General features: G+C 65.9%; 52 protein-coding genes and 1 tRNA gene (2 of these 53 cut by a window edge). 31 read left to right on the top strand and 22 right to left on the bottom strand.

Features of this window, described 5'->3' with window-relative positions:
• The 5 genes from topA to CFR76_RS08955 all read left to right on the top strand — a co-directional run.
• A protein-coding gene (topA, locus tag CFR76_RS08975) for a type I DNA topoisomerase (protein ID WP_110556823.1) crosses the window boundary here: on the top strand, positions 1-1,175 show its end. It extends 1,561 nt beyond the left edge of the window; the window shows 1,175 of its 2,736 coding nt (coding positions 1,562-2,736); its start codon lies beyond the left edge, outside the window; its stop codon occupies positions 1,173-1,175.
• A gap of 32 nt (positions 1,176-1,207) precedes the next feature.
• Positions 1,208-3,424, top strand: coding sequence for a ribonuclease R family protein (locus CFR76_RS08970; RefSeq protein ID WP_110556822.1), 2,217 nt, complete (start codon positions 1,208-1,210; stop codon positions 3,422-3,424).
• The gene (locus CFR76_RS08965; RefSeq protein WP_110556821.1) at positions 3,421-5,127 is read left to right on the top strand and encodes a S41 family peptidase; all 1,707 of its coding nucleotides are present in this window, start codon (positions 3,421-3,423) and stop codon (positions 5,125-5,127) included. Before CFR76_RS08970 ends, CFR76_RS08965 begins: the two co-directional genes overlap by 4 nt.
• Before the next feature lie 78 nt (positions 5,128-5,205).
• Positions 5,206-5,544 carry a DUF1491 family protein gene (locus tag CFR76_RS08960; RefSeq protein WP_110556820.1) on the top strand — a complete coding sequence of 113 codons (339 nt, stop codon included), beginning with the start codon at positions 5,206-5,208 and terminating at the stop codon, positions 5,542-5,544.
• A gap of 247 nt (positions 5,545-5,791) precedes the next feature.
• Complete coding sequence (locus CFR76_RS08955; RefSeq protein ID WP_167402089.1) at positions 5,792-6,937, top strand: OmpA family protein; 1,146 nt, start codon at positions 5,792-5,794, stop codon at positions 6,935-6,937.
• Between the two features lie 105 nt (positions 6,938-7,042).
• Here the strand turns inward: CFR76_RS08955 and cysK are convergent, their stop codons facing one another.
• Positions 7,043-8,032 (bottom strand): cysteine synthase A, encoded by a 990-nt coding sequence (gene cysK / locus CFR76_RS08950; protein WP_110556818.1) that lies wholly within the window; start codon positions 8,030-8,032, stop codon positions 7,043-7,045.
• 154 nt (positions 8,033-8,186) lie between these two features.
• Here cysK and CFR76_RS08945 point away from each other — a divergent pair, with 154 nt between their 5' ends.
• The gene (locus CFR76_RS08945; RefSeq protein WP_026018474.1) at positions 8,187-8,633 is read left to right on the top strand and encodes an RrF2 family transcriptional regulator; all 447 of its coding nucleotides are present in this window, start codon (positions 8,187-8,189) and stop codon (positions 8,631-8,633) included.
• A 59-nt stretch (positions 8,634-8,692) separates the two neighbouring features.
• Here CFR76_RS08945 and CFR76_RS08940 read toward each other — a convergent pair whose 3' ends face one another.
• Positions 8,693-9,130, bottom strand: a complete 438-nt coding sequence (locus CFR76_RS08940; RefSeq protein ID WP_110556817.1) for a hypothetical protein — start codon at positions 9,128-9,130, stop codon at positions 8,693-8,695.
• 400 nt (positions 9,131-9,530) lie between these two features.
• Between CFR76_RS08940 and CFR76_RS08935 the strand changes: the two genes are divergently transcribed.
• Together CFR76_RS08935 and parE are read left to right on the top strand one after the other, a co-directional pair.
• Positions 9,531-10,064 carry a hypothetical protein gene (locus tag CFR76_RS08935; protein ID WP_110556816.1) on the top strand — a complete coding sequence of 178 codons (534 nt, stop codon included), beginning with the start codon at positions 9,531-9,533 and terminating at the stop codon, positions 10,062-10,064.
• 148 nt (positions 10,065-10,212) lie between these two features.
• Positions 10,213-12,252: a DNA topoisomerase IV subunit B gene (gene parE, locus CFR76_RS08930; protein ID WP_110556815.1), complete on the top strand. Its 2,040-nt coding sequence runs from the start codon at positions 10,213-10,215 to the stop codon at positions 12,250-12,252.
• 139 nt (positions 12,253-12,391) lie between these two features.
• Here the strand turns inward: parE and CFR76_RS08925 are convergent, their stop codons facing one another.
• The 12 genes from CFR76_RS08925 to CFR76_RS08870 all read right to left on the bottom strand — a co-directional run bounded on the left by CFR76_RS08925 (position 12,392) and on the right by CFR76_RS08870 (position 24,411).
• Positions 12,392-13,933, bottom strand: coding sequence for an NADH-quinone oxidoreductase subunit M (locus tag CFR76_RS08925; protein ID WP_110556814.1), 1,542 nt, complete (start codon positions 13,931-13,933; stop codon positions 12,392-12,394).
• A gap of 134 nt (positions 13,934-14,067) precedes the next feature.
• Positions 14,068-15,933 (bottom strand): DNA mismatch repair endonuclease MutL, encoded by a 1,866-nt coding sequence (mutL, locus tag CFR76_RS08920; protein WP_110556813.1) that lies wholly within the window; start codon positions 15,931-15,933, stop codon positions 14,068-14,070.
• 72 nt (positions 15,934-16,005) lie between these two features.
• Entirely contained in the window at positions 16,006-16,494 is a 489-nt protein-coding gene (locus tag CFR76_RS08915; RefSeq protein WP_025439309.1) for a DUF3035 domain-containing protein, read from the bottom strand.
• Between the two features lie 94 nt (positions 16,495-16,588).
• Positions 16,589-17,062: a signal peptidase II gene (lspA, locus tag CFR76_RS08910; protein ID WP_110556812.1), complete on the bottom strand. Its 474-nt coding sequence runs from the start codon at positions 17,060-17,062 to the stop codon at positions 16,589-16,591.
• Between the two features lie 5 nt (positions 17,063-17,067).
• Positions 17,068-19,941, bottom strand: a complete 2,874-nt coding sequence (ileS, locus tag CFR76_RS08905) for an isoleucine--tRNA ligase (protein WP_110556811.1) — start codon at positions 19,939-19,941, stop codon at positions 17,068-17,070.
• Positions 19,942-20,032: 91 nt separating this feature from the next.
• The gene (locus CFR76_RS08900; RefSeq protein ID WP_110556810.1) at positions 20,033-20,992 is read right to left on the bottom strand and encodes a bifunctional riboflavin kinase/FAD synthetase; all 960 of its coding nucleotides are present in this window, start codon (positions 20,990-20,992) and stop codon (positions 20,033-20,035) included.
• Positions 20,989-21,705 carry an acireductone synthase gene (gene mtnC, locus CFR76_RS08895; RefSeq protein WP_110556809.1) on the bottom strand — a complete coding sequence of 239 codons (717 nt, stop codon included), beginning with the start codon at positions 21,703-21,705 and terminating at the stop codon, positions 20,989-20,991. Before mtnC ends, CFR76_RS08900 begins: the two co-directional genes overlap by 4 nt.
• A gap of 23 nt (positions 21,706-21,728) precedes the next feature.
• On the bottom strand, positions 21,729-22,271 hold the full coding sequence (locus tag CFR76_RS08890) for a 1,2-dihydroxy-3-keto-5-methylthiopentene dioxygenase (protein ID WP_025439313.1): 543 nt from the start codon (positions 22,269-22,271) through the stop codon (positions 21,729-21,731).
• Positions 22,268-22,891, bottom strand: a complete 624-nt coding sequence (locus CFR76_RS08885) for a methylthioribulose 1-phosphate dehydratase (RefSeq protein ID WP_167402088.1) — start codon at positions 22,889-22,891, stop codon at positions 22,268-22,270. Before CFR76_RS08885 ends, CFR76_RS08890 begins: the two co-directional genes overlap by 4 nt.
• Before the next feature lie 40 nt (positions 22,892-22,931).
• The gene (locus tag CFR76_RS08880) at positions 22,932-23,177 is read right to left on the bottom strand and encodes a twin-arginine translocase TatA/TatE family subunit (RefSeq protein WP_110556807.1); all 246 of its coding nucleotides are present in this window, start codon (positions 23,175-23,177) and stop codon (positions 22,932-22,934) included.
• 134 nt (positions 23,178-23,311) lie between these two features.
• Positions 23,312-23,773: a CHAP domain-containing protein gene (locus CFR76_RS08875; protein ID WP_110556806.1), complete on the bottom strand. Its 462-nt coding sequence runs from the start codon at positions 23,771-23,773 to the stop codon at positions 23,312-23,314.
• Entirely contained in the window at positions 23,770-24,411 is a 642-nt protein-coding gene (locus CFR76_RS08870) for a regulatory protein RecX (RefSeq protein ID WP_110556805.1), read from the bottom strand. Before CFR76_RS08870 ends, CFR76_RS08875 begins: the two co-directional genes overlap by 4 nt.
• Positions 24,412-24,701: 290 nt before the next feature.
• Between CFR76_RS08870 and CFR76_RS08865 the strand changes: the two genes are divergently transcribed.
• The 5 genes from CFR76_RS08865 (at position 24,702) to CFR76_RS08845 (ending at position 29,250) form a co-directional block, all read left to right on the top strand.
• Entirely contained in the window at positions 24,702-25,907 is a 1,206-nt protein-coding gene (locus tag CFR76_RS08865; protein ID WP_110556804.1) for an aspartate aminotransferase family protein, read from the top strand.
• On the top strand, positions 25,904-26,890 hold the full coding sequence (gene argF, locus CFR76_RS08860; protein WP_110556803.1) for an ornithine carbamoyltransferase: 987 nt from the start codon (positions 25,904-25,906) through the stop codon (positions 26,888-26,890). Before CFR76_RS08865 ends, argF begins: the two co-directional genes overlap by 4 nt.
• Complete coding sequence (locus CFR76_RS08855; RefSeq protein ID WP_110556802.1) at positions 26,887-27,207, top strand: hypothetical protein; 321 nt, start codon at positions 26,887-26,889, stop codon at positions 27,205-27,207. The genes argF and CFR76_RS08855 overlap by 4 nt, the downstream gene beginning before the upstream one ends.
• A 32-nt stretch (positions 27,208-27,239) precedes the next feature.
• The gene (gene hslO / locus CFR76_RS08850; RefSeq protein WP_110556843.1) at positions 27,240-28,220 is read left to right on the top strand and encodes an Hsp33 family molecular chaperone HslO; all 981 of its coding nucleotides are present in this window, start codon (positions 27,240-27,242) and stop codon (positions 28,218-28,220) included.
• A 100-nt stretch (positions 28,221-28,320) separates the two neighbouring features.
• The gene (locus tag CFR76_RS08845; protein ID WP_110556801.1) at positions 28,321-29,250 is read left to right on the top strand and encodes a hypothetical protein; all 930 of its coding nucleotides are present in this window, start codon (positions 28,321-28,323) and stop codon (positions 29,248-29,250) included.
• Between the two features lie 123 nt (positions 29,251-29,373).
• Here CFR76_RS08845 and CFR76_RS08840 read toward each other — a convergent pair whose 3' ends face one another.
• On the bottom strand, positions 29,374-31,485 hold the full coding sequence (locus tag CFR76_RS08840; protein WP_110556842.1) for a protein-disulfide reductase DsbD family protein: 2,112 nt from the start codon (positions 31,483-31,485) through the stop codon (positions 29,374-29,376).
• A 91-nt stretch (positions 31,486-31,576) separates the two neighbouring features.
• Between CFR76_RS08840 and hrpB the strand changes: the two genes are divergently transcribed.
• The 6 genes from hrpB to CFR76_RS08810 are packed head-to-tail and all read left to right on the top strand — an operon-like array spanning position 31,577 to position 38,803.
• Positions 31,577-34,135, top strand: coding sequence for an ATP-dependent helicase HrpB (gene hrpB, locus CFR76_RS08835; RefSeq protein ID WP_244191854.1), 2,559 nt, complete (start codon positions 31,577-31,579; stop codon positions 34,133-34,135).
• A gap of 36 nt (positions 34,136-34,171) precedes the next feature.
• Complete coding sequence (locus CFR76_RS08830) at positions 34,172-35,398, top strand: S1C family serine protease (RefSeq protein WP_110556799.1); 1,227 nt, start codon at positions 34,172-34,174, stop codon at positions 35,396-35,398.
• 30 nt (positions 35,399-35,428) lie between these two features.
• Positions 35,429-36,109, top strand: coding sequence for a response regulator (locus CFR76_RS08825; protein ID WP_025439326.1), 681 nt, complete (start codon positions 35,429-35,431; stop codon positions 36,107-36,109).
• A 30-nt stretch (positions 36,110-36,139) separates the two neighbouring features.
• Positions 36,140-37,717 carry a sensor histidine kinase gene (locus CFR76_RS08820; protein ID WP_110556841.1) on the top strand — a complete coding sequence of 526 codons (1,578 nt, stop codon included), beginning with the start codon at positions 36,140-36,142 and terminating at the stop codon, positions 37,715-37,717.
• 4 nt (positions 37,718-37,721) lie between these two features.
• Positions 37,722-38,045 carry a hypothetical protein gene (locus CFR76_RS08815; protein WP_110556798.1) on the top strand — a complete coding sequence of 108 codons (324 nt, stop codon included), beginning with the start codon at positions 37,722-37,724 and terminating at the stop codon, positions 38,043-38,045.
• Positions 38,042-38,803, top strand: coding sequence for an SIMPL domain-containing protein (locus CFR76_RS08810; protein ID WP_110556797.1), 762 nt, complete (start codon positions 38,042-38,044; stop codon positions 38,801-38,803). Before CFR76_RS08815 ends, CFR76_RS08810 begins: the two co-directional genes overlap by 4 nt.
• 180 nt (positions 38,804-38,983) lie before the next feature.
• Here CFR76_RS08810 and infC read toward each other — a convergent pair whose 3' ends face one another.
• From infC to CFR76_RS08790, 4 genes are all read right to left on the bottom strand, one after another.
• Complete coding sequence (infC, locus tag CFR76_RS08805) at positions 38,984-39,505, bottom strand: translation initiation factor IF-3 (RefSeq protein WP_110556796.1); 522 nt, start codon at positions 39,503-39,505, stop codon at positions 38,984-38,986.
• A gap of 225 nt (positions 39,506-39,730) precedes the next feature.
• Entirely contained in the window at positions 39,731-41,665 is a 1,935-nt protein-coding gene (thrS, locus tag CFR76_RS08800; RefSeq protein WP_110556795.1) for a threonine--tRNA ligase, read from the bottom strand.
• A 41-nt stretch (positions 41,666-41,706) separates the two neighbouring features.
• Positions 41,707-42,609, bottom strand: a complete 903-nt coding sequence (locus CFR76_RS08795) for a glycosyltransferase family 9 protein (protein ID WP_110556794.1) — start codon at positions 42,607-42,609, stop codon at positions 41,707-41,709.
• A gap of 5 nt (positions 42,610-42,614) precedes the next feature.
• Positions 42,615-43,607: a tetratricopeptide repeat protein gene (locus CFR76_RS08790; protein WP_244191853.1), complete on the bottom strand. Its 993-nt coding sequence runs from the start codon at positions 43,605-43,607 to the stop codon at positions 42,615-42,617.
• Between the two features lie 101 nt (positions 43,608-43,708).
• Here CFR76_RS08790 and CFR76_RS08785 point away from each other — a divergent pair, with 101 nt between their 5' ends.
• The 12 genes from CFR76_RS08785 to CFR76_RS08730 all read left to right on the top strand — a co-directional run bounded on the left by CFR76_RS08785 (position 43,709) and on the right by CFR76_RS08730 (position 53,071).
• Positions 43,709-44,938: a glycosyltransferase family 4 protein gene (locus tag CFR76_RS08785; protein WP_110556792.1), complete on the top strand. Its 1,230-nt coding sequence runs from the start codon at positions 43,709-43,711 to the stop codon at positions 44,936-44,938.
• Between the two features lie 234 nt (positions 44,939-45,172).
• Complete coding sequence (locus CFR76_RS08780; RefSeq protein WP_110556791.1) at positions 45,173-46,318, top strand: aromatic ring-hydroxylating oxygenase subunit alpha; 1,146 nt, start codon at positions 45,173-45,175, stop codon at positions 46,316-46,318.
• A gap of 72 nt (positions 46,319-46,390) precedes the next feature.
• A complete protein-coding gene (locus CFR76_RS08775; RefSeq protein ID WP_110556790.1) occupies positions 46,391-46,582 on the top strand; it encodes a hypothetical protein in 192 nt (63 codons plus the stop codon).
• Positions 46,583-46,678: 96 nt separating this feature from the next.
• The gene (gene dcd / locus CFR76_RS08770) at positions 46,679-47,233 is read left to right on the top strand and encodes a dCTP deaminase (protein WP_025439336.1); all 555 of its coding nucleotides are present in this window, start codon (positions 46,679-46,681) and stop codon (positions 47,231-47,233) included.
• A gap of 18 nt (positions 47,234-47,251) precedes the next feature.
• Positions 47,252-48,514, top strand: a complete 1,263-nt coding sequence (gene murA / locus CFR76_RS08765; RefSeq protein ID WP_110556789.1) for a UDP-N-acetylglucosamine 1-carboxyvinyltransferase — start codon at positions 47,252-47,254, stop codon at positions 48,512-48,514.
• Positions 48,515-48,615: 101 nt separating this feature from the next.
• On the top strand, positions 48,616-49,356 hold the full coding sequence (gene hisG / locus CFR76_RS08760; RefSeq protein ID WP_110556788.1) for an ATP phosphoribosyltransferase: 741 nt from the start codon (positions 48,616-48,618) through the stop codon (positions 49,354-49,356).
• Complete coding sequence (gene hisD, locus CFR76_RS08755) at positions 49,353-50,657, top strand: histidinol dehydrogenase (RefSeq protein ID WP_110556787.1); 1,305 nt, start codon at positions 49,353-49,355, stop codon at positions 50,655-50,657. The genes hisG and hisD overlap by 4 nt, the downstream gene beginning before the upstream one ends.
• A gap of 97 nt (positions 50,658-50,754) precedes the next feature.
• The gene (infA, locus tag CFR76_RS08750) at positions 50,755-50,973 is read left to right on the top strand and encodes a translation initiation factor IF-1 (RefSeq protein WP_010508114.1); all 219 of its coding nucleotides are present in this window, start codon (positions 50,755-50,757) and stop codon (positions 50,971-50,973) included.
• A 17-nt stretch (positions 50,974-50,990) separates the two neighbouring features.
• Complete coding sequence (locus tag CFR76_RS08745) at positions 50,991-51,620, top strand: Maf family protein (RefSeq protein WP_167402087.1); 630 nt, start codon at positions 50,991-50,993, stop codon at positions 51,618-51,620.
• Positions 51,605-52,735 (top strand): ribonuclease E/G, encoded by a 1,131-nt coding sequence (locus tag CFR76_RS08740; protein ID WP_110556785.1) that lies wholly within the window; start codon positions 51,605-51,607, stop codon positions 52,733-52,735. The genes CFR76_RS08745 and CFR76_RS08740 overlap by 16 nt, the downstream gene beginning before the upstream one ends.
• Positions 52,728-52,934, top strand: coding sequence for a DNA gyrase inhibitor YacG (locus tag CFR76_RS08735; protein WP_081749447.1), 207 nt, complete (start codon positions 52,728-52,730; stop codon positions 52,932-52,934). Before CFR76_RS08740 ends, CFR76_RS08735 begins: the two co-directional genes overlap by 8 nt.
• Before the next feature lie 61 nt (positions 52,935-52,995).
• Positions 52,996-53,071 (top strand) — tRNA-Phe (locus CFR76_RS08730).
• 388 nt (positions 53,072-53,459) lie between these two features.
• Here the strand turns inward: CFR76_RS08730 and CFR76_RS08725 are convergent.
• The 3 genes from CFR76_RS08725 to CFR76_RS08715 all read right to left on the bottom strand — a co-directional run.
• A complete protein-coding gene (locus CFR76_RS08725) occupies positions 53,460-54,806 on the bottom strand; it encodes a dihydroorotase (protein WP_110556784.1) in 1,347 nt (448 codons plus the stop codon).
• A 207-nt stretch (positions 54,807-55,013) separates the two neighbouring features.
• Positions 55,014-57,233, bottom strand: a complete 2,220-nt coding sequence (locus tag CFR76_RS08720) for a sensor domain-containing protein (RefSeq protein ID WP_110556783.1) — start codon at positions 57,231-57,233, stop codon at positions 55,014-55,016.
• A gap of 77 nt (positions 57,234-57,310) precedes the next feature.
• A protein-coding gene (locus tag CFR76_RS08715; RefSeq protein ID WP_110556782.1) for an EAL domain-containing protein crosses the window boundary here: on the bottom strand, positions 57,311-57,671 show its final stretch. 1,874 nt of this gene lie beyond the right edge of the window; only the last 361 of its 2,235 coding nucleotides appear in the window; its start codon lies beyond the right edge, outside the window; its stop codon occupies positions 57,311-57,313.

Genomic DNA, 57,671 nt, shown 5'->3' with positions numbered 1-57,671 from the left:
TGGTCACGGCCTTCCTGACCTCCTTCTTTGAACGCTATGTCGATACGCAGTTCACGGCGGGGCTGGAGGAACAGCTTGATGACATCTCCGGCGGACGGGCCAACTGGCGCGACGTGATGTCCGCGTTCTGGTCCGATTTCTCGCACGCGGTGGACCAGACCAAGGACCTGAAAATCTCCGACGTCATCACGGCGCTGGATGCGGACCTTGCCCCCTATTTCTTCCCGCAGCGCGAGGACGGGCAGGACCCGCGCGTGTGTACCGCATGCGGCACGGGGCGTCTGGGGCTGAAGCTGGGGCGTTACGGGGCCTTCATTGGCTGTTCCAACTATCCCACCTGCCAGTACACCCGCAAACTGGTGGTCGATCCCTCCAAGGAGGGCGAGGACGCGGAATCGCTGAAGGACGGCATGCGCGTGCTGGGCAATGCCCCCACCGGCGAGGAAGTGACCGTGCGCCGTGGCCCGTGGGGCCTGTACGTGCAGCAGGGCGAACCCGACCCCGAGGACAAGAAGGCCAAGCCGAAGCGCGCCACCATCCCGCGCGGGCTGGATGGCGACAAGATCACGCTGGAACAGGCGGTGGGCCTTTTGTCCCTGCCGCGCATCGTGGGCATCCACCCCGAACTGGGTGAGCCGATCGAGGCCGGCCTGGGCCGCTTCGGGCCATATGTGAAAATGGGCGCGGTCTATGGTTCGCTGGACAAGGATGATGATGTCCTGACCGTGGGCCTGAACCGCGCGGTGGACGCACTGGCGAAAAAGCTGGCCTCCATCCGCACCATTGGTCCCCACCCCAAGGATGGCGAGCCGGTCATGGTGCGCAAGGGCCGCTTTGGCCCGTATGTGCAGCACGGCTCCATCGTGGCCACCGTGCCGCGCGGGCAGGACATGAACGATGTCACCATGGACGAGGCGGTGGCGCTGCTGACCGAAAAGGGCAAGCCGCTGAAGGCCAAGGGCAAGAAGGCGGCCACCACCCGCAAGCCCGCCGCCCGCAAGACCAGGGCCAAGGCGGCCGAGGGGACGGAAGGCGCGGAAGACGCGAAGCCCGCACCGAAGAAAAAGGCGGCCCCGCGCAAGGCCGCGACCAAGACGGTGGCCAAAACAGCCACGCGCAAGACCACGACCCGCAAGAAGGCCACGCCGGCCAAGAGCGAAAGCGAGACCGACTGATCATGAAACGGCAGCGTCCAGCAACTTCCGAGATGCCGGACCCCCTGCCCACGGGCACGCCACAGGCCCGTGCGGGCGGCCTGCCGGATCGTGAACAGCTTCGTGCGTTTATCGAAAACGCCACCGGGCGGATCGGCAAGCGCGAGATCAGCCGGGAATTCGGGCTGGGGCCGGAACACAAACAGGCCCTGCGGCAGATGCTGCGCGACATGGCGCTGGATGGCACGCTGGCCCCTGCGGGCGCGCGACGCTTCCGTGTCTCGGACCGGCTGCCCGAATCCATGGTCGTGCAGGTGACCGGCACGGATGCGGATGGCGATCCCATCGCGCGTCCCGTGCAGTGGGATGGCGAAGGCCATGCCCCCGTCGTCTTCATGCACCCCGAACTGCGGGGCCGCACAGCCCTTGCCCCGGGCGAACGCGTGGTCGCCCGCCTGCGCCGCATCGGACCGGGCAAATATGAAGGCCGCACGCTGCGCCGCCTGACCGACGCGCCGATGCAGGTCGTGGGCCTGTTCCGCACCCTGGACGGCGCCGACCCCATGGCGTCCGCACCCGCCCGCTACCGCCCGGCCGGCATCCTGACCCCCGCCGACCGGCGGGCGAAGGCGCAATGGGTCATTCCCATGGGCGAGGATGCGGACAGCCCGGACAACGAAATCGTCATCGCCACCCCCCTGCCCCAGTCCGGGCCGGGGCTGCACCCCGCGCGGATCATCGAACGCCTTGGCCCGCAGGGGGACGCCCGGACCATAAGCATGATCGCGGTGGCCATGCTGGGCATCCCGCATGTCTTCCCCGCCGCGGCGCTGGCGCAGGCAAGGGCCGCCCGTGGCGTGGCCGCACAGGGGCGCACCGACCTGCGCGACATGCCGCTGGTCACCATTGATGGCGCGGATGCACGCGATTTTGACGACGCGGTCTATGCCGAACCCGATGGCGAGGGTTTCCGCATTACCGTCGCCATCGCGGATGTCGCATGGTACGTGCGCCCGGATAGCGCGCTGGACCGAGAGGCCCGCCTGCGGGGCAATTCGGTCTATTTTCCCGACCGGGTGATCCCCATGCTGCCCGAGGACCTGTCCAACGGGTGGTGTTCGCTGCGACCGGGGGAAGACCGGGGCTGCCTGTTCGTCAACATGGATGTCGCACCCGACGGCGCCATCAGCAATGCCCGCTTCGGGCGCGGCATCATGCGCAGCGCCGCCCGCCTGACCTATGAACAGGTGCAGGAAGCACGGGACGGCGCACCGGACGCCACCATCGCCAGCCTGCCCGACGGGCTGCTGGACAGCCTGTTCGGGGCATGGCGGTGCCTGTCGGCGGCACGGGTGCTGCGCGGCACGCTGGACCTTGAACTGCCCGAACGGCTGGTGCGGCTGGATGACCATGGGCGGATCGCAGCCATCCAGCCGCGCATCCGCCTCGACAGCCACCGTCTGGTCGAGGAGTTCATGATCGCGGCCAATGTCGCCGCCGCCCGCTGCCTGGAAGCACGGCACCTGCCCTGCCTGTACCGCATCCACGCGCCCCCCACGCCCGAACGGCTGGAAAGCCTGCGCCGCGCGCTGGACACCATGGGCCTGAAGCTGCCGCCGGTGGGCAGCCTGCGCGCCGCCGACCTTGACCATGTGCTGCGCCAGGTACGCGAGACCGATCAGGCCGGGCTGGTGAACGAACTGATCCTGCGCGCGCAGAACCAGGCGGAATACAGCCCCGAACCGGTCGGGCATTTTGGCCTGTCCCTTCCGGCCTATGCCCATTTCACCAGCCCGATCCGCCGTTATGCCGACCTGCTGACCCACCGCGCCCTGCTGGTGGCCACAGGCCTGGAACCTGGCCCCGCCCCCAGCCATGACGAACTGGAGGAAGCGGGTATCGCCATTACCCGCACCGAACGCCGCGCGGCACAGGCCGAACGCGAAACACTGGAACGCTACGCCGCCACGTGGCTGCAGGCCCGCGTGGGCACGGTCATGGACGCGCATATATCCAGCCTGTCGCGATTCGGCATTTTCACCGTACTGGATGCAACCGGCACCTCCGCGCTGCTGCCCATGTCTGCCCTGCCGGAAGATCAATGGCATCATGACGAAAAAACGCAGACACTGGCCGCACGCGAAACGACCATGGTATTCCGCCCCGGTCAGGCCCTGCGCGTACGGATAGAAGAAGCATGCGCCATCCGGGGGACAGTCCTGCTGGCACTGCCCGATGCCCCACCCAGCCACCGCAGGCGGCGGACATGAAACGCAGCCGGTTTCCGGTCATCATCCTGCGCCCGCAGGCCACGGGGCGGGAAAACGCCAGCGCGTGGCGTCGCCGCATTTCCACGCTCGGGCATATCCCGCGTGACACCATCGTCCTGCTGCTGGTCATCATCCGGCTGACAACGGCCGCCTGCGCCGATGACATGCCCGCAACCCCGCGCACCCCCACGCCCCAGCCCCCCATGCATGAAGACAGCATGGACACGGCCGATGCCGCCAGCATGGACCTTGGGGTCATTTCCTCGGTCATACAGGCGAGCCTGTCATTCCTGCAGCCCCGTACGCTGGACAGCCACGAGATCCGTGACTTCGCGCTGTGGGGGCTGAACGGGCTGAGCGCGCTGGACCCGTCGCTGAGCATCGAGGAACAGCACGGCTTCCTGCAACTGGCCGCGACACAAAAAACCGTCCTCGCCCTGCCTGTTCCCGCGCCGGATGACGTAGCGGGGTGGAGTGCCGCCATCACCCGCATACTGGATGTGGCGTGGCACCATTCCCCCGCCATGCGCAGCACGGGACAGGATGGCGTGCTGCAGGGATTCTTTGATGAACTGTTCAACCACCTTGACCCGTATTCACGCTACGTCCCGCCGGGGGCGGCCGTATCGGACCGCAGCATCCGCACCGGGGGGGAGGCCACGGCGGGCCTGACGCTGGGGCTGGACCACCACGCCATCATCATCACCGCCGTCAACGCGAACGGCCCCGCATGGCCAACCAGCCTTGCGGCGGGCCAGATCGTGCGCGCGATCAATGGACGGTCCACCGACTCCCGCAGCCTTGATACCGTGACCTCATGGCTCAACGGCCCCAATGGCAGCCTTGTCCACATAACGGTGGAGTCGAAGGGACGGCGGAGCACGGTCACCCTGCACCGGGCCTCCACGCCGCCCGAAACCGTCTTCGCCTATACCAGCGGCAAGCATGTCGTTCTGCATATCACCGCCTTTTCCGCCAACACGGCGGAGGAAATGAGCCAGTACCTGGACGAGGCAATGAACGTGCCCGGCATTTCGGGCCTGATCATCGACCTGCGCGGCAACCGCGGCGGCGTGCTGCAGCAGGCGGTCACCACGTCCGCCCTGATGCTGGACCATGGCGTGGCGGCCATAACACAGGGGCGTGACCCGCAGGCCAACCATGTCTGGGCCGTGCAGGGGGGCGACATGACCAATGGCTTGCCCATCATCGTCCTGGTCGATGGCCGGACCGCCAGCGCCGCCGAGATCCTGGCCGCCGCCCTGGCCGACCAGAAGCGCGGCGTGGTCATAGGCAGCGCCACGCTGGGCAAGGGGCTGGTGCAGACCATCGGCCAGATGCCCAACGGGGCGGAACTGTTCGTGACATGGAGTCGCGTGCTGGCGCCGCTGGGCTGGCCGCTGCAGGGGCTGGGGGTCATGCCGCAGGTCTGCACCAGCCTGGGGGAAAGCGAACTGGTGCGCCAGTTGCAGAACCTGGCCGAAGGCGCTGCCGACAGCCGGGAATGGATCGCGGCCGCCCGCCAGGTCCGCTATCCCGTGGACCTGGCGCGCATCCTGACCATCCGCAAGGCCTGCCCTGCCGCGATCGGCACCGATGGCGACCTTGATGCCGCCCATTCCCTGCTGGACAACCCGGTCGAGTACCATGCCGCCCTGTCCACCATACCCGAGGAAGGGGCGGCCCCGCCCGGTGGCGGGTAAGTCACAACTACGCGGGAAAGCGTGCTATTCCTGCATACCTCCCGCTGTTTTTCTGCATTACCGGAGAAGTCCACCCCAATGGAAGACGCACGTCTGAAAACCGGCATCTGGGTCAAGGCAATGCTGCGCCAGGCTGGACAAACGGGAAATCCGGGCATGGTGCTGCACCATGGCGATGATGACGCGGGCGGCGTTCTGGTCGTGCTGCTGGGACGCGGTGGACACATGTCCGTGCTGGCCCAGACCCGCACCCCCGATGGACGGCGGGCATGGTTCCGCGCTACAGGGGAGGCGGCTGTAGATCAGGCCGGTGTGGATGCCTATGTTACAAGACAGATGGAACGGGACCCGGATTTATGGGTTCTTGAATTCGACACACCGGATCTGACGCCACCGTTTGAAGCAAAGTTGATATGAAAGACGTGTTTCCGCAGGATTGAAAAACAGTGAAACCGGACCGGACAGGGGTGTGGCATCTTGCACACACTCAGGTGCGCCAGTTGGCGCGTCAGCCCAAAGCGACCGATAAGGTGGCGGCAATGGATTGTCAGGGCTGGTTTCTTTCAGCAAAAGAAAGCTGATGCTGATCATTCCAGGGAATAGGGCACGTGCACCCGACCGGGCCGACATGCCGGAAGAGGCCCGTCGAAGGGAGAAGAAGAGTATGAATCTGCGGGACGGATTGCTTGCAGGGTCTTTATTGGCTGCCTCGGTTACCCTGGGATCCGTACTGGTCTCCACCCCGGTATTCGCCCAGCCCGTCCAGGGCCTGTATATTTCAGGCGCTGGCGGTGCGAGCTTCAACCAGGGACAGGTCATACGTCATTCCTCCGCGCGTGATGAGTTCAAGACAGGGGGCACGGGCATCGGCAGCCTTGGCTGGGGTCTGGGCAACGGATTCCGTGTCGAACTGGAAGGCTTCTACCGCAGCAACGACATGAAGACGGTGGGCGGCAATGCCGCCTATAATGCCCGTGCGGATGGCCGGCAGCAGACATCGGGACTTATGGCCAACGCCCTGTTCGACCTTGATATCGGCAAAAGCTGGCTGTTCCCGTATTTCGGCGCGGGTATCGGTTACGGCTGGCAGAACATGAACAGCACCATTACCGGCAACGTGGGCGGGCAGAACTACAGCCAGCATGTCGGGGGCACGTACGGCAACTTCGCCTATCAGGGCATTTTTGGCCTGTCCTTCCCCATGCCGTTTGCGGTGGGCCTGTCGGCCACGGCGGAATACCGGTTCTGGACCATGCTTGGCCCGCAGTCGCACCATTCCATCGTCAGTGGCAGTTCCACGGCCCTGTCGGCCATGAACAGCGATTACGGCTTCCGCAACGGCAACCGCGACAGCCGGACCGATTTCAACCATTCGCTGATGCTGGGGCTGCGGTATGAGTTCAATCCCGCCCCCCCGCCACCGCCGGCGCCCACTTCCGTCGCGGCACCGGCACCGGCTGAAAACCGGACCTATCTCGTGTTCTTTGACTGGGACCGCAGCGACCTGACCGACCGCGCCCGTTCCATCGTGGCGGTCGCCGCACAGGCATCGACCAATACCCAGACCACCCGGATCGAGGTCAACGGCTATACCGACAATTCGGCAAGCCATCCCGGCCCGCAGGGTGAAAAATACAATCAGGCGCTATCGCTCAAGCGGGCGCAGGTCATCAAGGCGGAACTGGTGCGTGACGGCGTGCCGGGACCGGCCATCGACATCCATGGCTTTGGCGACAGCAACCCGCTGGTCCAGACTGCGGCCAACACGCGCGAGGCACAGAATCGCCGCGTCGAGATCATCCTGCACTGATCCCGCACTGTCCCGTCTGGCCATGGAAAAGAAAAAAGCGGCGCCCCGTGGGCAGCCGCTTTTTTCATATGCGCGGGGCCAGCAGGCCCGCGCTGATGGGGTGGATCAGACCAGCCCGGTAAAGAGCGAGGTGGACAGGTAGCGTTCGGCAAAGGACGGCGCGATGGTCACGATGGTCTTGCCCGCGTTTTCGGGCTGTGCCGCCAGTTGCACGGCCGCATGCAGCGCGGCCCCTGATGAAATGCCCACCGGCACCCCATCCAGCCGGGCGCACCGGCGGGCGGCTGCGATGGCCTCGCGTTCCGAGACGGGGATCACGCCATCAAGGGCCGCCAGGTCCAGTGTCCGGGGACAGAATCCCGGCCCGATGCCCTGAATGCCGTGCGGTCCTGGCTCATCACCGTTCAGGATGGCGCTTTCCATCGGTTCGACACCATAGACCTGCAGGCTTTTCTTGCGCGGCTTCAGGCCATGCGCGATGCCGCTGGCCGTCCCCCCCGTGCCCAGCCCGGCCACCACGATATCGACCTCGCCCGCCGTATCGGCCCAGATTTCCTCGGCCGTGGTCGCGGCGTGGATGGCCGGGTTGGCGGGATTGTCAAACTGGCGCGGCATCCATGCATTGGGGGTCTTTTCAAGGATTTCCTCGGCGCGCGCGATGGCGCCCGCCATGCCCAGGCGCGATGGCGTCAGTTCAAGCTGCGCATCCAGCAGCCGCAGCATCTTGCGCCGTTCGATCGATGCCCCTTCGGGCATGGTGACAATCAGGCGATACCCCCGGGCGGCGGCGACAAACGCCAGTGAAATGCCCGTATTGCCCGAAGTCGGTTCCACCAGCGTGGTCTTGCCCGGATGGATTTCCCCCCGGCTTTCCGCATCCTCGATCATGGCCGCGCCAATACGGTCCTTGACCGAGCCGAGTGGATTGAAAAATTCCAGCTTCATCAGAACCCGGCCCTGCAACCCATCCTCACGCGTCAGATGCGGCAGCGCGACCAGCGGCGTCCCCCCCACCGTATCGACAATGGAGTCGTAAACCCTGCCGCGCGGCGCTGCAAAACCATATGTGCGATCTGGCGGGGTGGTCTTTTTCATTCGTTATCACTCCTTGTTGCGGAAATGGCCTATTCACGCATACAGTCTGTACATAATCCACCATCCTCCTTAACAGAAGCGTGGATCAATCGGGGGATTGCTGGTAAATGAAGCGGGCTGGTTACCAAATCCATTCAAAGCGAGGCTGAACGATATGCTGCTCCGGCGGGACAGGACCATGATCGCTATCCTGATCATGCTAGATGTAGCCTTTCACGCGGGGCGTAACGGCACCATCAGCGCGGCCGACATTGCCGAACGCGCGGGTCTGGCCCGGCGCGGGATCGAACCGCTATTGCAGACGCTGTCGCGTTCCGGCCTGCTGGAAAGCGTGCGCGGGCCGCGAGGCGGCTACCGGCTGGGCCGCCCCCGGCGTGATATCCTGCTGTCGGATATCCTGTCCGTCATCACGGCGGAAGACAATACGGATGACGGCCCGATCGGCGGGCTGTTCCAGAAGGTGGTCGAACCCTGCTGGCAGGAATTCGACACCATGCTGGATGAGGAATGTCGCAAGATCAGCCTGGATGACCTGGTGCGCCGGGCCGAACATGCCGGCATGCGCCGCCCGCTGCCCGAACCCATCACCTTTTCCATCTGATTACGGACCGGGATACGCAATGATGCGTGTCCCGACCCGGTCAGGGCCGGGATACCGGATTATTTCGCCGTGCCTACGGCAGGGGCGGTGACGCTGGCCGTCACGTCCAGGTATTCGCGCGGCTGCTTTTCACCCGTAATCAGCACGACGCGGAACCTGTCCTCGCCGGAATAGGCGGTGTTGGGCGTGTACGTCACATAAGTGTGATCGTTATAGTTGTAGATAAACGCCTTGCCATGCTCGGGCGCCGGGGACACGCCGAACGAGGCATAGGGGTGGCCTGCGGAAACACGCGTCTCGATCGCGCAGTACCCGTCATCGCTGCGCACCTGCATGCTGGCGGCCCTGGTGTCCTTGCCCGCGGCAGTGGGGCCGGTCACCTGGCACTGCCCCGATGCCTTCATGTAATTGTAGGGATTGGGGGTTCCGCCGATCCCACCAAGGTTCACGGCCGGTTTGTTGTCACATCCGGCGAGCAGAATGCCCGTCGTCATCATGATTGCAGACAGTCGCAGTCGCACTCGTCAGCTCCGCTGTATTTGATACATACCCGTTATCAGGACAGTTTCGCCCGCGCCGTCCCGTAACGGTCTGGATCGGCACAACGGCTAACCGCTTTGGCATATGCTGTAGAGCAACGCACCCCGGCGGGAAAGACCCGTTGGTCCTTTTACGCAAGCGGACAAGCCCTGCCCCTGTGGCATACCCGCCCCGGGGGGCGCTGTCATCCCACGCCGCCATCTTAACGCATCTTTTTGAACGTGGGTTGATATCCCTCCCTTTTGGCGACTGCCGGTTTGCGCTATAGACCTGATCCGGATTTCATTCCTGCCGGAATATGCGGGGTCCGTGCATTCCCCGTTGGCAACTGCCCCAATATCTGGAGAACCCGTCCTGATGTCCATGTCGATCTGGCGCGCTGGCGCTGCTGCCCTTGCCCTTGTGGGGCTGGTTAATGGCGGGCAGGCACTGGCTGCCGGCCCCTGCTCCCCCTCCCCCGCGCATGAGGCGTTTGATGTGCAGGGCCTGAAAAGCGAGTTGATGGTAACGGCCCTGTCATGCGGCGCGCAGGACAAGTACAACAGCTTTATCATGAAATTCCGCACCAAGCTGGCGTCGGAGGAGCATGTCCTCAACAGCTATTTCAACAGCACCTACGGCCGCAACTCGCAGCGCCAGCATGATGACTACATCACGCAGCTTGCCAACGTGCAGTCCGAACGTGGCCTGAAATCCGGCACCGCCTTCTGCCAGCAGCGCATGTCCATGTTCGATGAGGTACTGGTGCTCGAAAGCACCGCCGACCTGTCCAACTATGCCCAGGCGAAGGATATCCTCCAGCCCGCGTCCTACCTGACCTGCACCGCGCCCAACCGCCCGGCCGCCAGCACGCGCAGCCGCGGCCCGGCCCGCCGCACGGTCCGCAGCTAGGCTGCCAGCCACCACACGGGCATGAAGAAATATATGGCCGGACCCGTGTCCGGCCTTTTTCATGCCCGCAAGTGCAGGCATAGTCCATGCCGCGTGCAGGGCCTTACGGCTTGACAGGACGCGATCCGACAGAACAAAAGAACGCTTCATGAACGACGATCTTTTTTCCGCCCCTGCAGGCTCTGCCAGGCCCACCCGACGCAAGGTTTCCGCTGACCCCATGCCAGATAACGCCAAGAACGGCCCCGATACCTATGACGCCAGCGCCATCGAAGTGCTGGAGGGGCTGGAACCCGTGCGCCGCCGTCCGGGCATGTATATCGGCGGCACGGACGAGACGGCGTACCACCACCTCGCCTCCGAAATCCTTGACAACGCGATGGACGAGGCCGTGGCCGGCCACGCCACCACCATTGACGTGACACTGGAAGCCGGGGACCGCCTGACCATACGCGACAACGGGCGCGGCATTCCGGTGGACCCGCACCCGCGTTTTCCCGACCGTTCGGCACTGGAGGTCATCCTGACCACGCTGCACGCGGGCGGCAAGTTTTCGGGCAAGGCCTATGCCACGTCGGGCGGCCTGCATGGCGTGGGGTCGTCAGTGGTCAACGCGCTGGCGTCACGCATGGAAGTCGAGATCGCGCGTGACCGCGAACTGTGGCGGCAGGTCTATGAACGCGGCCACCCGCTGAGCGGCGTTGAAAAGATCGGCCCGGTCAACAACCGGCGCGGCACGCAGATCCGCTTTACCCCCGACCCGCAGATTTTCGGGCGACTGCACTTTTCGCCCCTGCGGCTGTACCGGCTATGCCGGTCCAAGGCGTTCCTGTTCCGTGGCGTGACCATCCGCTGGTCATGCGATCCGTCCCTGATAAAGAATGATGAGGTCCCGGCGGAAGCGGTCCTGCACTTCCCCGGCGGGCTGGCGGACAGCCTGCGTGACGAACTGGGCGACAAGGCCGCCCTGCTGACCGATCTGTGGTCGGGCGATGCGGACCTGCCCACCGGCCCCGACGGGGCGGATACGGGCCGCATGGAATGGGCCATCGCCTTTGTGGAACAGGGCACGGCCGCCCTTGCGTCCTACTGCAACACCATTCCCACGCCCAATGGCGGCACGCATGAGACGGGCTTTCGCAACGCGCTGCTCAAGGGCCTGCGCAACTGGGGCGAACAGCGCGCCAACAAGCGCGCGGCCAGCATCAACGCCGATGATATCATGGGCTGCATCGCCGCCAAGCTGTCGGTCTTTATCCGTGACCCTCAGTTCCAGGGCCAGACCAAGGAAAAACTGACCAGCAGCGAGGCCAGCAAGCTGGTCGAGACCGCATTGCGCGACCGCTTCGACCACTGGCTGGCGGGCAACCCGCAACAGGCGGACAACCTGCTGGCCTTTGTGGTCGAACGCGCCGAGGAACGCCTGCGCCGCAAGGAACAGAAGGAAACCCCGCGCAAAAGCGCGACCCGTCGCCTGCGCCTGCCGGGCAAGCTTACGGACTGCACGCGCGAAAACGCGGCTGAAACCGAAATCTTCCTGGTCGAGGGAGATTCGGCGGGTGGGTCCGCCAAGCAGGCCCGCAACCGGGAAACGCAGGCAGTCCTGCCGCTGCGGGGCAAGATCCTGAACGTTGCCAGCGCCTCGACCGAAAAGCTGCGTGGCAACCAGGAACTGCGCGACCTGGTGGAAGCACTGGGCTGTGGCATGGGGGAGCGCTATGACGCAACCAAGCTGCGTTATGGCCGCATCATCATCATGACCGACGCGGATGTGGACGGGGCGCATATCGCCTCGCTGCTCATGACGTTCTTCTATCGTGAACTGCCCGGCCTGATCCGGGGCGGACACCTGTACCTGGCCCAGCCGCCGCTGTATCGCCTGACACAGGGCGGCAAGAGTGTGTACGCCATGGATGACGCCGACCGTGAGCGGAAGATGAAGAAGGATTTCAAGCCCAACAGCAAGGTCGAGGTCTCGCGCTTCAAGGGCCTTGGTGAAATGCCGCCGGGTGACCTGAAGCAGACCACCATGGACCCAAGGCACCGCACCCTGCTGAAGGTCATCACCCCGCCCGAGGACAGGGCGCTGACGCTGGAGCGCGTGGAACACCTGATGGGCCGCAAGGCGGAACTGCGCTTCCGCTTCATTCAGGAACATGCCCGCCAGGTCGATAACCTCGACGTCTGATACAGCCGAAACAGCAAAGGCCCGGTCACCCCTGCATCAGGGTGACCGGGCTTTTTTTACAGGAAGTTTTTGGTGAAGCTTTTCCCAAAAAGCTTCGGGGAATGCCGCCCTTTTTAAAAAAGGCGGCGCCCGGAACCTTTCAACCCGCCGTTGCCAGCTGCGTAACCTGCTGCGGATCAACCGTGGCGACAGTCGTCACCGGGTGCAGCAGGCTGGTCACGGCCGGGTCAAACACCCGCAGGAACGATCCCGGATGCACCCCCATCCAGATCGTCACCACAGCCAGCGGCACCAGCACGGCCAGTTCCTGCCCCGTCAGGTCACGCAGCAGGGCGACAACCCCACCCCGGTCCGCACCGAACAGCACCCGCCGATACAGCACCAGCATATAGACCGCGCCCAGGATCATGCTGGTCCCGCCCAGGAAGGCCAGCCAGAACGACACATGCAGCGCGCCGACCATGACCAGGAATTCCCCCACGAACGCGCCCGTTCCCGGCAGGCCGATATTGGCCATGACAAACAGCATGGCCAGCGTGGCCAGCACCGGCATTTTATGCGCAACCCCGGAAAACGCGCTGATTTCACGCGTTTCGGCCCGCCACGACACGGCGGAGACACAGAAGAACAGCGCCGCGATCACGATGCCATGCGACAGCATCTGGAAAATCGCGCCATCGATTCCCTCCGGCGTCATAGTGAACAGCCCGATGGCGATCACCCCCATGTGCGAGAACGAGGAATAGGCGATCACCCGCTTCATGTCCGTCTGCGCCAGCGCGATCATCGCGGCGTAGATCACCGCGATCACGCCCAGCGTCAGCACCACCGGCGCGAACATCCGCGCGGCGTCGGGAAACATCATCACGCCAAAGCGCAGCAGGCCATACGCCCCCGCCTTGGACAGCACGCCCGACAGCATGACGGATGCGGGGGTCGGGGCCTCGGTATAGGCATCGGGCAGCCATGCATGCAGCGGGAACAGCGGCAGCTTCACGCCAAAGGCGATGATGAAGCCCGCCAGCAGCCAGCACTGCATGGCATGGCCGAACCCATGATGCTGCAACGCCACGATATCGGTCGTGCCCGCCGCGTTCCACATGGCCAGCAGCGCCAGCAGCATGAACAGCGACCCGCCAAAGGTGAACAGGAAGAACTGCAGCGACGCCCAGACCCGCTTCGGGCCACCCCATACCCCGATCATGAGGCTGGCGGGCAGCAGCGTCGCTTCGTAGAACAGGTAGAACAGCACCAGATCCAGCGCCGAAAACAGCCCGATCAACGTGGTTTCCAGCACCAGCATGGCGATCATGTAATCGCGCACCCGCCCCGTCACCTGCCGCCAGCCCCCGATAATGGAAAGCGGGGTCAGGAACGCGGACAGCAGCACGAACATGAGGCTGATGCCATCAAGCCCGGCATGGTAGGAAATGCCGACCCCACTGGCCCAGCCCACCTGCTGCTCGAACTGGATACCGGGCCGGGCGGGGTCGAATTCAACCCACATGATCACGGCCAGCGCAAAGACGATGCCACTGGTCCACAGCGCCACCCATCGGGCGGCGGTCTCGACCGTCTGGGTCGTGCCGCGCGTCAGCAATATGGCCAGGGCACCGGCAAGGGGCAGATACGTAACTAGGGACAGCAGGATCGGATGCACATTCGGTCTCACATCATCCATGGATAATGGCTGACCCTAGGGGTGTTGCGCCCCGGGAATCCAGTAAGCCGCCGCTCACATTATGCAGAGGCCCCGCCCCGTTCCGTGTCCAGCCACCCCGTCACGGGCATGCGCGGGCGCTGGCCCGCAGGGGGTCACCTGCGGCCGAACATCCGCTCCAGATCAGCTTTTTCCAGCTTCAGCCATGTCGGCCGCCCGTGTGAACACGTACCCGAACGCGGGGTGCGTTCCATGTCCCGCAGCAGGGCGTTCATTTCCTCGTGTGTCAGCTTCCGGCCTGCCCGCACGCTGCCATGGCAGGCCATGCGCGCGATGATCGCATCCATGCGTGCATCCAGCGCATCGGCCTGCGCGGGGTTGGCCAGGTCGTCGGCTTCCAGTTCCTCCGCCAGGTCACGCAGCATGCCCACCGGGTCTTCCTTGCCCAGCAGGGCGGGCATGGTCCGGACCAGAACGGCCGTGCCGCCAAAGGGTTCGATTTCGATTCCCAGCCGGCCCAGCGCCGCACTGAATGACAGCAGGACCACCACCTGCCGCGCGGGCAGGTCAACCACTTCCGGCAACAGCAGGCGCTGGGCGCGGATTTCACCACCCATATACTGCTGGCGCAGGATCTCATGGGTCAGGCGTTCATGGGCCGCATGCTGGTCCACCAGCACCAGCGCGCCATCCGCCGTCTGTGACACGATATAGGTGCCCAGGACCTGCGCCACCGCGGCACCCAGCGGGTGGTCGATGGCCGGTGTCATGTCGGCTGCGGGCTGGCCCGGCCCGTCAGGCACGACCGTGCGCGCGGCCGGCAGGGCGGATAGCGGCAATGTCGATTCGGCAAAGCCGGGCGGCAGCAGGCCCGCATCGGGCTGGCCAGGTGCGTCGAGGGGGGCAGCCAGACGGGTGGAGACCCCGGCCGCATCGGCGTTGCGTTCGGCCGGGTACCAGATCCGCGCGGGCGATGGCCCCCGTGATTGCAGCAGGCCGGGCCTGACACCCGCGACACCCGCCCCGGTGCCCAGCGCGCGCCCCAGCGATCCGATCACCAGCGCCCGCACGGCCGCCGAGTCGGCATAACGCAGTTCCGTCTTGGCCGGATGCACGTTCACGTCCACCTGTTCGGGCGGGATATCCAGCGACAGCGCCACGACAGCGTGCCGCCCGTGTTCCATCACGTTGCGATAGGCCACCCGCACCGCCGTGCGCAGCACCGGGTCCACCACCGGGCGGCCATTGACCATAAGCATCTGCCCGCTGGCCGTGGCGCGGTGCACGGATGGCGCGCAGATGAAGCCATGCAGCTTCAGGTCGCCACGCTGCCCTTCCACCGGCAGCAGGCCGTCAGCATCACCCGACTCCAGAATGGCGGCCACACGCGCGGCCATGTCCTGCGCCGGCAGGTCAAGGATCACGCGCTGGTCGAATTCCAGCCGGAAGGCGACATGCGGGGCGGACAGGGCCAGGCGGCGGACCACGTTTTCGGCATGGCTGGATTCGACACGTGGGCTTTTGAGGAATTTGCGCCGCGCAGGTGTTGCAAAGAACATGTCCTCCACCAGCACGCGCGTGCCGGGCGGCCCGGCGCAGGGTTCCACGTCCCCCACCACGCCGCCTTCCACGCGGATCGCCCATGCCGAATCGCTGTCATGCAGCCGGGACATGACCGCAAGCCGTGCCGCCGCCCCGATCGAGGGCAGGGCCTCGCCCCGGAAACCAAGCGTGGAAATACGTACCAGCGTCTCGTCACGCAGCTTGGACGTGCAGTGCCGTTCCACCGCAAGACGCAGGTCGCCGGGCGACATGCCGCAGCCATCATCCGTAACCTCGATCCGGTCGATACCGCCACGGTCCAGACGGATCCCGACCCGCCGCGCGCCGGAATCGATGGCGTTTTCCACCAGTTCCTTCAGGGCCGCGGCCGGGCGTTCGATCACCTCGCCCGCGGCAATGCGGTTGATGACCTGTTCCGACAGGCGACGGATGACCGGCTGGCCATTACCAGAAGACATGTTTACACCACGGAGCGGATTTCACGCATCTGGCCACATGCCGCGCACCCATCAGCTGCGCGGTCAGGCCATTTATTTCTTGGGACCGCTGACGGTTGGGGTCGCGCCCTGCGTCAGGTTGCGCCCCAGGGCCGAATCCTCACGCAGGCGGGCGTTTTCCGCCTTGCCGTTTACAAGGTTGCCGGCCCCGCCACCGTGCCAGAACATCAGCTTGTCAACAAAACTGGTGTCGGCGCGGCCCATTTCGCCCTTGTCCTCGGCATTGGAGGCAACCTGCGCCGCCCCCACCAGCGCGGTCTGGCCCGCGCTGTCGGTGCCATCGGCACCCTGCAGCGCCACATTGGGGGACAGCGTTTCCAGCGCCTGCATGCGCGGGTTGGTGTCCTGCGCGCGCTGAATGGCGTTGCTGTTGGGCGCGCCCAGTTCATCGGACGGCGGCATGGACAGCGGCGCACGGGTCGTGACCGTGTATTCGTCCGGCAGGCTCCGCTCCAGCCCGAAGGCACGCGAAACATCGGCACCGGTGCAGCCTGACAACAGGACGCCACACGACACGAGCATTGCACAGGAAAGGGGTCTGAGAACAGGAATCGCCATATCTCGCCTATTACCGTTAGTGGAACGGTTCGGCAAGCATATGCAGGCCGCGCCTCCCCTAGTTTGCATCGCGATTACGCATGTTGTCGATAATCAGGATCGCAACACCGCAATCAATCATGGCATCGGCGATGTTGAACACCGGCCATGACCAGCCAAAGGCATGGGCATCGATGAAATCAACCACCGCGCCAAAGCGCAACCGGTCAATCACGTTGCCGATCGCGCCCCCCATGATCATGCCCAGCGCCACCGCCACCCACCGGCGCGGCGTGCGCGCGAGCCATACCGACAGGCCCGCCACGATCGCCAGGGCCGCGACGGAAAAGATGATGCGCCCGGCGGCACCGGCACCACCCAGCATACCGAACGTGATGGCATGGTTCCATACCATCGTCAGGTTCAGCACCGGCAGCAGTTCCACGCTTTCACGCGCGGGCAGGTCATAGATATCGAGTATCCAGAACTTGCTGGCCTGGTCGGCCACCAGCGCGCCCAGCAGGCAGGCGCCGCCCAGAACACGGTTGTCCATCAAGGTTACGCCCCGTCCCGCACCACATCGGCACAGCGCAGGCACAGTTCGGGGTGGGCCTTGTCCTGCCCCACCTCCTCCAGCACCTTCCAGCAGCGCGCGCATTTATGGCCCGCCGCCACACTGATGGTGGGGATGCCGTGCGGCACGCCTTCCTGCGCCCCGTCCTCGCCCAGATAGATCGAACCGGCCCCCGCGATGATGTTCACATCCGCCTGCGAGACGATGGTCAGCTCCGCCCAGTCCACGCCCTCGAACCGTGCGGCCTCCGCTTCCGACAGGGGCAGGTCGAGTGCCGCCTGAAGCGATGACTTGACCATGCCGTCACGGCGCGCGGTCTCGATTTCGGTCGTGATCACGCGGCGCACCGCGCGCAGCATGGCCCAGCGGTCCCCCAGTTCCGGGTCATGCCACTGCGTCGGCAGTTCGGGGAAGGGCTGCAGGTGGATGCTTTCGGTAGTGCCGGGACGGGCCAGCCATGCCTCCTCCGCAGTAAAGACCAGCACGGGGGCCAGCCATGCGCACAGGCAGCGGTGCAATTGGTCCAGCACGGTGCGCGCCGCGCGGCGCTTCAGGCTGGATGCGCCATCACAGTAGATGGTGTCCTTGCGCACGTCGAAATAGAAGGCCGACAGGTCGGCGGCGCAGAAACCATGCAGCGCGGGATAGACGCCCACCCATTCATGCGTTTCCACCGCGCGCGCCACAAGGCTGCCCAGTTCGGACATGCGGTGCAGGACCCAGCGTTCGAGTTCGGGCAGTTCCGCGAACGGCACCCGCTCGGCTTCAGTAAAGCCGTCCAGCGCGCCCAGCAGCCAGCGCAGCGTGTTACGCAGGCGACGGTAGAGTTCGCCCTGCTGCTTGAGGATTTCCTTGCCGATGCGCAGGTCGTCATTCGTATCCGAATTCATGACCCACAGGCGCAGGATATCGGCGCCGAGGCTGTCATTCACGTCCTGCGGCGCGATGACGTTGCCGAGGGACTTGGACATCTTGCGGCCCTGCTCATCCAGCACGAAACCGTTGGTGACCAGCGCCTTGTAGGGCGCCACGCCACGGGTTCCGACACTTTCCAGCAGCGAGGACTGGAACCAGCCCCGATGCTGGTCGGAGCCTTCGAGATACAGGTCGGCGGGGAAGGGCATGTCGCCATGGCCCAGCACGAAGGCATGGGTCGAACCGCTTTCGAACCACACATCGACGATATCGAACACCTGTTCGTAATCGTCGGGGTTGCGGCCTTCGCCAAGGAAGCGCGCGGCGGGAGAACTGTACCACGCATCGGCCCCTTCCGCGCGGAAGGCGGTGACGATACGCTCCATCACCGCGGCGTCGCGCAGGACCTCGCCCGTGCGCTTTTCCACGAACACGGCAATCGGCACGCCCCAGGCGCGCTGGCGGCTTATGCACCAGTCGGGGCGGCCGGCCACCATGGATGTCAGGCGGTTGCGCGACTGCGCGGGCACGAACGTCACCTTTTCCAGCGCCGCAAGTGCGCGTTCACGCAGGCGGCCTTCGCCATCCATGCTGATGAACCACTGCGGGGTGGCGCGATAGATGATCGGCGCGCGCGACCGCCATGAATGCGGATAGGAATGGACCAGCACCGCCCGCGCCACCAGGCCACACGGCGCCGTGCCCGCCGCCACGGCGCGCTGCATGGCTTCCAGCAGGGCCTGGCACACCGGCTCGGCCGCCTTGAACACATGGCCACCGGCAAACAGCGGCACCCAGTCGGCGTAGCGACCGTCATCCATCACCATTTCGGTGATTTCCAGCCCATAGGCGCGGCCGAGGTTGAAGTCGTCCTCGCCATGGGCGGGGGCGGTATGGACCAGGCCGGTGCCCGCCTCGGTCGTGACATGCGCGCCAGGCAGCAGCGGCACGTCGAAATCATAACCCTGCCCACGTAGCGGGTGGGCGCAGATGGCCCCTTCCAGCGCGCTGCCGGGCAGGGTGTACAGCACATGGTGGGCGGTGACGTCCGCTGCCTGGCAGAACGGGGCGATCAGGTCCTCGGCCACCAGCACGCGGGCTTCGGGTTCCAGCGTCGCGTTGTCGCCCACGCCATCGACGCGCACCACGGCATAGGTGATGTCAGGGCCATAGGCGATGGCGCGGTTGGCGGGAATGGTCCACGGCGTGGTGGTCCAGATCACCGCCGCCACGTCCTTGAGCGCCTTCGCCGGCGTGGGATCGGTCGCGAAGGGGAAGGCCACGTGGATGGCGGTGGATTCGTGGTCGCGGTATTCGATCTCGGCTTCGGCCAGCGCGGTCTTTTCAACCGGACTCCACATGACCGGGCGCAGGCCACGGTACAGCAGACCATTGAGCAGGAATTTGCCGATTTCCCCCGCGATTGCCGCCTCGGACGAAAAATCCATGGTGGCGTAACGGTTCGCCCATTCCGCCTGCACGCCCAGACGGCGGAACTCGCTGGCCTGCGTGTCCAGCCATTTCTGGGCATAGGCACGGCATTCGGCGCGGAACTGCAGGACGGGCACGCTGTCCTTGTCCTGCCCGCGCTTGCGGTATTCCTCCTCGATCTTCCATTCGATCGGCAGGCCGTGGCAGTCCCAGCCCGGCACGTAATGGATGCCGTAGCCCGACATGCGGTGGGCGCGGTTGATGACGTCCTTGAGGATCTTGTTCAGCGCGTGGCCGATATGCAGGTGCCCGTTGGCGTAGGGCGGGCCGTCATGCAGCATGAATACGTCACGCCCGCGCGCCTGTTCGAACAGGCGGTCATCGAGCTTTTCGCTCGCCCATCCCGCCAGAATCTCCGGCTCCCGGCTGGGCAGGTTGCCCCGCATGGGAAAGGAAGTGGTCGGCAGGAAGACCGTCTCCCGGTAGAGATCCTGTGGTTTTGACTCGGACATGGCCTGTTCTGTTCTTCTGGCAAGGGGAAGTGCATGCGCGACCAGCGGCCACCATGCAGGGCAACCTTATGGGGACGCGGGCGGCGCGGGGTCAAGTTCTGGCGGATATGGGCGCGAATTCGTGGGTGGACAGGTACGCCATCGCCTGCTTGCAGTCGCGCGCGATCTGTTCCTTCAGCGCGTCCAGGCCGTCAAACCGGCGTTCGGCCCGCAGCAGGGTATGCAGCGCCACCGACAGGGTCTGGCCATACAGGTCGCCTGAAAAGCCCAGCAGATGGACCTCCAGCCGGCTTTCCTGCCCGTCATTGATGGTGGGCCTGCGACCGATATTGGCAACGCCGGGATAGACGCCGCCATCGGCCATGCGCACGCTGACGGCATACACCCCGCGCGCGGGTTCCAGATGGCGGCCCAGCGCGATGTTGGCGGTGGGGAAGCCCAGCAGGCGACCACGCTTGTCCCCATGCTGGACCACGCCCCGAATCGACCATGGGCGGCCCAGTTCCTCCGCCGCGCGTTCGGGGTAGCCATCCTGCAGCAGCCTGCGGATGCGGCTGGATGAATACGGCCCCAGCGCATCGGACAGCGGGGGCACCACGCTCAGCCCGATGCCCAGTTCGGCCGTGCGTTCGGCCAGGAAGGCGACATTGCCGCGCCTGCGGTGGCCAAAGGCGAAATCCATGCCGCAGGCGACATGGTGCAGCCCCAGCCCCTCGTGCAGCACGCGGGTGACGAAATCCTCCGCACTCATGGCGCTGAATTCCCGGTCGAAGCCGATCTGGAACACATGCTGGACGCCGAGTGCGGACAGCGCGGCAAAGCGTTCCTGCGACAGCGTCAGGCGAAAGGGCGGGTCCTGCGGGCGGAACAGCTCACGCGGGTGGGGTTCGAACGTCACGACCGCCAGCTTCCGGTCGGGACGGGCCGTATGCAAAGCCTGTACCAGATGGGCATGGCCCAGATGCACGCCATCGAAATTGCCCAGCGCCGCCACGGCCCCCCGCGCGGTATCGGGAATATTGCGCCAGTCGGTATGCAGGTGCGCCTTCATGCCTGCCCCGCGCGGGGCAGGCCAAAGCGTTCGGCCACCTCATCCAGCGTCGCGGCCACGGGATGCGTGGCGCCGGGCTGCGTGCCGTCCTGCGGGCGCACGATCTGGCAGGTGCGCAGGCCCGCTTGCGCCGCCGCATCCAGTTCGGCCACCACATCGGACAGGAACAGCACGTCGCCCGCCCGCCACTGCGCGTCCTGCACGATGTTGGCATAGCTCCGCGCCTCGCGCTTGCTGCCCATCTGCAGGTCGTAGAAGCCGACGAACACACTGCTCAGGTCGCCATCGGTGGTATGGCCATAGATCAGCTTCTGCGCCGCGACCGAGCCGGATGAATAGACCGCCAGCGCCAGCCCCGCCGCGGCCCAGCAGCGCAGCGCGGGCGTGACATCCGGGTAAAGCGTGGCCTTGAGCACGCCATCGGCATAGCCCTGCGCCCACACCATGCCCTGCAGCGCCTTCAGGGGGGCGACCTTGGCATCGGCATCCATCCATGCCTCAAGCTGGCGCAGGGGCGGCACGCCGGGGGCAAGGCGGGCGATTTCCGCCACCTGCGCGCGCACGGCCGGGTCATCCGCCTTCGTGCGCAGCAATGCGGGCAGCGCCTTGCGGGCATAGGGGAACAATGTGTCATGGACGAAGGAAACCGGTATGGTCGTTCCCTCAATATCCAGCAGCACCGCGCGTACTGGCGGCTGCGTGGCCTGGGTCACGTTCTCATCTCCCTCAGTGCGGGTCAGGCTTCAACGGGGAAGCGGGCCGCGATGTCACTGCCTGTATATTGCGCGATCCACCCATCGGGATTGGTGAAAATGCGCAGGGTCACGAAATCAGGCGTCTCGCCCCCATCAAACCAGTGGGGAATGCCGGCGGGCACCGAAATCAGGTCGCCCGCCGTGCAGCGCACATCATATACGCGCCCGCCCACATGCAGGATGAAATCCCCCTGCCCATGGACGAAAAAGCGGACCTCGTCCTCGCTATGGACATGTTCGGACAGGTATTTGCTACGCGCCTGCGCCCAGCCCTGTGTTTCGGGGCCGACGCGCAGCACATCGGCCGAACCGGCACCCGTCTCGCCCATCAACTGGTCAAGATAGGGGCGGTAGGCGTCCAGCACCTCGGCTTCGGGCGCGGCGCGCGGGGGGACGACGGGGCTGTCCCAGCGTTCGAAGCGCACGTTGATCGCCGAAAGCTCGGAGGCGATGCGCTTCGGGTCGGTCAGGTGGATGATGGGGGTGCCGGGATTGTTATCGGCATAGACGTTCAGGCTGCTCATCGGAGCTTCCTTTCTTCCAGTTCGCAGGCCAGCAGGAATTCCAGCCCTTCCAGCCGGGCCAGCGCGGTATCCATGTCCGCACCCCACACATACACCCCGTGGCCACGGATGATGTAGCCCGCGCGCATGCCATCCAGATGCGGGGCCACGACGCCGGACAGACGGGCGATGTCCTGGTCATTGTCGAATATGGGCACGCGCACCCGTGCCGCGTGGGTGGTCTGGCCCGCAAACACCTTCTGGACTTCATACCCGTCCAGCACCAGCGCATCCCCGCCCAGCCGGGACAGCACGGTGGAGGCCACGGAATGGCCATGCAGCACCGCGCCCGCCTGCGGGTCATGGGCGTAGATCTGGCAATGCAGCAGGGTTTCGGCGCTGGGCCGGTCGCCCGCGGCCCGCGGCCTGCCCGCGGCATCGACGCATATGACCCCGTCGGCCCCCAGCAGGCCCTTGTGGCCACCCGAGCGCGTAATGGCCAGGTTGCCATCGGGCAGGCGGATGCTGATATTGCCCGCCGTGGCCGGCACCCAGCCAAAGCGGTCCATGCGCCGTCCCGCCGCGATGATCTGTTCCACCGCGCGGCAGTACGCGCCAGCCGGAAACACTGCTTTATCCATTACGCCGCCCACCCGCGCGCCACCGGCGCGCGGTCCATCATCATTTTACGTTGTTGGCCGAATGCTGCGGCGCTTCGGTAAAGGAGGCATCCTTTTCCTTGCCCGGTCCCTGGATATGGCCGGTCGGCGCCGGTTCCTCCGGGGTATCGTCGGCCATGTTCTTCTTGAACGACTTGATCCCGCGCGCCATGTCACCCATGAGCGAACTGATCTTGCCACCGCCGCCAAACAGTACCAGCACCACCGCCAGCACGATCAGCCAATGTCCCCAGCTCAAGCTACCCATCGCATCCCCCGATCCGCGTCCATGACGCAAAATACCGTGTTTCCCATCCGCCATCCCATATGGCGGCGGCCTGCCCATCCCCGCCTATGTGAGGGGAGAAGCGGTCATATGCAAGCACCCCCGCCACGATCCGGTCAGCCCGCCGGCAGGATAAACCCGTAAGCAGGATAGACGGTTTTGCCCATGTCGTGAATGGGGGACCACCAGACCTTCACCCGCGACCAGTCATTGCGGGCCGACACGTCGACCACCGGCTCGCCCCGGCCGATGCGCCCGGGCACCCAGTTGGCCTGGTCCACCAGCACCTCACGCGGGCTGCGCACCGAACGGACAACGGATACATGCCCGTCGGGCAGGCGGCCCGTGGCGCGGAACACCAGCACCGCCCCCGTCCGTGGCGCATGGGTGCGCGGGTAATGGCCCTGCGCCTGCCCCCACCATGACGCGGCGGCCCCGCTCAACTGCACATGCGTGACCTGCCTTGCATAGGGGGCGCACTGCACCGCCCCGTGCCAGCCATGCCCGCTGCCCCCCGCGCAGGCCGCAAGCGACAGCAGGCCGCCCACGGCCGCCATCCGCGCCAGCGCGCCCTTCATGCCATCCTCATGCGCATGATCCTGTCCTCCGCCTCTTCCCGTTCCATGTCCAGCGCCCTGCGCGCCGTATCATGGCCAAAACCCGCCCGCGCCATGGCGTCCAGCGCGCGGCGGTAGCGTTTATCCACCTCGGCCCCGTCCGCATCAGGGCGCGCGAAGGGACCGGCGCGCCGCTTGCGGGCGAATACCAGGGCCGCGGCCAGTTCGGTTTCCTGCCCTTCCCCGTCACGCGGGCCAAGGGCTTCCTCCACCGCGTGGCGCACCGTGGCCTCATCCACGCCGCGCGCGCCCAGATGGGCCGCGACCATGCGGCGCGACCGGCCCGCGCGCGCAAGGGAGCGGGCGCGGAATTCGGAAAAGCGGGCGTCATCGACCGCGCCCAGCCCCTCCATGTCGGTCACGATACCGGCAATGGCGCCGCGCGCGGGCTGTACGGCGCGGATGGCCTCATCCTCCTCCATCCCGCTGCCGACCGCGCGGCGTACCCAGCGGTCGATATGGCGCGCAAGCATCCGTTCCACGCCCGCGCGGGTCGCGGAAAAGCGCGCAAGATAGGCAAGCGCCGCCTCACGCAGCCGGGCCGGGTCCGGCACGGGGGCAAGCGGTCGGGGTTCGGAACGGGAAGGACAGGCCACCATGCGCCCTACTGTGCCACAGCCCTGCGCCCGCGCCCATCACTATGCGCGCATATATGGCTGCCATGGCCGGATCGGGGGTGGAAATGGCGCGAAGGTTGCATTTCGCACAGGCGGGCCATATCCTTCCTCCTTTCCGGGCTGACATATGGGGACAGGACGGCGCGTTGGATCGCCACCCCGTAGTAGCCGGAGAAATCGGAAAACGGAATATGCCCACCCCCATGGCGGTGGGCCGTTTTCGTTTCTGAACCCCGATCCTTTTCTTTGACCTGAAATCACAAGGCTGTTCCATGATTTCCGCCCTGATGCCGAATTACAATCGCGCCGACCTCGCTTTCGAGCGCGGCGAAGGTGCCTGGCTGTACACGGTGGACGGGCGACGATTCCTCGATTTCGGGTCCGGCATCGCCACGTCCTCGGTCGGGCACAACAACCCCCATCTTGTTGGCGCCATCACACAGCAGGCGCAGCGCGTGATGCACGTGTCCAACCTGTACCGCGTGCCGCAGGCCGAACTGCTGGCGCAGCGGCTGGTGGCCAACAGCTTCGCCGACAGCGCCTTCTTCTGCAATTCCGGCGCGGAAGCCAACGAAGGCATGATCAAGATGATCCGCCGCGCGCAGGCCAAGTCCGGCCACCCCGAACGCACGCGCATCATCTGCTTCAACGGCGCGTTCCACGGGCGCACGCTGGCGACGCTGTCGGCCACGGGCAATCCCAAATACCTCGACGGGTTCGGCCCGCGGGTGGAGGGATTCGACCATGTGCCGCTTAACAACATGAACGCCGTGCGCGACGCCATCGGGGCCGAGACGGCGGGCATCATGATCGAACCCGTGCAGGGCGAAAGCGGCATCCATGTCGCCACCCCGCGCTTCATGCGCGAACTGCGCGCGGTAGGTGACGAGTACGGCCTGTTCCTGGGCGTGGATGAAGTGCAGTGCGGCATGGGCCGCACGGGCCGCCTGTTCGCGTATGAATGGTCGGACATCACCCCGGACATCCTGTCCACCGCCAAGGGCATTGCCGGCGGCTTCCCCATGGGGGCGGTGCTGGCGACCGAAACCATCGCGAAGCACATGACGCCGGGCAGCCATGGCACGACCTTTGGCGGCAGCCCGCTGGCGTGTGCGGCGGCGAATGCGGTGCTGGACATCCTGCTTGCCCCCGGTTTCCTTGAGGGGGTGCGCATGCGTGCGGCCCAGCTGGATGCGGGCATCGACCAGCTATGCGCGACCTATCCGGATGTCTTTGCCAGCCGTCGCGGGCTTGGGCTGCTGATCGGCCTGAAGTGCCGGGCCGATGTGGCGCTGGTGCAGAATGCCGCCATCCTGGAGGGCATGCTGAGTGTCACGGCGGGCGACAACGTGCTGCGCATGCTGCCGCCGCTGACCGTGACCGAAGCCGACTGCGCCGACGCCCTGTCCATGCTGGACCGCGCGGCACAGCGGGTGCGCGCCCATGTCGCCGCCGCCAGGCCGGAGAACGTGGCATGAATGCGCTGCAGACCCCCACCCACGTCACCCCGCGCCATTTCCTGGACCTGCGTGACCTTGATGCGGCAACCCTGCGCGCGATCCTGGATGTCGCGGCCGGGATCAAGCGCATGCAGCGCCATCGCGCCCGCCCGCTGCACCCGGCCCTGCCGGTGCATGGGCGCGCGCTTGGCCTCATGCTGTCCAAGCCGTCCACGCGCACCCGCGTCTCGTTCGAGGTGGGGATGCAGCAGCTTGGCGGGAACGTGATCCTGCTCTCGCCCGCCGACATGCAACTGGGCCGGGGGGAAAGCATTGCCGATACCGCCCGCGTGCTGTCGCGTTTTGTTGACGCCATCGTGCTGCGCACCGGAAAGACCGAAAACCTGCGCGAGCTTGCACGGTGGAGCAGCGTTCCCGTCATCAACGGCCTGACACCGGATTCGCACCCGGTGCAGATCATGGCCGACATCATGACGTTCGAGGAACATCGCGGCCCGATCCGGGGGCGCACGCTGGCATGGGTGGGCGATGGCAACAATGTCGCCACCTCCTTCATCGAGGCGGCGGCCCTGTTCGGCTTCCACCTGCGTCTGGCAACCCCCGCGACCCATGCGCCATCGGTCGCCGCCGTGGCGTGGGCGCGCGAACAGGGGGCGCACATCACGGTCACGACCGACCCCGTGGTGGCGGTCAGGGGGGCGGATGCGGTCATTACCGACACATGGGTCAGCATGTCCGACAAGGAATCGGCGCAGCGCATCAGCGCGTTCGAGCCATACCGCGTCGATACCGCCCTGATGGCGCATGCGGCACCCGATGCCCTTTTCCTGCACTGCCTGCCTGCCCATATCGGGGAAGAGGTGACGGAAGACGTGTTTGAAGGCCCGCATTCCGTCGTGTTCGACGAGGCCGAAAATCGCCTGCATGCGCAGAAGGGCATCCTTGTCTGGGCGCTGTGTGGCGAGGACTGGCAGCAATATGGAAAGGAACCCACGGCATGACCGGACCGGCCGAACAGCCCGCCCTGCCCTCCGCCACCGAAGACACGCCGGAAGTCCCCGGCTGGGCGGAAAAAAGCGTGCGCGACATCTTTGCCGCCCTGCCCACCCGTGACACCCGCATTGACGCGGTGCGTGACGCCTACCTGGACTGCATTGCCGGCGCGGGACGCACGGAAGACCTGGACATGGAACATGACCGCTGCCGCCAGCGCGCCATGACCGCGCTGGAAACCGCTGGCCTGCTGCCGTCGGGCCAGCTCAAGGACCTCGACCAGCGCCTTGCCGCGCTGGAGGCGGACATTACCGCCAATCTCTGATGACCCACGGCCCCCGGCAACGGGGGCGCGTGATGCTGCGGGTTTCTGCCATGACTGCCAATAATCCCTCCCCCGCCTTCCTGGACACAAGCCGCCCCGACACGCCCGACCTGGTCGTGCCGCAGGGTGTGGTGCCGTTCTACCTGGACCACCGGCCAGTGCGCGGCCGCCTTGTCCGCCCCGGCGTGCTGACCGACACGCTGCTGACCCGCCATGACAATCCCGACGCCGTGCTGCGGCTGGCGGGGGAAGCGCTGGCGCTGGTGGCGGCCCTTGCGTCATCGCTGAAATTCAGGGGATCATTTTCCCTGCAGGCCAAGGGCGATGGCCCGGTCAGCCTGCTGCTGGCCGACTGCACCGATTCCGGCGCGCTGCGCTTCCACGCCCGGTCAGATGACGAACAGGTGGCCGAACTGCTGAAAACCACCCCAAACCCGACCGCCAGCCAGTTATTGGGCAAGGGCTACATCGCCTTCAGCGTCGATCAGGGGCCGGACACCGACATCCATCAGGGCATTGTCGAGATGAATGGCGAAAGCCTGTCGGAAATGGCCGCGCATTACTTCGCAACCTCCGAACAGCATGCCTGCTGGGTCAGGCTGTTCTGCGAAAAGACGCCCGCGGGCTGGCGCTCGGGCGCGCTGGTGATGGAAAAGATCGCCATGGATGGCGGGGTCGGCAACGACATCACGACCGAGGAAGGCGATGATGCGTGGGAAACCGCCGTCACCCTGGCCACGACGCTGACGGCGCGCGAGGTGCTGGATGACAGCCTTTCATCCGGTGACCTGCTGTACCGCCTGTTCCATGCCGAAGGCCTGGTTGCGGGCCAGCCGCGCGCGCTGGCGTTTGGCTGCCGCTGTTCGCGCGCGCGCCTGTCGGGCATCCTGGAAACCTTCCCACTGGATGACCTGGACCACATGGCGCAGGACGGCACGATCACCATGAACTGTTCATTCTGCAACCACAGCTTCCACTTCCAGCGTGATGAGATCGGTGGCAAGGCGGCCTGACGCTGTCCTGCCCCTGTTCCACCGGCGCGTAACATGGCACGCTTGCAGTCCAGACTGACCTGCCGCGCTGCCTGCGCCTGCCGTTACCGGGATATAATCCATGCGACCGAACCGATCGCCGCTTTCCGCCCCTGCCCTGCGCCACGGCCTGCACGTGGCACTTGTGGCCAGCCTGCCGTTCCTGATGCTGCCGCTATGCGGCCCCGCCTACAGCCGCAGCCACCATCAGGACGATACCCCCGTCACGTTCGAGGGGCCGCAATATGGCGATGCCCAGCCACTGAACCTGAATGTGGCATCCATCTCGGTCGTGGACCGGGGGCAGCCGGGGCTGGTGCCGGGCGACCTGTCGGGCCGCGCGCCCAACCCGCCCGACCAGCTTCTCAAGCAGATGGCGCATGACCGGCTGATTGCCGCCGGCGGCGGGGGCGAGGGCGTGTTCACCATCGACCGGGCCTCCATCCTGCATGAACCGGGCGGCATACTGGACGGGCAGCTGAACGTGCATCTGGACGTGACCTCGGCCGATGGCCGCCGAACGGGATATGCCGTGGCCCAGGTCACCCGCTCCTATGACCCGAAGCGCAAGCACGGCAACAGCGACACGCCGGAAAACCTGAACACCCTCACCAACATGATGCTTGTGGACATGAGCAGGGAACTGGAAAGCCAGATCCGCAACAACCTGGGCAACTGGCTGGTCACCGGACAGGGACAGGTGCCCAGCGGCATCGTCGCACAGCCGCTGGACGGGACCGAGGAACCGCAGCCGGCCCCGGCCACACAGGCCACGCCCGCACCGGACACCGGCACCATGACCATTGGCGGCGGGCCGACCGACCTTCCGCCAGCGGCACCTGCCACGCCCACCCCGGCACCGGCAGTCCCCAAACCCGCGAATGAGGGACCGGACGCCATTTTCCCCACCGGCTATCCATCCGATGACGGGGACGGCGCGACACCGGCGACCACGCCGCAACTGCGCTCCCCCCCGCCGGGTAACCTGACGCTGCCGGGCGGCGCCAACTAATCCTTTCCGCCCCCTGTTTTGGGGAAGTATTTAAAAATAAAAGTTTCCGGGTGCCGCCTTTTTTTCAAAAGGCGGCATTCTTTTGAAGCTTTTTGAAAAAAGCTTCACCAAAAACTTCTGTCCTTATTTTCCTTCCGGCGCGGTCATGCGCAGGACAAGGCCGGGTGTCAGGATTTCGGGCAGGATGACCTCCGCCCCATGGGCGGGGTAATAGGCATAGAACGGCACCCCGTCGCGCCCATGGTCATGCAGGAAGGCGGTAATGGCCGCATCCCGCAGGGTCCAGTCCCCCTTCATGTAAACGATCCCGCGCCGGGCGAAGGCGTCCTGTACCGCATGGGTGGACAGGGCCACGCGTTCGTTGACCAGGCATGAAATGCACCATGCCGCCGTCATGTCCACGAATACCGGACGGCCCTGCCTGCGCAGTTCTGCCAGACGGGTGGGGGAAAAGACGGAACTCCCATCCGTCACCCGGCCGGTGCCCCGGCTGCGGTCATGCACGCTGGCGGGCGGCAGCACGCCGCCACCCACAAACGCCACCAGCAGCAGCAGGATCGCGATGGCGCGATACAGCCCCGCGCGACCCTGCATGGCGTCGCGCAGGTCCATCATGCTGGCGCGGCGCAGGCACCAGCATCCCACCAGCACCAGAACCAGCCCCGCCGCCAGCAGGTCCAGCGCATCCATGCCGCCTTCCAGCTTCGCCACCCATGCCAGCCACACGCATGTGCCCAGCACCGGCAGGGCCAGCAGGTTGCGCACGGTTTCCATCCACCGTCCCGGCTTCGGCAGCCAGCCCAGCAGTCCCGGCATGCACGCTAGCAGCAGGTAAGGGGCCGCAAGCCCGCACCCAAGGGCCACGAAAACCAGCAGCCCCACCACCGGCGGGGCCGCCAGCGCGCCTGCCACCGCCGCCCCCATGAACGGCGCGGTACAGGGCGAGGCAAGGACAACCGCCAGCACCCCGGTCAGGAAATCCCCCGCATGCGCGGGCAACCCGTCCCCCAGCCCCATGAGCCGCAGGCCGATGGCAAAGAAGCCCAGCAGGTTCAGGGCGACGGCAAACAGCAGCAGGCAGATCGCGATGACAAAGCCGGTGGACTGGAACTGGAACCCCCATCCCGCCTGCTGGCCCGCCACGCGCAGGGCGGCGATCGCGCCCCCCAGCACAACGAACGACCCGACCACGCCCGCCGCATAGGCGCCGGCCCCGACAAGGGCCGCCCTGCGTTCACCACGCGCCATGCGTTCCAGCGACAGCACCTTCATCGCCAGCACCGGGAAGACACAGGGCATGAGGTTCAGGATCATCCCCCCCACAAACGCCATGCCCACCAGCCACCCGACATGCGCGATCCCGCCGGCCGGGACCGCCACGGACGGCGGCGCAAGCGCGCGCACATCCCCGACCTCCGGATGGACCGACAGCCCGCGTTCCCGTCCCATGGGATCACGCAGCACCACGATACCGGACAGCCCCGCCCCACTATTGAAAACCGGCCCCGGTTTCAGCACCAGTTGCACGACCCCGTCACGCACGGTGACGGCCTGCGGCGCGTCCTGGTCGATCGCGCCCGCCACCTCGGGCATGAACCACGCATCCTTCACCGCATCGGGCGACAGTCCGCGCCCGTCGAGTTGCAGGACACCGGCAGGCGAGACGCGGGCGGCAAAGGGCGATGCCACCGGCCTGTCTGCGGCAGCGCGCGCGAAGGATGGGACCTCTGCCGATGGCCGTGCCTCGCCCCGTGGCAGGGTCAGGCTGAAGCGGCCGTTTTCCGGCACGCAGACCTCGGCGCAGACCAGCCACGCCGCCCTGGCGTTCAGCGTGACCGGCCCATCCCCTTCCCCGGCGGCCAGGGTCAGCGTAGCGGGCAGCAGCACATCGCCGGTATAGGCATAGGATGTCAGCGGCCCGTCATGCAGCACGCGCGGCGTGGGCCACTCAATGGTGCTCGCCTGCCCGGTCGCCCCGCCCGTTGCCGTCACATCCAGCGTCGGCGCGTCCCCCGCATCACCGGGGTTGAGCCAGTAGGTATGCCACCCCGGCGCAAGACGCAGGCGCAGGCCCACATGCAGGGGCCTGCCGGGCCTGTACGTATCGTCATCCGTGACCAGGGTTACGGTGGCGCGGGGGGAAATCACCGCATCGCTCTGCGCGGCGCGGGCCGTGGGCAGGGCGCTCACCAGCAGGCACAGGATGGACACAAGCCACAGGAAGGGCACGGACAGTACTCCGCAGGAACCGGATAAAGGAAAAACGCGCCGGTGTACCATGCCAAGGATTGCCCCACCACCATGCCCGACGCCATAAGATCAGGATATGGCCTTAGACCCGACCTTGCAAAACCGTCTCGACACCCTCCTGTCCGAAAACGGCGATACGCTGCCCGTCGCCGCCGCCCTGCCGCCCCTGCGGGCCGCACTGGCGCGCACGTCCAATGCCGTTCTGGTCGCACCACCAGGTGCTGGCAAGACCACGCTGGTCCCGCTGGCGCTGCTGGATGCGCCGTGGCGCGGCGATGGCCGGATCGTGATGCTGGAACCGCGCAGGCTGGCCACGCGCGCGGCCGCCACGCGCATGGCGGCGCTTATGGATGAGACGCCGGGCGGGCTGGTGGGCTACCGCACCCGGCTTGAGGGCGCGACATCGGAACGCACGCGCATCGAAGTGATTACCGAAGGGCTGCTGGTGCGCCGCCTGCTGTCCGATCCCACGCTGGATGGGGTGGCGTGCGTGATTTTTGACGAAATCCATGAACGCTCGGTCGATGCGGATGCCGCCCTTGCCTTCTGTCTCGACCTGCAACGCAGCCTGCGGCCTGAGCTAAGGCTGGTCGCCATGTCCGCCACCATGGATGGCGCGGCGCTGGCGCAGCGCATGAATGCCGAACTGGTGGAAAGCGAAGGCCGGATGTTCCCCGTGGAAATTCGCCACGCCACCCGCGACCTTGTCCACCGCCGCGACCTGCCCGACGCCATGGCCGCCGCCATCCGTAGCGCCATCGCGCAGGACCCCGGCGATGTGCTGGCCTTTCTGCCCGGCGTTGCCGAAATCCACCGCACGCGCGGCCTGCTGGACGGGATCGCGGCGGATGTCCTGCCGCTCTATGGTGAACTGCCCCCCGCCGAACAGGACCGCGCCCTGACGCCCCACCCCGACGGGCGCAGGCGGGTGATCCTGTCCACCTCCATTGCCGAGACATCGCTGACCGTGCCGGGCGTACGCATTGTGGTGGATGGGGGATTCCGCCGCGTGCCCCGGCTGGATGTGGGCACGGGGCTTACGCGACTCGACACGGTGCGGATTTCACGGGCTGCGGCCAGCCAGCGCGCGGGCCGCGCCGGGCGCGTCGCCCCCGGTATCGCCATGCGGCTGTGGACGGAAATGACCACGCGCGCCATGCCCCCCCATGACCAGCCCGAAATGATGGAGGCCGAACTGACCGGCCTGCGGCTGGACGCGGCGGCGTGGCAGGATGCGATGGGCACGGCCCCCGCCGACCTGCCCTTTCCCGACACGCCCCCCAATGGCGCGTTCGAAGCCGGGCGCAGCCTGCTGCAGGCGCTGGGCGCGCTGGATGATGACGCCCGGATCACGCGGGCGGGCACGCGCATGGCCGCCCTTGGCGCGCATCCCCGCCTTGCCGCCATGATGCTGGCCGCGCGCACGCCAGCCGAACGCGCCATGGCCGCCGACATCGCCGCCCTGCTGGAAGAACGCGACCCGCTGCGTCCCCGCCGTCCCGCCGGTGGCAGCCGGGGCGCGCCACCTGCCGCGCCGGCGGATATCCGCCTGCGCCTGGACCTGCTGGCCGGTGGCGACCACCCCGATGCCGACCGCGCGGCGCTGTCGCGCATCCGCCATGCCGCCCGGCAGTATCGCAGGCGGCTGGGACTGGGGCGCGACATTCCCGCAAGTGGCGACCCCGCCGCCCTGATTGCCGCGGCCTTTCCCGACCGGGTGGCCCAGTCCCGTGGGGATGCGGGGTCGTTCCGCCTTGCTGGCGGCGGCAGCGCGCGCCTGTCCAAGACGGACGAACTGGCGCGGTGCGGCCTGCTGGCGGTGGCGGGGATGCATGTGCGCAAGGCGGCCGAAATCTGCCTTGCCGCCCCGCTGGACCGTGACGCGCTGCCTGACAGCCTGCTGGCGCGGGCGCGCGAACAGGTTGAAACCACGCTGGACACCACAACGGGCAATGTACTGGCCCGGCGCAGGCTGCGTCTGGGCAACCTTGTGCTGCGCGACCGCACGGTTACCGCCAGTCCCGACGAGGTCAGCGCGCTGCTGTGCGCGCAGGCGGCGCAGAACCTTGCCGCGACATTCACGTGGGGTGACACCTGCCGGCAGTTGCAGGCCCGCGTGGACCTGGCGCGCGCCCGTCTGGACCGCGCGGACCTGCCCGACCTGTCGGATGAATCGCTGGCCCGGACAGCGGAAAGCTGGCTGGCCCCATGGCTTGCGGGAGTAAACCGCCTGTCGGCGCTGGCGGAAATGGACCTGCTGGCCATGCTGCGCGCCACGATGGACCATGCCACGCTGAAATGGCTGGACCGGATGCTGCCCACCCATCTGGACCTGCCGGGCGGGCGGGCCGCGATCGATTACCTGCAACCCGTGCCCGTGGCGGCGGCACGCGCGCAGGCCTTCTATGGCGTGACACAGACCCCCGCCATTGCCGATGGCCGGGTGGACCTGCGGATCGCCCTGCTGTCGCCCGCGGGCAGGCCACAGGCCATTACCGCCGACCTGGCCAGGTTCTGGGCCGGGTCATGGGCGGATATGCGCCGTGACATGCGCGGCCGCTACCCCCGCCATGACTGGCCCGAAAACCCCGCCACGGCCAGCCCGCCGCCGCCACGACCACGGCGCACGCCATAAAACCGCATGCATTTACGTCGCAGATGTCATGCAGCCATGGCATTGCCGCTTTTTTTAGATAACATGGGTTATCATGAACATTCCTTCGCCCCGCCCCGTATGAAACGGATCGCCATGGCCTGTCGCCCGGCTTTCCGGCTGTTACCGATCCTGCTGCTGGGCACACCCGGACCGGACGGGCTGGCGACAGTGGCGCACGCGGGGGAAGCTGCGCCCGCGCCCGCCGTATCGCCCAATCCCTCCCTGTTCGCGCCACCCGTGCCGCCGGTGGTCTCGACCGGGCCGCTGACCTTCGCCCCGCTGGTGCGCCAGGTGGGGCCGGCCGTGGTCAATATCGCGGTGGCGCAGGACAGCCACGCCACCACCGGCGGCCGCCAGCCCCTGCCCCCCAGCGTCAAGGGCACGCCGTTTGAACACAAATTCCGCGAACGCATGCGCGCGCATGGCGAGGAAATGCTGGGGGCGGGTTCGGGCTTCCTGATCGACCCCAGCGGCGTGATCGTGACCAACGCGCATGTGGTGGGCGGCGCCGACCTGATTACCGTGTCGCTGGCCGATGGCACGGAATTCCCCGCCCATCTGGTTGGCAGCGATGACCTGACGGATATCGCGGTCATCCAGATCCACGCGCCCCACCCCATGCCCTTCGTGCCATGGGGGGACAGCCGCCTGGTCAATATCGGGGACTGGATCATGGCGGCGGGCAACCCGTTCGGGCTGGGGTCATCCGTGACCGCGGGCATCGTGTCGGCGCGCGGCCGCGATATCGGCACCAGCCCGTTTGATGACTTTTTCCAGATCGACGCCCCGATCAATCCCGGCAATTCCGGCGGGCCGTCCTTCAACCTGGGCGGGCAGGTGGTGGCGGTGAACACGGCCATCGTCTCCCCCACCGGCGGGTCGGTGGGCATCGGATTTGGCCTTCCGTCGGAAATCGTGGCACCTATAGTGGAAGAACTGCGGCATAATGGCCATATCGACCGGGGATGGCTGGGTGTTACACTGACGGACGGATCGGGACATGACGGCGTGCAGATTGTCGGCATCGACCGCAATGGCCCGGCCATGAAGGCGCACCTGCATATAGGGGATGTCATTACCGCAGTGAACGATGAACCGATCGATACGTCACGCATGCTGATCCGCTCGATCGCGGCAAAAAGGCCCCAGTCAGTCGTGGTGCTGCACATCCGCCGCCACCACGAGGCGCTGAGCCTGCCCGCCTGTGTCGGCCACCGCCCCGACGAGGACATGGAAGACTGACCGACCCCGCCCCAAACGACGTGAGGCAACGTGCATATTCTTGTTGTTGAAGATGACCCCACCGTCCGCAGCTTCGTGGCCAAGGGCCTGAAGGAAGCCGGGCACCTGGTCGAACTGACCGATAACGGCAAGGACGGCCTGTTCATGGCCGTGAGCGAGAAGTTCGACCTGATCATACTCGACCGCATGCTGCCCGGTGGCATTGACGGCGTGCGCCTGCTGGAAACCATACGCGCGCAGAACAACACGACCCCCGTGCTGCTGCTGTCGGCGCTGGCGGATGTGGATGACCGCGTGCAGGGCCTGAAGGCGGGGGGCGATGATTATGTCACCAAGCCCTTCGCCTTCAGCGAACTGCTGGCCCGTGTCGAGGCGCTGGGCCGCCGTGGCCGGACGGAAACGGCGCCCCAGACCAAGCTGGAACTGGCCGACCTTGAAATCGACCTGCTGTCGCGCACGGTGCGCCGCGCGGGCCAGAAGATCGACCTGCAGCCGCGCGAATTCCGCCTGCTGGAATACCTGACCCGCCACGCCGGGCAGGTCGTGACCCGCACCATGCTGCTGGAAGGCGTGTGGGACTACCATTTCGACCCGCAGACCAACGTGATCGACGTGCATGTCTCGCGCCTGCGCCAGAAAGTGGACAAGCCGTTTGGCACGCCGCTGATCCACACCATCCGCAACGCGGGGTACATGCTGCGTGCCGAATAGGCGCCATCCCTGCCCGCGCGCGGGATGCTGATGCCCACCGGCTTTCCCCGCGCCATGCCCCGCCCGTCGCGCTGGCGGGCGTGGCGGTCGGCCAGCCTGCGTTTCTCGCTGGCCTATGGCATGATGTTCGCCCTGTCCTCCATCCTGTTCATGTCCTTCATGTGGTGGGGGACGATCGGCTTCCTGGAACGCCAGGTGGAAACCGCCATCAATGCCGACGCCCGCGCCCTGGCCGAACGCTGGGTGATGGGGGGCCTGCCCACGCTGGCCCTGACCATCGAGGACAGGCTGGAGCAGAACCTGGATGACGATGCGATCTACCTCGTCATCGACCCGCAGGGGAATTACCTGACGGGCAATGTCTCGGCATGGCCCGCGAAGGTGCAGTACACGGACCGCTGGTATTCCCTGCCCGATACGCGCGCGGGGCTGCGCGGCATGGCGGAACTGCATGCCTACCGCCTGCCCGGCACGGCGCAGAGCCATACGGCCGGGCAACTGGACAGCGGCTACCGCCTGCTGGTGGGGCGCGACGTGCGCGCGCGCGGCATCCTGCGCCACCTGCTGACCGATTCGCTGTTATGGGCGTGGGTCATGGTCACGCTGCTGGCTGTCAGCGGGGCGGTGCTGGTGCATGGCATTTTCCGCCGCATGGTCAAGACCGTGGCCCGCACCACATCCGCCATCGCCCATGGCGACCTGAGCCGCCGCATGCCGCTGGTGGGCAATGGCGATGAAATGGACCAGGTGGCCGAAGCCATCAACGAAATGCTGGACCGGATCGTGCGCCTGATGGATGGCGTGCGGCAGGTATCCAATTCCATCGCCCATGACTTGCGCACCCCCATCGCCCGTGCCCGCACCCAGCTTGAGGATGCGGCCCTGCACGCGAAATCGGATGCGGAACTGCGCGATGCGATCGAACGCGCGGTGGGCAACCTGGATAACGTGACCGCCGTGTTCGAGGCCCTGCTGCGCATTGCCCAGATCGAGGCCGGCGCCCGCCGCTCCGCCTTCATGACATTCGACCTTGTGCCGGTCCTGCGCGATGTGGCCGACCTGTATGAAGCCGTGGCGGAGGAGCGTGACATAAGGCTGGTGCCGGACCTGCCCGACAGCCTGAGCTTTTACGGTGACCGTTCGCTGATCCAGCAGGCCGTGGCCAACATGCTGGACAACGCCATCAAATTCTCGCCCCCCGGCGGCACCGTCCACCTGCGCGCGCAGGTGCGCGAACTGGCACCCGGGCGCATTATCGGCCCCACGGGCGAAGGCATGCTGGACCTGTGTGTCAGTGATGAGGGCGTGGGCATGAGCGAGGCCGACATGGCACGCGCCACGGAACGTTTTTTTCGCGCGGAAAAGGCACGCAATACCCCCGGTTCGGGGCTGGGCCTATCCATGGTGCGGGCCATCGTGCAACTGCATGGGGGGCGGATGCACCTGTCGGCGCACAATCCCGGGCTTACGGTTTCGCTGGCGCTGCCGATCGCGGCCTGCGCGATTTCGAAAAGCGAGGAGGATGTTCCATCTCCCCCGCACATATCAGGCATGACGGAAAGGTCACCTTTCCCCCATCAGCATGACATGAACAGTAGCGTAAAGTAACACCATGAACATGCACCCCGCCATGGCGCCTGCCATTGTTGTGATGAGTTTCTGCCTGTGTGGTGTGGCCCCGGCCGGGACCGGCGCCGGGGCGGACGTCATCACCGCACGGGACGGATCGGAAAAGCCCGTGATCATTACCAGTGACACCAAGGCCTACTGCAACCGGCTGCTGAACATTATCGACGCCTACGGCCCGGCCCTGCCGCAGGATGTGGACAGCCTGCGCACGCAGGGCGCGGACATGTGCCGCGAAGGGCGAATCCGGTCCGGGATCGTACGGTTGCGTCGCGCGTTGGTCGAACTGAAGGAGACGACGCATTCATGACTTTTCCATTTTTCACGACCCCTGTCCGCCACAGCCTGCGTATTGCCCTGCCCGGCCTGCTGGCGGCGGCGACACTGCATCCGGCAGGTAGCATGGCCCAGACCCAGCCCGCGAACGCACTTCTCCCCAATACGACCGAACTGGAACTGTCGGCATCCGGCACGGTGCAGGCCCAGCCGGATGAACTGACCGCCACCTTCCTGGCCGAAGCCCGGGCGGATACGGCAGCCAGCGCACAGGCGCAGGTCAATGCGCTGGTGGGCAAGGTCACTGCGGCCAGCGCCCATGTGACGGGGGTGACCCTGAATGCCGAATCCTATTTCGTGCATCATGAGGATGGCGATGCGCGCCAGAACCGCAGGCCGCAATGGGTGGCGCGCCAGAGCATCCGCCTGACCGCCAGCGACGGCAAGGTGCTGCTGCCGCTGGTGGGGCAGCTACAGGCTGACAACCTGGCCCTGACGCGGCTGGACTGGTCCCTTTCACGCGAAAAGCGGATGGAACTGACCCGTAAGGCCGAGACGCTGGCGCTACAGGACATGCAGCAGCGCGCGCAGGCCGCGGCAGCCACGCTGAAGCTGGATGTTGCCTTCATCCGCACCGTGACGCTGGAAGACGAGAACATGCCACGCCCGATGCCCATGATGATGATGCCCCGCGCCGCCAGCATCGAAACGGCCCCCCCGGAAGCGCCAACCGGCATGCAGGATGTCACGGCGACCGTGCGCGCCAAGCTGGTCCTGAAACCCGCCGGGTAAAAACCCGCTCCTTCCTGTCGTGACCAGACCGGACACGCCATGTCGGCCATATGGCAACCGCGTCCCATAAACATCGTGCGGAAACCTGCACCCGGTTTATCCGGCATGCAAAACAGACGAAAAAGGCCCGGTGGATCATCCCACCGGGCCTTTTTCATGATACGGGCAGCGACACCGCGCCTAGCGCGGGGCCAGCACCATGATCATCTGGCGGTTTTCAAGCTTGGGCATATGCTCAACCTTGGCGACCTCATCCATTTCCGAGCGGATACGTTCCAGAACCTTCACACCCAGATCCTGATGCGCCATTTCACGGCCACGGAAGCGCAGGGTCACCTTCACCTTGTCGCCTTCGCCGATGAAGGTCTTCATCGCGCGCATCTTCACCTGATAGTCATTTTCGTCAATGTTCGGGCGAACCTTGACTTCCTTGATTTCAATGACTTTCTGCTTCTTGCGCGCTTCGTTGCGCTTCTTCTGCTGTTCGTACTTGAACTTCCCGTAATCCAGAACCTTCGCCACCGGCGGCTCGGCGTTCGGGCTGATTTCCAGAAGGTCAAGGCCAACGGAATAGGCGCGCGCCAGCGCATCGCGCGTGGACATGATGCCCAGCATCTCGCCTTCTTCGTCGATCAGACGGACCTGCGGTACGCGGATCTCTTCATTGACACGGGGGCCCTCTCGATTTGGCGGAGTGGGCATCGGGGGTCTGGCTATGGTCAGCTCCTGTAACTGTTTCATTCAAACGGCAGATAAGGCCATTGCGCCTATCCACGCGCCCATGGCGGATACCATGGAAAACACGCAGGCAGGGCATGACCTTACATTATGGAAAGATATGTGACGCAAAGACGCGCCCCAGATCAAGTACTGTCTGTCCCGTACCCGCGAAAACAGCCATGCAATCGCGGCACGGAACCAGATTAATCAGCCGCGTGCCCTGCGGATGTCGGGTGGCAGGGCTTCATATGCAAGGGCGGACACCGCTTCCTCCAGCGGCAGGACTTCCTGCGCCTTGCCGCCAAGGCGGCGCAGGGCGACGGTGTTTTCCTCCGCTTCCTTGCGGCCAACCACCAGAATGACCGGCACGCGCGCAAGGCTGTGTTCGCGAATCTTGGCGTTGATCTTCTCGTTGCGCAGGTCGGCTTCCACCACCAGTCCCGCCTTGCGCAGGCTGTCGGTCACATGTTGGGCATAATCCGCCGCATCGGTCACGATGGACGCCACCACCACCTGCACCGGCGCCAGCCACAGCGGGAAACGGCCCGCATGCTGTTCGATCAGGATGCCAAGGAATCGCTCGAACGATCCCAGAATCGCCCGGTGCAGCATGACGGGACGGTGCCGCGCGCTGTCCTCGCCCACATAGGACGCATCCAGCCGTTCGGGCAGCACGTAATCGACCTGCAGCGTGCCGCACTGCCAGTCACGGCCGATGGCGTCGCGCAGCACGAATTCCAGCTTGGGGCCGTAGAACGCGCCTTCGCCCGGATTGTGCTCATAGGTGACGCCCGCCATGTCGCACGCGACCTTCAGCGCATTTTCCGCACGGTCCCATGTGGCGTCATCACCGGCGCGCTGTTCGGGGCGGTCGGCGAATTTCACGCGGAAATGCTCGAAGCCCAGATCCTGGTACACATCCGCCAGCATCCGCACGAACCGCGCGGTTTCATCGGCGATTTGGTCTTCGGTGCAGAAGATGTGGGCGTCATCCTGCGTGAAGCCGCGCACGCGCATGATGCCGTGCAGCGCGCCGGACGGCTCGTAACGGTGGCAGGCGCCGAATTCCGCCATGCGCAGCGGCAGTTCACGGTAGGAACGCAGGCCATGGCGGAAGATCTGCACATGGCACGGGCAGTTCATCGGCTTCAGCGCAAGGGTCTTGTCCTCGTCCTCGACGGTGGCGATGAACATGTGCTCGCGGTACTTGTCCCAATGCCCGGAGGCTTCCCACAGGGCGCGGTCAACAAGCTGCGGCGTGCGCACTTCCTGATAGCCGTTACCGTTCTGCGCGCGGCGCATGTAGTCCTGCAGCACCGAATACAGCCGCCAGCCCTTGGGGTGCCAGAAGATCTGGCCCACGGCTTCTTCCTGGATGTGGAACAGGTCCATCTCGCGGCCAATGCGGCGGTGGTCGCGGCGCTCGGCTTCCTCAAGCTGGTGCAGGTGGGCCTCCAGTTCCTTGCGGTCGCGCCATGCCGTGCCGTAGATGCGCGTCAGCATGGGATTGCGGTGGTCGCCCCGCCAGTAGGCGCCCGCCACCTTCATCAGCTTGAAGGCATGGCCCACATCGGCCGTGCCGCGCAGGTGCGGCCCACGGCACAGGTCCAGCCATTCGCCCTGGCGGTAGATCGAGATTTCCTCGTCCTCGGGCAGGTCGCGGATCAGCTCGGCCTTGAAGCGCTCGCCCCTGTTTTCAAAGAATTCGATGGCCTTGTCCCGCGGCCATGTCTCGCGCACGAAGGGTTCGTTCGCGGCCACGATTTCGCCCATGCGTTTTTCGATCGCGGCGAAATCCTCCGGCTTGAACGGCTCGTTGCGATAGAAATCGTAATAGAACCCGTTTTCGATCGACGGGCCGATCGTGACCTGGGTGCCGGGAAACAGCGACTGCACCGCTTCGGCCAGCACGTGGGCGGCGTCGTGGCGGATCATTTCCAGCGCCTCGGGGTCCTTGCGCGTGACAAAGCGGACCTTCGCGTCATGGTCGATCGCGCGACCGATATCCATAAGCCTGCCGTCCACTTCCATGGCAAGGGCGGCGCGGGCCAGTCCGGCCCCGATGGACTGCGCCACGGCAGTGCCCGTCACTGCCCCGTCAAAGCGGCGAACGGATCCGTCAGGCAGGGTTATGGCAGGCATGGTTTCATTGCTCCGGTTGAAGATGTTCCGCTGTAATGGCGTCAGGCGAGCGTCGCCGCAACCCTGTCGACGCGCAGAGTTGCCAGATCACGCACATAAATGACCCGCACCTGCCCCGCATGCCGGCCCACGGGCGCGGTCAGGGCGGGGTTGCTGTCGGCTGAAAACAGCACCGTGCAGGGCACGCTCAATGCCGCCGCCAGATGCATGGGGCCGGTATCGTTACCCACGGCGCAGGCCGCCCGCGCCATCACGCCACCCAGTTCCAGCAGCGATGTCCGCCCCGTCAGGTCCACCGCATCGGGACAGGTGTCACGGATGGTGGCGGCAAGCCCCCCTTCCCCCCTGCCGCCCACGATAACGGGCAGCAGGCCGCGCGCATGCATGCGCAGCGCAAGGGCGGCATAGCGTTCCACCGGCCAGCGCTTGGCCGGACGGTGTACTGCCGCCCCCGGCACCAGCACGCCATAGGGCGCGGGCAGGACAGGGCCGCCGCGCGCAAGCCATGACAGGTCGGGCACCGGCAGGCTGTCGATTCCCGCATGGCGCAACTGGTCGCGCTGGCGCGCGCGGGTGTGCATGACGCGCCGCTGCGGGTTGTCATGCACCGCCTGCGCGCCGCGCCCGATTCCCGACCATGCCTTCATGCCCGACAGGTGAAAATAGCGCGTACTGCGCCCCGATGTCTGCAGGTCGTAGATGAAGTCATATGAGCGCAGCAGCCGACGCAGCGCCATGACCGCGCGCAGGTCATGCCATGGCGGCCTGCGATCGACATGCACATGGTCGAACCACGGCGCATGGCGCGCAAGGTCGGCAAGCGGCGCCTGCGTCAGCAGGTCCACCGTGTCATGCGCATGATGGGCGCGAATGGCCGCGAACGGCGCGAAGGACTGGATGAAGTCGCCCAGCGCGCCCAGCCGGATCACCAGAATGCGGACCATGGGGGTCAGGGTGCCTCGGGGTCGGTTTCAAGCAGCGACAGGTCCTGCCGCGCCAGGTCGGCCTCATCCGAATCCGGGGCCAGCGTCACCACATCCTGCCAGTCGGCGCGCGCCTGCGCCATCTGGCCCTCGCGCTGGTACAGGATGCCGCGTTCCAGCAACGCCGCGCCGTTGCGGGGCATGTCCTTCAGGGCCGCGTTGATATCGGCCATGGCCTGTTCGATCCGCCCCAGCCTGCGCCATGCGGCGGCGCGCGCGACCAGTGCCTCGTCGCGTTCCGCCGGGACGGGTGGCAGCGGCGTCAGGATGTCGATCGCGCGCTGCGGCTGGTCCAGTTCAACCGCGACCCGCGCATAGACCAGGCGCAGCGGCACATCGTCCGGTTCCAGCGTCAGGCCGTAGGCCGCGCTGTCGAATGCCTGTTTCGGGCTGTCATCCGCCTGCCATGCCCGCGCCGCCTGTTCGGCCACGGCCGCGCGGCGGCGCAGCGACTGCGCGGTGTCGGGCTGCGCGCCCGCATGGGCCGGGTCCCCCACGGGCCAGCCGGGCACATGCGCCAGACGGTCCAGCGACGCCGCCGCCGTCGCCACATCCCCCAGTTCGATGCGTGCCAGGGCCGCGCACTGCTCGGCCTCCAGCCCGCCGCCATGGCCCAGCCAGTCCTCGGCATAATCACGCGCGCCATCGGGATCATCGGACACGGTGGCGGTGCAGCGGGCGAAACTCCATGCCTCGTGCCCGGCCTCCCCCTGCTCCGGCACGACGGGAACAGGGGCCGGGGCGGCCTGTGGCGCATCAGCCGCCATGACCCGGCCATTCCAGGCGGCATTGGCCGCCAGCAGCAGGCAGGCGCCCGCAACCACGGCACCAGCGGCCATGACGCCCCGGCACGCCGCCCGGACCCGGCTGGCGGGCCGGATTGGCGCAATGGCGGGACATACGGGGCACCCACCCGGCACGAAAGGGGGAAGGGCAGGCAGGCACGCAAGGACTCTCATTACCGCATTCGTCGGCCCGCCCGCCAAGAAGGTCAAGGGCCAAGCCCCCATTCGCCACCGACCCGTGCAGTTCCGATACGATCATGATATGGGGAAGGGTGATGCAAACCGTGACCAACCGCCCTGTCATCCTGCAGGTCCTGCCAGCCCTCGAATCCGGCGGCATAGAACATGGCACGCTGGAAATGGCGCGCGCCATCGTCCAGGCCGGTGGCACGGCCATCGTGGCCAGTGCGGGCGGGCGCCTTGTCCCGCGCCTGAAATACATCGGGGCCATTCCGGTCGAGATGGACCTGAAGGCCAAGAATCCCCTTTCCATCATGCGCAACGCGGGCCGCCTGCGCCATGTCATCCAGGAATTCGGCGTCAACCTGATCCATGCGCGTTCACGCGCGCCCGCATGGGCGGCCTTCCTTGCGTGCAGGCGGCTCAGGATACCGCTGGTCACCACATGGCATGGCGTGCATGAAGCCAACCTGCCGGGCAAGCGGCGCTACAACGGCGTGCTGGCGTCGGGCAGCCGGGTGATTGCCATAAGCCGCTACATCGCAGCCCGCCTGCGGGAGGAATACAAGGTGGGCGACGACCGCCTGCGCCTGATCCCGCGCGGGGCGGACATGCTGCGCTTCGACCCGCAGGGCGTGCGCGGCAACCGGGTGCAGAACCTGATCAACCTGTGGAACATCCCCGACGGCGCCACGGTCATCATGCTGCCCGCGCGCGTGACCCCGTGGAAGGGGCATGCGCTGCTGATCGAGGCCCTGGCGCGGATGAATGAAACAGCGGGCTTCAACGGGGACTGGGTGTGCATTTTCGTGGGCGAGGCGAACGAAAAGCTGGGCCGCGCGCTCGTCACCCTTGCCCGGCGCAGGGGAATCGCAACACACCTGCGCTTTGCCGGGCACTGCGCCGACATGCCGGCCGCCCTGATGCTGGCGGACATGGTGGTCGTGCCCTCGCTACGGCCCGAACCCTTCGGCCGCGTCGTGGTGGAGGCGCAGGCCATGGGCCGCCCCGTTATCGTGGCGGGCCATGGCGCGGCGCTGGAAACGGTGGATGACGGCGTGACCGGCTTCGTGTTCCCCCCCAATGACGTGCAGGCGCTCGCGGCGCGCATGCGCCACGTCGCCACCATGACCCAGGACGACCGCATCCGGCTGGCATGGCACGCGCGCGAGAATGTGCGCGAGCATTATTCGACACAGGCGATGCAGTACGCGACCCTGTCCGTATATGATGAACTGCTGCACACGCAGCTGGCAAACACCTTCTACCATGCCGCCATGGCGGACATGGACCAGGGTGGTGAAGTCCTGCCACAGGCAGGATAGCAGCGCGTATGCGGTAATCGTGCCATGTCGGGCGCCGGATTACCTTGATCTGCCTCATGGCGCCCCAAAAAGCCGGGCCGAGCATCCAGTATTCAGCATGGGCCTTATGCAACGGGTGGTTTTACAGTCGACAAGACGACTGAAATTCTTCACCCATTGCGCATTCTTTCTTCTGGCGGACGGGGATGACCCGCGGCCCGCCGTTTCAACGCGAACACTTCGGGACTGCACCACATGAACCAGATTTCCCCCGCCCAGACCGACGACATCACCCCCGTACCCGGCCCCCACCACCCCGACCTGCGCCGGGTGAATTCCAACCCGGATTTCTGGTATCCGGTGGCGTGGTCGGCCGACCTGAAGCGCGACAAGACGCTGGCGGTCAGCTATGCCGGCATTCCCATCGTGCTGGTCCGCCCCGACGAAGGCAGCGTCTTCGCGCTGTATGACCGCTGCCCCCACCGGCAGGTCCCGCTGAGCAAGGGCACCGTGAACGGCCAGACCGTGCGCTGCTGCTACCATGGCTGGGCCTTTGGCCGTTCGGGCCGCTGCATCGACGTGCCCTACCTTGGCAAGGGCAAGCTGCCCAATGGCGTGCGCACCTTCCCCGTGCGTGAGGCGGGCGGGCTGATCTTCGTCTTCCCCGGCGACCCGGAAAAGGCCGACAGCACGCCCTTCCCCAAGCTGGCCCAGACGGACAACCCCAAATACAAGACCAAGCATTTCAGCCCGCGGGTGAACTGCCACTACACCTTCATGCATGAAAACCTGATGGACATGAACCATCAGTTCCTGCACCGCCGCCAGATGGGCCAGATCAAGGCCCGCTTCCTGGGGCAGGACCAGGGCGAGGACTTTATCGAGGCGCGCTACAGCTTCATGCGCTGCGCGGGGCAGCAGCCGCTGGCCGAACGCCTGATCTTTGGCAAGCACAAGGACCTGCAGGGCCGCGAACAGCCCGTTGAGGAAGTCGTGACGATCCGCACGGAATATCCGTACCAGACCCTGCGCATCACCGACAAGGACGGTGACCTGATCATGGACCTGTGGACCGCCTACGTGCCGGTGGACAAGGACGAACGCATAACCCAGTCCTTCGGCCTGCTGTCCATCCTGCGCCCGCAGACGCCGTTCCTGATCGACGTGATCTGGCCCGCGCTGGGCTGGTTCACCAACCGCATCTTCCTTGAGGACAAGGAAATCGTGGAACTGGAACAGGCGGCATGGAACGAGGCGGGCTACGACCGCAACGTGGAAATCTTCCCCGTGGTCAAGGCGCTGCGTGAACTGCTGACCCGCTGCGGCATCCCCCAGGACATGCCGCCCGCCACCGCGGAAAAGCAGTCCCCCGCCCCGGCCGCACCCGCCACCCCGGCCTGAGCCGCCCGCCCGCCATCCCCATGGGTGGCGGGCATTCCCTTCCCCCGCCCCCCCCCCGCGTGAAGCCACCCCATGACCGAACGGCCTGACACACCCCGCCTGACCGACCGGGCCGAGGCCGCCCGCCAGCAGCGCCTTGCCCGTGAGGCCGAGGCCCTGCGCGCCAACCTGCGCCGGCGCAAGCAGCAGAGCCGTGCCCGCACGGCCCCCGCGCCTGATGCCCCCACCCCTGACAGCGGCGACATATCCGGCAACGAAGCGTGATTGCGGTTGCGGTCGGGCGGGCACTTCGTTAGTGGTCGCGCAACGGCCGACGGGTTGCCCGCGCGCCGCGTCACCGATGCCGAAGGAAGGGACAGCATGCCAATAATGCCCGATACGTGGATTCGCCGCATGGCCACGGACCATGGCATGATCGAACCCTTCGTGGAAAAGCAGAGTCGCGAGGGCGTGATCTCCTTCGGGCTGTCGTCGTACGGGTATGATGCGCGCGTCGCCAATGAATTCAAGATTTTCACCGACGTGGACAACGCGGTGGTCGATCCCAAGAACTTTGCCGAAAACAGCTTTGTCACCCGCCACGGCGACTGCTGCACCATCCCCCCGCACAGCTTCGTGCTGGCGCACACGGTCGAGTATTTCCGCATACCGCGTGACACGCTGGTGGTCTGCCTGGGCAAGTCCACCTACGCGCGCTGCGGCATCATCGTGAACGTGACCCCGCTGGAGCCGGAATGGGAAGGGCAGGTCACGATCGAGATCAGCAACACCACCCCGCTTCCCGCGCGCATCTACGCGAATGAGGGGATCTGCCAGTTCCTGTTCTTCCAGGGGGCATCGCCGTGCGAAGTCAGCTACGCCGACCGCAAGGGCAAGTACATGGGGCAGGTCGGCGTCGCCCCGCCACGTATGTAAGGGCAGGAAGCGCAAGTCATGGACCGTTTCATCATCCACGGCGGCCACCCGCTGCGTGGGGACATCGTCATTGGCGGTGCGAAGAATTCCGCCCTCAAGCTGCTGGTGGCGGGGCTGCTGACCTCCGAAAGGCTGGTGCTGGACAATGTCCCGCGCATTGCCGACATCCGCACCATGCGCAGGCTGCTCGAACAGCACGGCCTGACGGTGGAAGATGTCAGCGGCGACGGCGGCACGCTGTCGGTGGGCGGCGAAATCACCAATACCGAAGCCCCCTACAACATCGTCTCGAAGATGCGGGCCTCGATCCTTGTGCTCGGCCCGCTTCTGGCACGCTGTGGCGAAGCCCGCGTCTCGCTGCCCGGCGGCTGCGCGATCGGCACGCGCCCGGTTGACCTGCACCTCAAGGCGCTGGAAACGCTGGGGGCGAAGATCACGCTGGAAAACGGCTACATCCATGCCGAAGCCCCCCACGGCCTGAAGGGGGAACGGGTGATCCTGCCGTTCGCATCCGTGGGTGCGACGGAAAACCTGCTGATGGCGGCAACCCTGGCCAAAGGGCGGACCGAGATCATCAATGCCGCGCGCGAACCCGAGATCGGGGATCTTGTCGGCTGCCTCAACGCCATGGGCGCGCGCATTACCGGCATTGGCACCGGCAAGCTGGTGATTGACGGGGTGGACGGGCTGCACGGCGCGCGTTACCGCGTCATGCCCGACCGGATCGAATGCGGCACCTATGCCTGCGCCGCCGCCATTACCGGCGGTGAGCTGCGGCTGGTCGGTGGCCAGGTCGAGCATCTTGGCGCCGTGGTGCGCGCGCTGGAGGAAGCGGGCGTGGAAATGGTGCAGGAGGACGGGGCCGTGCGCGTGCAGCGCACCGGCGCGCTGCGCGGGGTCGACATCATGACCGAACCCTATCCCGGCTTCCCCACCGACATGCAGGCCCAGTTCATGGCGCTGCTGTCGGTGGCCGAAGGGGCGTCGATGGTGACGGAGACCATTTTCGAAAACCGCTTCATGCACGTGCCCGAACTCAACCGCATGGGCGCGCGCATCAACGTGCATGGCTCATCGGCCATCATCCGCGGCGTGCATTCGCTGTCCGGCGCGCCCGTCATGGCGACGGACCTGCGGGCGTCGTTCTCGCTCATCATCGCGGGGCTGGCAGCGCATGGGGAGACGATCCTGAGCCGCGTCTATCACCTTGACCGGGGTTACGAGGCCGTGGAGCGCAAGCTGGCGCAGTGCGGCGCGCATATCGAACGGGTTTCCGACTAGCAGCCGCCAGAAAAGCGCCCTTCCTGCATGAGGGCTGGATGTGGTATGCGCCGCATGTCACCACAGGTGCCCCGCACCACGCGGGGCGACCCCAGCCTGCAATGTCGGAGAATGCATTGACCGTCCTGTCACCGGCCCAGACCGCCGTTCCGGAAACGGATAGCCCGCTGATACTCGCCCTGCCCAAGGGCCGTATCCTCAAGGCCGCGGCGCCGCTTCTGCATAGGGCGGGCATTGTGCCCGGACCGGACTTCAATGACGAGAAAAGCCGCCTGCTGCGCTTTGAAACCAATGATCCCAACATTGACGTGGTGCGCGTGCGTTCGTTCGATGTCGCAACCTTCGTCGCCTTTGGTGGCGCGCAGATCGGCATATGCGGCGCTGACGTGCTGATGGAATTCGACTACCCTGAAATCTACGCCCCGCTTGACCTGGGGATCGGGGGCTGCCGCATCTCCATCGCCCAGCCCAGGGATCGCAGCGGGCTTGAAGACAATCCCAACCGCCTGTCCCAGGTGCGGGTCGCGACCAAGTATCCCTCCATCACGCGCCGTCACTTCGCCGCGCGCGGCATCAACGCCAGCATCGTCCACCTGCATGGCGCGATGGAACTGGCCCCGGTTCTGGACCTGTCGCACCTGATCGTGGACCTGGTGGATACAGGGTCCACGCTGCGCGCCAACGGGCTGGAGGAAACCCACACCATCGCCCATGTCACCAGCCGCCTGATCGTGAACCGCACGGCGCTGAAAACCCAGCCCGAGCGCATAAGCGCCATCATCAACCGTTTCCGGACCGCACTGGCGTCCAGTGCCGCACAAGCCAGGGACCAGCAGGCATGAAGCGCCTCGATACCACCCAGCCTGATTTCAGGGCCGGATTCGCCGGGCTGCTGGCCGAGCGCGACAGCGACACCGCCCGCGTGGACGGCCCCGTAACCGAGATCCTGGCCGCCGTGCGGGCGCGTGGTGATGATGCGCTGTGCGAATTCACCAACCGCTTCGACCGGGCCAATGTCACCCCCGCCACCCTGCGCATCACGCCCGACGAGGTCGAGGCCGCCTGCGGACAGGTTCCGGCCGACCTGCTGGCATCCCTTGAAGTCGCGGCCACGCGGATCGAGTCGTTCCACAGGGCGCAGATGCCGTCTGGCCTGCGTTACGTCGATGATGCGGGCGTGACGTTGGGTATGCGCTGGACGGCGCTGGACTCGGTGGGGCTATATGTGCCGGGCGGCAAGGCGGCGTATCCGTCGTCGGTGCTGATGAACGCCATTCCCGCCCATGTGGCCGGCGTCGGGCGGATCGCCATGTGCGTGCCCACGCCCGATGGCGTACTCAACCCGCTGGTGCTGGCGGCGGCGCGGCGCGCGGGGGTGACCGAAATCTACCGCGTGGGCGGCGCGCAGGCCGTGGGCGCCATGGCCTATGGCACCGCCACCATCGCCCCGGTGGACCGCGTGGTGGGGCCGGGCAACGCCTATGTGGCCGAGGCGAAGCGGCAGGTCTTCGGCACGGTGGGAATCGACAGCATCGCCGGTCCGTCCGAAGTGGTGGTGATCGCCGATGGCAACAACGACCCCCGCGCCATCGCACTCGACCTGCTGGCGCAGGCGGAACACGACCCCATGGCCCAGTCCATCCTGATCACGCCGGATGCAGGCATGGCGGCGAAGGTGGAACAGGCGGTCGCAACCGAACTGGAAACCCTGCCGCGCGCCGAAATCGCCCGCGCCAGCTGGGATGCCCATGGCGCGATCATCACGGTCCGTGACCTGAATGAGGCCGCCGACCTTGTAAACACCATAGCGCCTGAACACCTGGAACTCATGATCGATGATCCGGCCCCGGTCTTTGGCCGCGTGCGGCATGCGGGCGCCATCTTTGTCGGGCGGTACTGCCCCGAGGCCATTGGCGATTATGTCGGTGGTCCCAACCATGTGCTGCCCACCAGCCGCACGGCGCGTTTCTCCTCCGGGCTGTCGGTGTTCGACTTCATCAAGCGCACCACGTTCATCGAGGCCCAGCCCGAGTCGCTGCGCAGGATCGGTCCCGCCGCCGTCAGCCTGGCGCGGGCCGAAGGGCTTGATGCACATGCATTGAGCGTGTCGGTCCGGCTGGCTGATCTTGACCGCCGCGCATAAGGAAACTTGACCCCGGCGGTGAGTATCCCCACATAAACCAACCGTATTGCGCTGCGGGCCTGCAGCATGACGGCAATTTTGATGATTGAAGGACACGATGTCTAAAGAAGACATGATCGAATTCAGTGGCACAGTAACCGAACTGCTGCCCAATGCCATGTTCCGCGTGACACTGGACAATGAGCATACCATCCTGGCCCATACCAGCGGCAAGATGCGCAAGAACCGTATCCGCGTGCTGGCGGGCGACCGCGTGAATGTGGAAATGACGCCCTATGACCTGACAAAAGGTCGCATCACGTTCCGCTTCAAGTAAGCCGCCCTTTGTCGGTCATGACCGCAGACACCGCTCCATCCGGGGCGGATACGGGTGCGCAGCTTGTCCTTGCCTCGGCTTCCCCCCGCAGGCTCGCGCTCCTGCGCCAGATCGGGCTGGTTCCCGATCAGGTGCATCCAGCCGATATCGATGAAACGCCCCGGCGTGACGAACTGCCGCGCCCCCATGCCCAGCGCCTGGCGGCGGAAAAGGCCGATTACGTGGCGGGCGCGCTGGATATCCCGGCACTGGTCATCGCGGCCGATACGGTCGTGGCCCTTGGCCGGCGCATCCTGCCCAAGGCGGAGGATGCGGATACGGCGCGCAGATGCCTGAACCTGCTGTCCGGGCGGCGCCATACCGTCTTTACCGCCGTGGCCCTGCGCCCCACGGCCGCATGGCGGGACGGTCGCGCGGGAAACCGGCTGGTGGCCAGCACGGTCACGTTCTCCCGCCTGACGCCCCTGCAGATCGATGCGCTGATTGAAGCGGGCGACTGGAACGGCAAGGCCGGGGGCTATGCCATACAGGGCCATGCGGCGGCGTTCGTGCGCTTCCTGTCGGGCAGCTATACCGGCATTGTCGGCCTGCCGCTGTTTGAAACCGCGCAGATGCTGCGTGGGCAGAAAGGATGCTGGCTCCGGTGAGCATGCGCATCTGCGCCAGCAGCAGCCCCGGAGAGGTCCGCATCGCCGTCATGGACAATGGCGTCATGCAGGATTTCGCCCTGTGGCGGCCTGACATGGCCGATGGCGTGGGCGATATCTATCGCGCCCGTGCCAGCGCCCATGTCCCGGCACTTGGCGGTACCTTCATCACCCTGCCGGGCCTGGAACAGGCAGGCTTCCTGCCGGATTCGGAAGGGCTGGGTCCCCTGACGCAGGGGCAGACCGTCCTTGTGACCATCACCCGTAGCGCGCAGGGGGGCAAGGGCGTGCGGCTGGGTGCGCGTAACCTGCCATCCGACCTGCCCGGCGGGGCGGACCCAAAGCTGCTGCGTCGTGGCCCCACCCCGCTGGAGCGGCTGGCGCGGTATTACCCGCTTGCGCCCATCGTCATTGATGACGCCGCCATCGCCACCCTGCTGCCCGCCGCCTTCCACCCCCGCCTGACCCGCGTCAACTGCGCGTTCGACAGCGACCTGCGCGCGCAGGCCGATGCGCTGGAAGACCCCGTTGTCTCCCTGCCCGGCGGCATGTCGGCCAGCATTACGCCTACCCCCGCGCTGGTGGCGATCGACATGGATGGCGGGGCCACCAGCATGGACCGCCGCCCCAAGCAGACGGCGCAGTTCGCCGCCAACCGGGATGCGCTGCCTGACCTGTTGCGCCAGTTGCGGCTGCGCAACCTGTCGGGCGCGATCATTGTCGATGTCGCGGGGCTTGCCGTACGCAAGCGCCGGGCGCTGTCGGAAACGCTTGAGGCGTTACTGAAGAACGACCCGCTGCGTCCGCGCTTCCTGGGCTTTACGGCGCTTGGGCTGGCGGAAATCGTCCGTCCGCGCATCCATCCGCCATTGCATGAACTGTTCCGGTCGCGCGAAGGCCAGTTCCTGCATGCCCTGCGTGGGCAGATGCAGGCCTATCGTGGCATGCCGCCCGATGGCCGGCCTGTCATGCTGGGGTGTGGTTATGGCATCATGGCGCTACTGCGGGACCATCCGGGCTGGATGGAGGATTTCACGCGCCTGACGGGCCGCGTGCTCCAGCCTGTCATGGATCAGGGCCTGCCCGCCAATGGCTGGAGATTCGATCATGGCTGAACCGTCCACCCTTCCCCCCTGCCCCGTCTGCGGCCAGCCCGCGCAGCCGCAATACCGGCCGTTCTGTTCGCGCCGCTGCGCCGATGTTGACCTGGGACGCTGGTTTTCGGGCCAGTACCGCGTGCCCTCGACGGAGATTCCCTCCGGGGCGGATGAAAAATACACAAGACGGGTTGATCCCGATGATGAGGTAGGTTAAACGCTTGTCCAACGTCACGGCGGTCCCGACTGCCCTGACATAGCCGGACAGACGGCCCGGTGCCCAAGTAGCTCAGTTGGTAGAGCATGCGACTGAAAATCGCAGTGTCGGTGGTTCGATCCCGCCCTTGGGCACCATTTATCTCCCAGAAAATATAATGAACCCCGCAGGTTAGTACTACCCCGCATAAGCCTGTGGTCCATGGTTCCAATCGGGTGCCTTATCCCCCATATCCCTGACATGGCTGGTCCCTGCCCGGCCAATCCCGCCGGCCGGGTTGTATCTGCCACAGGCGTCGTCAGGCCGATGCTGAGGCCCGCCATCCTGTCGCGGATCATATGACCCGCCAGGCGACTGAAAGATGGGAGACAGCGGCAAAGGGATCGAGCCGGGTCATGCGGCTGGTCAACCGCCTGTTTGGAACAACCCGCAAATCATAAAGAGGTTTTTGGTGAAGCTTTTTGCAAAAAGCTTCAGAAGAAGAGCGCCGCCTTTTTGAAAAAAGGCGGCGCCCAAAAACTTTTATTATTTGTCAGCGGATTGCGGACGGTCCGTGGCGTCGAACAGCAGGGGTTCGCCTTGGGCCGTCGGGGCAAGCTGGCCTTCCCACATGGCGACATTGCCACGGATGATCGTGCCGATGGGGCGGCCCGTCAGTTCACGGCCGACAAACGGCGACCAGCCACATTTGGAAGCCAGCCATTCCTGCCGCACCGTCCAGCGCGCGGCGAGATCGACCACCGAGAAATCCGCATCATACCCCACGGCAATGCGTCCCTTGCGCACCAGCCCGAACAGGCGCTGCGGCCCTGCCGATGTCATGTCCACCACCCGGCGCAGCGACAGGCGGCCATGCGCCACATGGTCCAGCATCAGCGGCAACAACGTCTGCACGCCGGGCATGCCCGAAGGCGTTTCGGGATAGCTGCGCTGCTTGGCTTCCAGCGTATGGGGGGCATGGTCGGACCCGATGATGTCGGGCACCCCCTGCCCCATCCAGTACCACAGGCCATCACGCCATTTGCGGCCACGGATGGGCGGGTTCATCTGCGCCAGCGTCCCCAGTTCGGCATACGCTTCCTCACCCGCCAGCGTCAGGTGCTGGGGGGTCACCTCGCAACTGGCGATATCCTTGTGGCCCGACAGGAATTCCAGTTCAGCAGGCGTCGTGACATGCAGCACATGGATGCGCCGCCCCGTACGCCGCGCCAGGCGCACGATGCGCTGTGTGGCGCGCAGGGCCGTTTCCTCATCACGCCAGACGGGATGGCTGGACGGATCGCCTGCCCTGCGTTCGGACAGGCGCTCATGCAGGCGGGCCTCGTCTTCGGCGTGGATGGCGACACGGCGGCGGCCCGAACGCAGCACGCGCTCCAGCACCGCGTCATCGGACACCAGCAGGCTGCCGGTGGAAGACCCCATGAAAATCTTGATCCCCGCCGTACCGGGCAGCATTTCCAGTTCACCGCACCGATCGGCGTTGTCGGTCGTGGCCCCCACATAAAACGCATGGTCGCACCACATGCGCCCGCGCGCGCGCTCCAGCTTGTCAACAACGGCTTCGGGCCGGTCGGTGGGGGGCTTGGTATTGGGCATTTCGAACACGGCGGTCACACCACCCATCACGGCGGCCATGCTGCCGGTCGCCAGGTCCTCCGCCCCGGTCAGGCCCGGTTCACGGAAATGGACCTGCGTGTCGATCACGCCGGGCAGGATGGTCAGGCCGGTACAGTCAATGACGCGGCCGGCATCCCCCTGCCCCCCGATGCGGGCAATCCGCCCGTCACGCACGTACACATCGGTCACGACCGTGGCATCAGGCAGGACAACGCTGCCATTTTTCAGACAAAGATCAAAAACGGGTAAGGTCATGCGACTATCCTGTGGCCATTGCCCGCAGGTCGGCGGCGCGGGCGGGAAATATCGCGCCGGGCCACGCCTGTGCCCGCCACGTCCTGCCCCGATGTATGGCACGCGCCCGGTACCATGCAAACCATCCCCGCCCGCAATCCCCCATAATGAAACACCCCGGCTCTTGCGGGCCGGGGTGTCGCCATCACATTGACATGGCGGGGCGCGTCAACCGGCTGAGGCGATCTTGCACTCTTCCTGCGCTTTTTGCAGCACCGCCTGCAGACAGCCTTCCCTGATCCATTCCTCCAGCTTCTGCGGCGTCATGGGACGGGCGAACAGGTAACCCTGCACCACGTCACAGCCAAGATGGCACAGCAGTTCAAGCTGGCGCACGGTTTCCACCCCTTCGGTCACCACCGTCATGCCAAGGCGCCCGCCAATCCCGATCACCGCCGTGGTCACGGCCTGCGCATTGGGATCATGTTCGAGGTTCATGATGAAGCTGCGGTCGATCTTGATTTCCGTAAGCGGCAGGCGCGTCAGCCTTGAAAGCGACGAATATCCCGTCCCGAAATCATCCATCGACAGCGCGACGCCAAGGTTACGGATGGCCTGCAGGACCATGTTCGTATCCTCGTTTTCCGTCATCATGACGCTTTCGGTAATCTCGACCGTCAGGCGGTGCGGTTCCAGATTGCTGTCACTGAGCAGGCGGGCAATGAAACCGGGCAGGTTACGGTTACGGAAATGCCCCGCCGACAGGTTGACCGCCACCGTCGGCACGTAAATGCCATGGGCGTCCCATTCCAGGATCTGTTGCACCGCGCGTTCCAGCGACCACGTGCCGATGGCTTCGATCTGCCCGGTTTCCTCGGCCACGGCAATGAAGCGCGAGGGATAGATGTTGCCCAGCGTCGGGTGGTTCCACCGCGACAGGGCCTCCACGCCATACAGCGTGTTGTTCCGTACATCGATCTGGGGCTGGTAGTGCAGGTTGAGCAGGCCCTGCGCCAGCGATTCACGCAGCGCCGAACCCAGCAGCAGCCGGTCCTGCGCCGCCTTGTTGTCTTCCGAACGCGCAAGGTGGGTCATGCCCAGGCCCGAACGCTTGGCATAGCGCATCGCCTGTTCGGCGTAGCTGAGCAGGGATTCGCCATCCGGCCCGTTTTCGGGGAACAGGCTGATACCGATGCCCAGCGTCGGCACGATCATGTTGCCGCCGATCTCAATCGGCTGCTTGACGCATTCATGCAGCCTTTCGGCGAATTTCAGCGCATCTTCCTGCCGCGTATTCGGCACGATGATCAGGAATTCATTCGAGCCGGAACGGCTGAGAATGTAATTGCTGCGTGAAATGCCCTTCAGCCGTTCGGAAACGGATTTCAGGAACCCGTCGCCATTGATATGGCCCAGCGCATCGTTGATATCGCGGAAACGGTCGATATCGATCATGTACAGGGCAAAGTGATTGTCGCCCGGCTGGCCGATCAGCGACCGGATCACCTTATGCACCGCCGTCCGGTTCAGGAAGCCGGTCAGCGGGTCATAGTTCGACAGTTGCGAGATATGCTGCCGCGCCTCGTGCTGTTCGATCAGCACGCCACAGAACGGCACGCAACTGCTGACGATGTGGGCCGGCCATTCGCCCCGGCTGCGTTCGGAACGCGAATACAGCGCGAAAATGCCCGTGATGCGCCCATTGCGGGTACGGATGGCCGACGCCCAGCAATGATGCAGCCCAAGCGAGATCCCCACGGAACGGTAGCTGTCCCACACGATGGTGGTGGCTTCACTCAGGTCCGTGGCCAGGGCTGCGATATCCGCATCCGTCAGGCGCATCTCCTCCAGGGCTGCGGCAAAACGACGCGGCATGCCGGGACCGGACAGGATGCGCAGGCGGTTCTGTTCATCAAGCTGGATCAGCACGGCGACGGTGTTGGGGACCAGCACCTCCACTTCACGGCAGACCATGTCGGCCACGTCCGGGATCTGGACCTCGCTGGAAAGGGAGCGGAAAACCGTGTTCTGCAGTTCCATCACCCGGCTGCGATGGCCCGCGCCGGTGATGCCATGCACCATCATCAGGCGGTAGGTGCGCTTCCCCTTTCCCAGCCGCGCCGCCGTCAGGCTGATCTCGGCGGAGATGTAATCCCCGCTGCGGTTTTCAAACGTGATCTCACCCGCGACCGGCTCCAGCGCCTGCGCCTCCACGGTGACCGGCAGGTTGTTGTTCCCGACCGATGCAGCCAGAAGTTCACCCACCGGCCTGCCCGCCAGCGTGCCGGGGTCGTACCCCCACAGCGCTTCAGCCGCGGGGTTGGCATACAGGATCATGTTATGGTCATCGATTATGACCATCCCGTCACGGGCCTGATTCAACAGTTCAAAGCTGATGTCAGGGATGGTCTCGGCAGCCGGGGGTGACTTGGGGTTCTCGGTTTTCATGGTAATCCAAAATTATAAATGCCTGTTTCCAGGCAGGTACCAGAACGGACGGGCGGGAACATGGACTGCCCGGTGACCTATTTTTTCTGCTCACCTTCATTCAGGACATCACGCGCCATGACGGACACACGCTCCATCTCCGGGCCTGTCGCCCACTGCAGCAGGGCGTCGGGCGCCATGGGGCGGGCGAACAGGTAGCCCTGCACCACGTCACAGTGCAGCCCCCGCAGCAGCTTGAGCTGCGCCTCCGTCTCGACCCCTTCGGTCACGACGGTCATGTTCAGGCGGTTGCCGATCCCGATCACCGCCGTGGTCACGGCCTGCGCATTGGGATCATGTTCCAGGTTCATGATGAAGCTGCGGTCGATCTTGATTTCCGTAAGCGGCAGGCGCGTCAGCCTTGAAAGCGACGAATACCCCGTCCCGAAATCATCCATC

Source organism: Komagataeibacter swingsii (genome assembly GCF_003207895.1).
GTDB classification, from domain to species: Bacteria; Pseudomonadota; Alphaproteobacteria; order Acetobacterales; family Acetobacteraceae; genus Komagataeibacter; species Komagataeibacter swingsii.
Note: the sequence above shows the minus strand (reverse complement) of the source record. Positions and strands in the feature narration are given on the sequence as shown.

Coding starts and splice junctions, on each gene's coding strand:
- CFR76_RS08970 (WP_110556822.1), top strand. CDS start 1,208: ATGCCGGACCCCCTGCCCACGGGCACGCCACAGGCCCGTGCGGGCGGC.
- CFR76_RS08965 (WP_110556821.1), top strand. CDS start 3,421: ATGAAACGCAGCCGGTTTCCGGTCATCATCCTGCGCCCGCAGGCCACG.
- CFR76_RS08960 (WP_110556820.1), top strand. CDS start 5,206: ATGGAAGACGCACGTCTGAAAACCGGCATCTGGGTCAAGGCAATGCTG.
- CFR76_RS08955 (WP_167402089.1), top strand. CDS start 5,792: ATGAATCTGCGGGACGGATTGCTTGCAGGGTCTTTATTGGCTGCCTCG.
- cysK (WP_110556818.1), bottom strand. CDS start 8,032: ATGAAAAAGACCACCCCGCCAGATCGCACATATGGTTTTGCAGCGCCG.
- CFR76_RS08945 (WP_026018474.1), top strand. CDS start 8,187: ATGCTGCTCCGGCGGGACAGGACCATGATCGCTATCCTGATCATGCTA.
- CFR76_RS08940 (WP_110556817.1), bottom strand. CDS start 9,130: ATGATGACGACGGGCATTCTGCTCGCCGGATGTGACAACAAACCGGCC.
- CFR76_RS08935 (WP_110556816.1), top strand. CDS start 9,531: ATGTCCATGTCGATCTGGCGCGCTGGCGCTGCTGCCCTTGCCCTTGTG.
- parE (WP_110556815.1), top strand. CDS start 10,213: ATGAACGACGATCTTTTTTCCGCCCCTGCAGGCTCTGCCAGGCCCACC.
- CFR76_RS08925 (WP_110556814.1), bottom strand. CDS start 13,933: ATGGATGATGTGAGACCGAATGTGCATCCGATCCTGCTGTCCCTAGTT.
- mutL (WP_110556813.1), bottom strand. CDS start 15,933: ATGTCTTCTGGTAATGGCCAGCCGGTCATCCGTCGCCTGTCGGAACAG.
- CFR76_RS08915 (WP_025439309.1), bottom strand. CDS start 16,494: ATGCTCGTGTCGTGTGGCGTCCTGTTGTCAGGCTGCACCGGTGCCGAT.
- lspA (WP_110556812.1), bottom strand. CDS start 17,062: ATGGACAACCGTGTTCTGGGCGGCGCCTGCCTGCTGGGCGCGCTGGTG.
- ileS (WP_110556811.1), bottom strand. CDS start 19,941: ATGTCCGAGTCAAAACCACAGGATCTCTACCGGGAGACGGTCTTCCTG.
- CFR76_RS08900 (WP_110556810.1), bottom strand. CDS start 20,992: ATGAAGGCGCACCTGCATACCGACTGGCGCAATATTCCCGATACCGCG.
- CFR76_RS08890 (WP_025439313.1), bottom strand. CDS start 22,271: ATGAGCAGCCTGAACGTCTATGCCGATAACAATCCCGGCACCCCCATC.
- CFR76_RS08885 (WP_167402088.1), bottom strand. CDS start 22,891: ATGGATAAAGCAGTGTTTCCGGCTGGCGCGTACTGCCGCGCGGTGGAA.
- CFR76_RS08880 (WP_110556807.1), bottom strand. CDS start 23,177: ATGGGTAGCTTGAGCTGGGGACATTGGCTGATCGTGCTGGCGGTGGTG.
- CFR76_RS08875 (WP_110556806.1), bottom strand. CDS start 23,773: ATGAAGGGCGCGCTGGCGCGGATGGCGGCCGTGGGCGGCCTGCTGTCG.
- CFR76_RS08870 (WP_110556805.1), bottom strand. CDS start 24,411: ATGGTGGCCTGTCCTTCCCGTTCCGAACCCCGACCGCTTGCCCCCGTG.
- CFR76_RS08865 (WP_110556804.1), top strand. CDS start 24,702: ATGATTTCCGCCCTGATGCCGAATTACAATCGCGCCGACCTCGCTTTC.
- argF (WP_110556803.1), top strand. CDS start 25,904: ATGAATGCGCTGCAGACCCCCACCCACGTCACCCCGCGCCATTTCCTG.
- CFR76_RS08855 (WP_110556802.1), top strand. CDS start 26,887: ATGACCGGACCGGCCGAACAGCCCGCCCTGCCCTCCGCCACCGAAGAC.
- hslO (WP_110556843.1), top strand. CDS start 27,240: ATGCTGCGGGTTTCTGCCATGACTGCCAATAATCCCTCCCCCGCCTTC.
- CFR76_RS08845 (WP_110556801.1), top strand. CDS start 28,321: ATGCGACCGAACCGATCGCCGCTTTCCGCCCCTGCCCTGCGCCACGGC.
- hrpB (WP_244191854.1), top strand. CDS start 31,577: ATGGCCTTAGACCCGACCTTGCAAAACCGTCTCGACACCCTCCTGTCC.
- CFR76_RS08830 (WP_110556799.1), top strand. CDS start 34,172: ATGGCATTGCCGCTTTTTTTAGATAACATGGGTTATCATGAACATTCC.
- CFR76_RS08820 (WP_110556841.1), top strand. CDS start 36,140: ATGCCCACCGGCTTTCCCCGCGCCATGCCCCGCCCGTCGCGCTGGCGG.
- CFR76_RS08815 (WP_110556798.1), top strand. CDS start 37,722: ATGAACATGCACCCCGCCATGGCGCCTGCCATTGTTGTGATGAGTTTC.
- CFR76_RS08810 (WP_110556797.1), top strand. CDS start 38,042: ATGACTTTTCCATTTTTCACGACCCCTGTCCGCCACAGCCTGCGTATT.
- infC (WP_110556796.1), bottom strand. CDS start 39,505: ATGCCCACTCCGCCAAATCGAGAGGGCCCCCGTGTCAATGAAGAGATC.
- thrS (WP_110556795.1), bottom strand. CDS start 41,665: ATGCCTGCCATAACCCTGCCTGACGGATCCGTTCGCCGCTTTGACGGG.
- CFR76_RS08795 (WP_110556794.1), bottom strand. CDS start 42,609: ATGGTCCGCATTCTGGTGATCCGGCTGGGCGCGCTGGGCGACTTCATC.
- CFR76_RS08790 (WP_244191853.1), bottom strand. CDS start 43,607: ATGAGAGTCCTTGCGTGCCTGCCTGCCCTTCCCCCTTTCGTGCCGGGT.
- CFR76_RS08785 (WP_110556792.1), top strand. CDS start 43,709: ATGCAAACCGTGACCAACCGCCCTGTCATCCTGCAGGTCCTGCCAGCC.
- CFR76_RS08780 (WP_110556791.1), top strand. CDS start 45,173: ATGAACCAGATTTCCCCCGCCCAGACCGACGACATCACCCCCGTACCC.
- CFR76_RS08775 (WP_110556790.1), top strand. CDS start 46,391: ATGACCGAACGGCCTGACACACCCCGCCTGACCGACCGGGCCGAGGCC.
- dcd (WP_025439336.1), top strand. CDS start 46,679: ATGCCAATAATGCCCGATACGTGGATTCGCCGCATGGCCACGGACCAT.
- murA (WP_110556789.1), top strand. CDS start 47,252: ATGGACCGTTTCATCATCCACGGCGGCCACCCGCTGCGTGGGGACATC.
- hisG (WP_110556788.1), top strand. CDS start 48,616: ATGTCGGAGAATGCATTGACCGTCCTGTCACCGGCCCAGACCGCCGTT.
- hisD (WP_110556787.1), top strand. CDS start 49,353: ATGAAGCGCCTCGATACCACCCAGCCTGATTTCAGGGCCGGATTCGCC.
- infA (WP_010508114.1), top strand. CDS start 50,755: ATGTCTAAAGAAGACATGATCGAATTCAGTGGCACAGTAACCGAACTG.
- CFR76_RS08745 (WP_167402087.1), top strand. CDS start 50,991: ATGACCGCAGACACCGCTCCATCCGGGGCGGATACGGGTGCGCAGCTT.
- CFR76_RS08740 (WP_110556785.1), top strand. CDS start 51,605: ATGCTGGCTCCGGTGAGCATGCGCATCTGCGCCAGCAGCAGCCCCGGA.
- CFR76_RS08735 (WP_081749447.1), top strand. CDS start 52,728: ATGGCTGAACCGTCCACCCTTCCCCCCTGCCCCGTCTGCGGCCAGCCC.
- CFR76_RS08725 (WP_110556784.1), bottom strand. CDS start 54,806: ATGACCTTACCCGTTTTTGATCTTTGTCTGAAAAATGGCAGCGTTGTC.
- CFR76_RS08720 (WP_110556783.1), bottom strand. CDS start 57,233: ATGAAAACCGAGAACCCCAAGTCACCCCCGGCTGCCGAGACCATCCCT.